At 66.0% G+C, this 56277-nt stretch carries 54 protein-coding genes and 2 tRNA genes (1 of these 56 running past the window's edge); 28 read left to right on the top strand and 28 right to left on the bottom strand.

The window, feature by feature from the left end; translation table 11 throughout:
• Positions 1-750 precede the first annotated feature (750 nt).
• From ILT46_RS05480 to rlmN, 6 genes are all read right to left on the bottom strand, one after another.
• Entirely contained in the window at positions 751-1989 is a 1239-nt protein-coding gene (locus tag ILT46_RS05480; RefSeq protein WP_199503637.1) for an argininosuccinate synthase, read from the bottom strand.
• A 118-nt stretch (positions 1990-2107) separates the two neighbouring features.
• Positions 2108-2413, bottom strand: coding sequence for a hypothetical protein (locus tag ILT46_RS05475; RefSeq protein WP_199503636.1), 306 nt, complete (start codon positions 2411-2413; stop codon positions 2108-2110).
• A 103-nt stretch (positions 2414-2516) separates the two neighbouring features.
• Positions 2517-3743, bottom strand: a complete 1227-nt coding sequence (locus ILT46_RS05470) for an SAM-dependent methyltransferase (RefSeq protein WP_199503635.1) — start codon at positions 3741-3743, stop codon at positions 2517-2519.
• Positions 3740-4540 carry an SDR family oxidoreductase gene (locus ILT46_RS05465; RefSeq protein WP_199503634.1) on the bottom strand — a complete coding sequence of 267 codons (801 nt, stop codon included), beginning with the start codon at positions 4538-4540 and terminating at the stop codon, positions 3740-3742. Before ILT46_RS05465 ends, ILT46_RS05470 begins: the two co-directional genes overlap by 4 nt.
• 138 nt (positions 4541-4678) lie before the next feature.
• Positions 4679-5059 carry a glycine zipper 2TM domain-containing protein gene (locus ILT46_RS05460; protein ID WP_233397032.1) on the bottom strand — a complete coding sequence of 127 codons (381 nt, stop codon included), beginning with the start codon at positions 5057-5059 and terminating at the stop codon, positions 4679-4681.
• A 119-nt stretch (positions 5060-5178) separates the two neighbouring features.
• Positions 5179-6429 (bottom strand): 23S rRNA (adenine(2503)-C(2))-methyltransferase RlmN, encoded by a 1251-nt coding sequence (gene rlmN, locus ILT46_RS05455; RefSeq protein WP_199503633.1) that lies wholly within the window; start codon positions 6427-6429, stop codon positions 5179-5181.
• Positions 6430-6650: 221 nt separating this feature from the next.
• Between rlmN and ILT46_RS05450 the strand changes: the two genes are divergently transcribed.
• Positions 6651-7310 (top strand): outer membrane protein, encoded by a 660-nt coding sequence (locus ILT46_RS05450; protein ID WP_199503632.1) that lies wholly within the window; start codon positions 6651-6653, stop codon positions 7308-7310.
• Positions 7311-7370: 60 nt separating this feature from the next.
• Here ILT46_RS05450 and ILT46_RS05445 read toward each other — a convergent pair whose 3' ends face one another.
• From ILT46_RS05445 to ILT46_RS05435, 3 genes are all read right to left on the bottom strand, one after another.
• Positions 7371-7823, bottom strand: a complete 453-nt coding sequence (locus ILT46_RS05445) for a hypothetical protein (protein ID WP_199503756.1) — start codon at positions 7821-7823, stop codon at positions 7371-7373.
• 38 nt (positions 7824-7861) lie between these two features.
• A complete protein-coding gene (locus ILT46_RS05440) occupies positions 7862-8362 on the bottom strand; it encodes a GreA/GreB family elongation factor (protein WP_370592349.1) in 501 nt (166 codons plus the stop codon).
• 66 nt (positions 8363-8428) lie between these two features.
• Positions 8429-10405, bottom strand: a complete 1977-nt coding sequence (locus ILT46_RS05435) for a lytic transglycosylase domain-containing protein (RefSeq protein ID WP_199503631.1) — start codon at positions 10403-10405, stop codon at positions 8429-8431.
• 97 nt (positions 10406-10502) lie between these two features.
• On the opposite strand from ILT46_RS05435, the gene dapA reads away from it, so the two are divergent.
• From dapA to alaS, 8 genes are all read left to right on the top strand, one after another.
• Positions 10503-11381 carry a 4-hydroxy-tetrahydrodipicolinate synthase gene (gene dapA / locus ILT46_RS05430; protein ID WP_199503630.1) on the top strand — a complete coding sequence of 293 codons (879 nt, stop codon included), beginning with the start codon at positions 10503-10505 and terminating at the stop codon, positions 11379-11381.
• Positions 11381-12709 carry a hypothetical protein gene (locus ILT46_RS05425; protein ID WP_199503629.1) on the top strand — a complete coding sequence of 443 codons (1329 nt, stop codon included), beginning with the start codon at positions 11381-11383 and terminating at the stop codon, positions 12707-12709. Before dapA ends, ILT46_RS05425 begins: the two co-directional genes overlap by 1 nt.
• Positions 12710-12736: 27 nt before the next feature.
• Entirely contained in the window at positions 12737-13219 is a 483-nt protein-coding gene (smpB, locus tag ILT46_RS05420) for an SsrA-binding protein SmpB (protein WP_199503628.1), read from the top strand.
• 95 nt (positions 13220-13314) lie between these two features.
• The gene (locus ILT46_RS05415; RefSeq protein ID WP_233397031.1) at positions 13315-13890 is read left to right on the top strand and encodes a DUF2062 domain-containing protein; all 576 of its coding nucleotides are present in this window, start codon (positions 13315-13317) and stop codon (positions 13888-13890) included.
• Positions 13887-16334 carry a hybrid sensor histidine kinase/response regulator gene (locus ILT46_RS05410; RefSeq protein ID WP_370592348.1) on the top strand — a complete coding sequence of 816 codons (2448 nt, stop codon included), beginning with the start codon at positions 13887-13889 and terminating at the stop codon, positions 16332-16334. The genes ILT46_RS05415 and ILT46_RS05410 overlap by 4 nt, the downstream gene beginning before the upstream one ends.
• 114 nt (positions 16335-16448) lie before the next feature.
• Entirely contained in the window at positions 16449-17510 is a 1062-nt protein-coding gene (gene recA, locus ILT46_RS05405) for a recombinase RecA (RefSeq protein WP_199503627.1), read from the top strand.
• A 252-nt stretch (positions 17511-17762) separates the two neighbouring features.
• Positions 17763-18581 (top strand): class I SAM-dependent methyltransferase, encoded by an 819-nt coding sequence (locus ILT46_RS05400; protein ID WP_199503626.1) that lies wholly within the window; start codon positions 17763-17765, stop codon positions 18579-18581.
• Between the two features lie 73 nt (positions 18582-18654).
• Complete coding sequence (gene alaS / locus ILT46_RS05395; protein ID WP_199503625.1) at positions 18655-21327, top strand: alanine--tRNA ligase; 2673 nt, start codon at positions 18655-18657, stop codon at positions 21325-21327.
• Between the two features lie 26 nt (positions 21328-21353).
• Here alaS and ILT46_RS05390 read toward each other — a convergent pair whose 3' ends face one another.
• From ILT46_RS05390 to aroA, 5 genes are read right to left on the bottom strand one after another with little or no spacing between them, the layout of a single operon-like run.
• Entirely contained in the window at positions 21354-21521 is a 168-nt protein-coding gene (locus tag ILT46_RS05390; RefSeq protein ID WP_199503624.1) for a hypothetical protein, read from the bottom strand.
• A 50-nt stretch (positions 21522-21571) separates the two neighbouring features.
• Entirely contained in the window at positions 21572-23332 is a 1761-nt protein-coding gene (locus tag ILT46_RS05385) for a cation:proton antiporter domain-containing protein (protein WP_199503623.1), read from the bottom strand.
• A gap of 43 nt (positions 23333-23375) precedes the next feature.
• The gene (locus ILT46_RS05380) at positions 23376-23783 is read right to left on the bottom strand and encodes a hypothetical protein (protein WP_199503622.1); all 408 of its coding nucleotides are present in this window, start codon (positions 23781-23783) and stop codon (positions 23376-23378) included.
• A 1-nt stretch (position 23784) separates the two neighbouring features.
• The gene (locus ILT46_RS05375) at positions 23785-24411 is read right to left on the bottom strand and encodes a (d)CMP kinase (protein ID WP_199503621.1); all 627 of its coding nucleotides are present in this window, start codon (positions 24409-24411) and stop codon (positions 23785-23787) included.
• Complete coding sequence (gene aroA / locus ILT46_RS05370; RefSeq protein ID WP_370592347.1) at positions 24408-25745, bottom strand: 3-phosphoshikimate 1-carboxyvinyltransferase; 1338 nt, start codon at positions 25743-25745, stop codon at positions 24408-24410. The genes ILT46_RS05375 and aroA overlap by 4 nt, the downstream gene beginning before the upstream one ends.
• 202 nt (positions 25746-25947) lie before the next feature.
• Between aroA and ILT46_RS05365 the strand changes: the two genes are divergently transcribed.
• From ILT46_RS05365 to rimK, 15 genes are all read left to right on the top strand, one after another.
• Complete coding sequence (locus ILT46_RS05365; protein WP_199503619.1) at positions 25948-26274, top strand: TIGR02300 family protein; 327 nt, start codon at positions 25948-25950, stop codon at positions 26272-26274.
• A gap of 96 nt (positions 26275-26370) precedes the next feature.
• Positions 26371-26446 (top strand) — tRNA-Ala (locus tag ILT46_RS05360).
• 99 nt (positions 26447-26545) lie between these two features.
• Entirely contained in the window at positions 26546-27979 is a 1434-nt protein-coding gene (ffh, locus tag ILT46_RS05355) for a signal recognition particle protein (RefSeq protein ID WP_199503618.1), read from the top strand.
• 35 nt (positions 27980-28014) lie between these two features.
• Positions 28015-28542, top strand: a complete 528-nt coding sequence (rpsP, locus tag ILT46_RS05350) for a 30S ribosomal protein S16 (RefSeq protein WP_199503617.1) — start codon at positions 28015-28017, stop codon at positions 28540-28542.
• An 8-nt stretch (positions 28543-28550) separates the two neighbouring features.
• Complete coding sequence (gene rimM / locus ILT46_RS05345) at positions 28551-29039, top strand: ribosome maturation factor RimM (protein ID WP_199503616.1); 489 nt, start codon at positions 28551-28553, stop codon at positions 29037-29039.
• Positions 29040-29209: 170 nt separating this feature from the next.
• Positions 29210-31999 (top strand): TonB-dependent receptor, encoded by a 2790-nt coding sequence (locus ILT46_RS05340; RefSeq protein ID WP_199503615.1) that lies wholly within the window; start codon positions 29210-29212, stop codon positions 31997-31999.
• Between the two features lie 43 nt (positions 32000-32042).
• Positions 32043-32792 carry a tRNA (guanosine(37)-N1)-methyltransferase TrmD gene (gene trmD / locus ILT46_RS05335; protein WP_199503614.1) on the top strand — a complete coding sequence of 250 codons (750 nt, stop codon included), beginning with the start codon at positions 32043-32045 and terminating at the stop codon, positions 32790-32792.
• Entirely contained in the window at positions 32789-33166 is a 378-nt protein-coding gene (gene rplS / locus ILT46_RS05330; protein ID WP_370592345.1) for a 50S ribosomal protein L19, read from the top strand. Before trmD ends, rplS begins: the two co-directional genes overlap by 4 nt.
• A gap of 120 nt (positions 33167-33286) precedes the next feature.
• Entirely contained in the window at positions 33287-34312 is a 1026-nt protein-coding gene (locus ILT46_RS05325) for an aspartate-semialdehyde dehydrogenase (RefSeq protein WP_199503613.1), read from the top strand.
• Between the two features lie 7 nt (positions 34313-34319).
• Positions 34320-34964: a 2-hydroxychromene-2-carboxylate isomerase gene (locus tag ILT46_RS05320; protein WP_199503612.1), complete on the top strand. Its 645-nt coding sequence runs from the start codon at positions 34320-34322 to the stop codon at positions 34962-34964.
• A complete protein-coding gene (locus tag ILT46_RS05315; RefSeq protein WP_199503611.1) occupies positions 34961-35410 on the top strand; it encodes a GFA family protein in 450 nt (149 codons plus the stop codon). The genes ILT46_RS05320 and ILT46_RS05315 overlap by 4 nt, the downstream gene beginning before the upstream one ends.
• Positions 35407-36165, top strand: a complete 759-nt coding sequence (locus ILT46_RS05310) for an alpha/beta fold hydrolase (RefSeq protein ID WP_199503751.1) — start codon at positions 35407-35409, stop codon at positions 36163-36165. Before ILT46_RS05315 ends, ILT46_RS05310 begins: the two co-directional genes overlap by 4 nt.
• 62 nt (positions 36166-36227) lie before the next feature.
• On the top strand, positions 36228-38108 hold the full coding sequence (locus ILT46_RS05305) for a M2 family metallopeptidase (RefSeq protein WP_199503610.1): 1881 nt from the start codon (positions 36228-36230) through the stop codon (positions 38106-38108).
• Positions 38109-38129: 21 nt separating this feature from the next.
• Complete coding sequence (locus ILT46_RS05300) at positions 38130-38582, top strand: ATP-dependent zinc protease family protein (protein ID WP_370592344.1); 453 nt, start codon at positions 38130-38132, stop codon at positions 38580-38582.
• 10 nt (positions 38583-38592) lie between these two features.
• Complete coding sequence (gene rimK / locus ILT46_RS05295; RefSeq protein WP_199503609.1) at positions 38593-39498, top strand: 30S ribosomal protein S6--L-glutamate ligase; 906 nt, start codon at positions 38593-38595, stop codon at positions 39496-39498.
• 2 nt (positions 39499-39500) lie between these two features.
• Here rimK and ILT46_RS05290 read toward each other — a convergent pair whose 3' ends face one another.
• Positions 39501-40940 (bottom strand): AMP nucleosidase, encoded by a 1440-nt coding sequence (locus tag ILT46_RS05290; RefSeq protein WP_199503608.1) that lies wholly within the window; start codon positions 40938-40940, stop codon positions 39501-39503.
• 46 nt (positions 40941-40986) lie between these two features.
• Between ILT46_RS05290 and ILT46_RS05285 the strand changes: the two genes are divergently transcribed.
• Complete coding sequence (locus tag ILT46_RS05285; RefSeq protein ID WP_370592343.1) at positions 40987-41775, top strand: extensin-like domain-containing protein; 789 nt, start codon at positions 40987-40989, stop codon at positions 41773-41775.
• 3 nt (positions 41776-41778) lie between these two features.
• On the opposite strand, the gene phoB is transcribed toward ILT46_RS05285, so the two are convergent.
• From phoB to ILT46_RS05240, 9 genes are all read right to left on the bottom strand, one after another.
• Positions 41779-42465: a phosphate regulon transcriptional regulator PhoB gene (gene phoB, locus ILT46_RS05280; protein WP_199503607.1), complete on the bottom strand. Its 687-nt coding sequence runs from the start codon at positions 42463-42465 to the stop codon at positions 41779-41781.
• Positions 42466-42525: 60 nt separating this feature from the next.
• Entirely contained in the window at positions 42526-43191 is a 666-nt protein-coding gene (gene phoU, locus ILT46_RS05275; RefSeq protein ID WP_199503606.1) for a phosphate signaling complex protein PhoU, read from the bottom strand.
• Positions 43192-43202: 11 nt separating this feature from the next.
• Positions 43203-43949 (bottom strand): phosphate ABC transporter ATP-binding protein PstB, encoded by a 747-nt coding sequence (gene pstB / locus ILT46_RS05270; protein WP_233397043.1) that lies wholly within the window; start codon positions 43947-43949, stop codon positions 43203-43205.
• Between the two features lie 38 nt (positions 43950-43987).
• Entirely contained in the window at positions 43988-45283 is a 1296-nt protein-coding gene (pstA, locus tag ILT46_RS05265) for a phosphate ABC transporter permease PstA (protein ID WP_199503604.1), read from the bottom strand.
• Positions 45276-46661, bottom strand: a complete 1386-nt coding sequence (gene pstC, locus ILT46_RS05260) for a phosphate ABC transporter permease subunit PstC (RefSeq protein ID WP_199503603.1) — start codon at positions 46659-46661, stop codon at positions 45276-45278. Before pstC ends, pstA begins: the two co-directional genes overlap by 8 nt.
• A gap of 15 nt (positions 46662-46676) precedes the next feature.
• Positions 46677-47726 carry a substrate-binding domain-containing protein gene (locus ILT46_RS05255; RefSeq protein ID WP_199503602.1) on the bottom strand — a complete coding sequence of 350 codons (1050 nt, stop codon included), beginning with the start codon at positions 47724-47726 and terminating at the stop codon, positions 46677-46679.
• Positions 47727-47804: 78 nt separating this feature from the next.
• Positions 47805-48959, bottom strand: coding sequence for an OprO/OprP family phosphate-selective porin (locus ILT46_RS05250; RefSeq protein WP_199503601.1), 1155 nt, complete (start codon positions 48957-48959; stop codon positions 47805-47807).
• Positions 48960-49037: 78 nt separating this feature from the next.
• Positions 49038-50222, bottom strand: a complete 1185-nt coding sequence (locus ILT46_RS05245) for an ATP-binding protein (protein ID WP_199503600.1) — start codon at positions 50220-50222, stop codon at positions 49038-49040.
• On the bottom strand, positions 50222-50380 hold the full coding sequence (locus ILT46_RS05240; protein ID WP_199503599.1) for a hypothetical protein: 159 nt from the start codon (positions 50378-50380) through the stop codon (positions 50222-50224). The genes ILT46_RS05245 and ILT46_RS05240 overlap by 1 nt, the downstream gene beginning before the upstream one ends.
• Between ILT46_RS05240 and ILT46_RS12275 the strand changes: the two genes are divergently transcribed.
• Together ILT46_RS12275 and ILT46_RS12270 are read left to right on the top strand one after the other, a co-directional pair.
• Complete coding sequence (locus ILT46_RS12275; protein WP_199503598.1) at positions 50379-50930, top strand: DNA methyltransferase; 552 nt, start codon at positions 50379-50381, stop codon at positions 50928-50930. The two genes, ILT46_RS05240 and ILT46_RS12275, sit on opposite strands and share 2 nt — an antisense overlap.
• Entirely contained in the window at positions 50900-52000 is a 1101-nt protein-coding gene (locus ILT46_RS12270; RefSeq protein WP_199503597.1) for a DNA methyltransferase, read from the top strand. Before ILT46_RS12275 ends, ILT46_RS12270 begins: the two co-directional genes overlap by 31 nt.
• A 17-nt stretch (positions 52001-52017) precedes the next feature.
• On the opposite strand, the gene ILT46_RS05225 is transcribed toward ILT46_RS12270, so the two are convergent.
• Positions 52018-52092 (bottom strand) — tRNA-Glu (locus ILT46_RS05225).
• Between the two features lie 92 nt (positions 52093-52184).
• Positions 52185-53972: a single-stranded-DNA-specific exonuclease RecJ gene (gene recJ, locus ILT46_RS05220; RefSeq protein ID WP_199503596.1), complete on the bottom strand. Its 1788-nt coding sequence runs from the start codon at positions 53970-53972 to the stop codon at positions 52185-52187.
• A 118-nt stretch (positions 53973-54090) separates the two neighbouring features.
• On the opposite strand from recJ, the gene ILT46_RS05215 reads away from it, so the two are divergent.
• The gene (locus tag ILT46_RS05215) at positions 54091-54585 is read left to right on the top strand and encodes a flavodoxin family protein (RefSeq protein WP_199503595.1); all 495 of its coding nucleotides are present in this window, start codon (positions 54091-54093) and stop codon (positions 54583-54585) included.
• 57 nt (positions 54586-54642) lie between these two features.
• On the opposite strand, the gene ILT46_RS05210 is transcribed toward ILT46_RS05215, so the two are convergent.
• Positions 54643-55668: an NAD(P)H-dependent flavin oxidoreductase gene (locus ILT46_RS05210; RefSeq protein ID WP_199503594.1), complete on the bottom strand. Its 1026-nt coding sequence runs from the start codon at positions 55666-55668 to the stop codon at positions 54643-54645.
• A gap of 72 nt (positions 55669-55740) precedes the next feature.
• Positions 55741-56277, bottom strand: the 3' portion of a protein-coding gene (locus ILT46_RS05205) for an amidohydrolase family protein (RefSeq protein WP_199503593.1). It continues 510 nt past the right edge of the window; 537 of the gene's 1047 nt are visible here — the last part of the coding sequence; its start codon lies off the right edge, out of view; the stop codon is at positions 55741-55743.

Below are 56277 nucleotides of genomic sequence, written 5' to 3'. Positions count from 1 at the left end.
ACGCCTGCCCCAAAGGCCCCGGCACCGGCCAGAGCACAGCCTGACCTGCGGCAGGAACGATTCAACCTGATTTCACCTGAAAGCACCACGATAAATCGCGCCACACGCGCCGGTCCAACGGCCGAATCGCGGGGTTGTTCCGTGATTCTAGGTCCTGTCAGGATAACGCAAATGGGGCCGGCATTGCTGCCGACCCCACTCTTACCGACGCGTGGACCTCCCTAGAGAGGTGCTTGGCATCCGGCACGCCGCCTCCGAAAAGGCGCGGATCGTACGAACCGAGGCTCGCAGCCGATCCTTCATGTCCCGGCGCTCGCGCCGGCATCCGAAATCGGGTTTCCCGCAGCAGTCCACGAGGGACTGCGCGTTGTCGCCTGATCCCGAAGCCCCCTGGCCTGAAACCGAGCCATTTGATGGGCCGGCGAACCGGTCATCGCACTACTGGCCGCCTGCTTTCGGGGCCGATGATGGCTTGCTCGCTTTCCAGTCATCGACCGCCGTGCTTCCGGACAGAGCCTTCCGCATGGCATTCTCGAAGAATGCGTGGACAGTTGCCACCATATCTTCCGCGCAGAACTTTCCGTTAAATCTCAAACCGTTAGGCTGATCTTCGACGCTCAATCCGTGCTTCCGACCTCTGAAGACTGCGCCCCTCGACCGCGTCGCGCAATCATTTGGGGCCCGACTTATCCACCGCGCGCCGAATAGGCGGTGGACAAGGATGGATAACTCAACGGCCTGTCGCGGCGCTCAGTGCGACGCTCGGTCCCGTTTGGCCAAGAGTCGCAGCCGCAGCGCGTTCAGCTTGATGAACCCTTCCGCGTCGTGCTGGTCATAGGCGCCGGCATCGTCCTCGAAGGTGACGTGCGCTTCGGAATAGAGGCTGTCGGGTGACCGGCGGCCAACCACCTGCGCCAACCCCTTGTAAAGCTTCAGGCGGACCTCACCATTCACGCGTTCCTCGCTGAGATCGATTGCCGCCTGCAGCATCTCGCGCTCGGGGCTGAACCACAATCCGTTATAGATCAGCTCGGCATAGCGCGGCATCAGCTCGTCCTTGAGGTGCGCGGCACCGCGGTCGAGCGTGATCTGTTCGATCCCACGATGAGCGCGGGCGTAAATTTCGCCTCCCGGTGTCTCGTACATCCCGCGCGATTTCATGCCGACAAAGCGGTTCTCCACCAGATCGAGCCGGCCGATGCCATGCTTGCGGCCCAGTTCATTCAGCGCGGCGAGCAGGCTGGCGGGGCTCAGCGCCTCGCCGTTCAGCGAGACACCATCACCGCGTTCAAAGCCCATGGTGATATATTCGGGCGCATCAGGCGCGTCTTCGGGATCGACCGTGCGCGAATAGACATAGCCGGGGGTTTCCTCCCAGGGATCCTCAAGCACCTTGCCTTCGGACGAGGTGTGTAACAGGTTAGCATCGGTCGAAAACGGACTCTCGCCGCGTTTGTCCCGGGGCACCTGGATCTGGTGCCTCTCGGCCCATGCGATGAGCGCGGTGCGGCTTGTCAGATCCCATTCGCGCCAGGGTGCGATGACCTCGATGTCCGGCGCCAGCGCATAGGCCGACAGTTCGAATCGCACCTGGTCATTGCCCTTGCCGGTGGCACCATGCGCGATAGCGTCAGCGTTGGTCTCGCGCGCGATTTCGACCAGCCGTTTCGAAATGAGCGGCCGCGCGATCGACGTGCCGAGAAGGTAATCGCCTTCATAGCGAGCATTGGCCCGCATCATAGGAAAGACAAAGTCGCGCGCGAATTCCTCGCGCAAATCTTCGATGAAAATGTGTTTGTCAGGAATCCCCATCGCCCGCGCCTTGGCGCGTGCTGGCTCGATTTCTTCACCCTGACCGAGATCGGCAGTGAACGTCACCACTTCCAGCCCGCGTTCCACTTCAAGCCACTTGGCTATGACCGAAGTGTCGAGCCCGCCGGAATATGCAAGGACAACGCGCCTGATCGGCGGGCGGGGAGGTGAAGTCATGCGGGTGGGTTCCTGTCTAGCGCCGGGCGCGCTTAACAGGGGTTGAGCAGGCGGGCAACGGGAGGCGGCAGCCCGTATCCGAGCCACCGCCTTCCAGCGGCATCACCGCGCCGGTCAATCAATTGCGGTTACCGTCTGTGGATGTGAACTGACCGTCTTCGTCACGGTCCTGATCATTTTTTCCGCGCGAATGGTCCTGCTGGTTTTGCTGACCGGAGCCGCCGTTTTGACCGCCCTGCTGCTGATCCGAACGTCCTGACGTGAACTGTCCGTCCTCGTCGCGGGGCTGATCGGGATTGCCCTGACGGCCTGCCTGCTGATTTTCCTGTCGCGAGCCGCTTTGGCCTTGATTGCGATTCTGGCTGTGATTGTTGTTGTTGCGGTCATTCGTCCCGCCGCCTTGGTTCTGGTTGGCCATGGTCATCCTCGTTTTGCTTGTCCCGTCGAAATTCCAACCGGCATCCGGAGATAAAGTGCCGAAATTCAACGAAGTTTGCGCCGAACGGGGTGGCGGCTGCGACAGTAGGTCAAGAATTGGCCAGATATTCACGCGTTGTTGGCAGCGAATAGCGGTTGCGCGCATACTGGATCTGATAATTGCACATCCCGCCATGTTCGAAGGCCGCGGTGGCGCCGGCGAGATAGAACGTCCACATCCGGAAGAACCGGGCATCGAACAGCCGCTCGATCTCCACCCGATGGGCGAGGCAATTCGCGTACCACGCGCGCAGGGTTCGCGCGTAATGCAGGCGCAGCGTTTCGACATCGGTAACGATCAGCCGCGCCGTCTCGCTCGCGGCGAGGGTTTCAGACAGGGCGGGAATGTAGCCGCCGGGAAAGATATACTTGCGGGTGAAGGCGTCGGTGCTGCCCGGCGCGCCCATCCGCCCGATCGTGTGCAGCAGCATCACCCCGTCGCCGGTGAGCAGCCGGGCGCAGGCGCGGAAGAAAGTGGGAAATTGCGGTCGGCCAACATGCTCGAACATTCCGACCGAGACGATGCGGTCATATTTCGCTCCGCTGGCGGCCAGCTCGCGATAATCGATCAGATCGAACCGCACGCGATCGCCCACACCCGCTGCATCGGCGCGCTGGCGAGCGAGGACAAGCTGCTCGGAGCTGAGGGTAATGCCATGAACGCGCACCCCGTGATGGCGCGCCAGAAAGATGGCCATGCCGCCCCAGCCGCAGCCAATGTCGAGCACATTCTGGCCGGGCGCCAGGGCCAGCTTGGCGGCAATATGCGCCAGCTTCGCCTCTTGCGCTTCGCCCAGCGTCATCGCTTCGCGTGGCCAGTAGGCGCAGCTATATTGCATATGCTCGGGGTCGAGCATCAACTGGTAGAGCGCGTTGCCGATATCGTAGTGATGGGCAGCATTGCGCCGCGAACTGAGCGCCTGGTTGACGCTTTCCGCGCCGAAGGCAACGCGGTTGGTCAGCTGCCGCCAGGGGGACGGCGCGCGCAGATCGCCGCCGGCTTCCCACGGCGCGTTGGCACGGAGCAATTCCACGAGCTCCATGATCCCGCCCTGTTCGAGCACGAGCCGACCGTCCATGAACGCTTCAGCCGCGCCGATCCGCGGGTCGAGCAGGATATCGCGCGTCACGCGGGCATCGGTGAAGCGCACGGCGACTTCGGGATACGAGCGGTACGCGGTGCCAAACACCGCGCGGCGGCCGTTGGCATGGGTGACGCGCAGCACGCCCTGCCTGATATTGCGGCCAATCAATCGATCGAACAGCGCGCCGCTCATGCGCGGGCCGCCCGCTCGAGATAGATGATGTCGCGCGGCTGGCACAGCAGATGCTGCCCGCTATCGACATAGAGCGTTTGCCCGCTGGCGAGATGTCCTTGGGCCAGGAACAGGCACGCATCGGCGACCTCATCCGCGCCAGTGCGCCGAGCAAGAAGGTTCATCCGGTGCGAACGCTCGGCCTCGTCCTCGCTCTGGTCGTGGCTCGGCAGGATCGCGCCCGGCGCGAGCGCATATACCCGATCGCCTGGCCCGGCCGCACCCATCGCCAGCATTGGCACCGTGGCGGCCAATGCGTGCTTGCTCATCGTGTAGCTGAAGAAATCGGGATTGGGATTGGCGAGCTTCTGATCGGCGAGTTGAATGACCCGGCGCCCGGCTGCGGAGCGTGCCGCGGCGAGATAGGCCTGGGCAAGCTGCGCCGGCGCGCGTGCATTGACCGCCATCGCGCGGGTGAAGGTCGCGGGATCGAGCGCCGTCGCCTCGTCGGCCTCGAACACGCTCGCATTGCAGATCAGGGCGCGCCAGTCGGCCAGACGCGGGGCAAGTGCATCCATCATTGCCGCTACCGCCGCACTATCGGCGAGGTCGCAGGCGACGATTTCAGCCGATGGTAGCGTGGCTGCCAGCGCCGCTGCGGCGTCGTGCGAGCGGCGATAATGGATGACAACGTGCCAACCGGCATCGCCAAAGCGGCGGGCAATCGCCGCGCCAATCCTTTCTGCCCCGCCGGTCACCAACACCGCCTGCCGCGCAATCCGGTCACAGGTTCGCAGGGTTTCGGGTGCCTGTGGCATGACCTGTGATTGAGCAGAGATTCTTGACGGAAAAAAGGCGCCTGACTCTCATTTAAGACAAGACAAGACCGGCAGAAGCGTTTTCCTGCCGGCCTGTCCTTGCGACCCCTTCCCATCGAGGGAAGCGGGAGAAGCGGTTTAACGGCAGCTGAGGCTGCCCCTAGCGATTTCACGGCCCAGCAGCGCCCCAGCGGCCCCGCCGACGACCGCGCCGACCGTGCGGTTGCCCCGCCCGGCGATCTGATGCCCGGCAAGGGCGCCGAGGCCAGCCCCGATGACAAGGCCCGTGGTGCCGTTCTGGCGTCGGCAATAATAGCGGCCGTCGTCGCCGCGCCACATCTGGCGGCTGCTTTCGATCCGGCGCGGCTCGTAATAGCGGCCGTAACTGTCGTACATTGCCTGGCGTTCATGCGCCCGGCGGCCATGCGCCGGCGCCCAGGACGGCGGATCGGCCAGGGCGGGGGTGGCGGTCACAGCCATGGCGGCCGCGCTGATGGCGATAAGACCCTGCTTGATCATTTCTTGGCTCCTTGATGTGTTGGAGACCATTTTGTTCAGCCGCCCCGAACCGCAGATGAACAAAACATTGGTTCTGCAAAAGCTCGGTGAACGGAGCCATCAGTACGCTAAACTGCCCATCAGGCCGTCAGCGCACCAGCCGCCTCGCGGTCGCGCTGAGCGCGGCTTTTCTTTTCCGCTGCTGTCCTCAGCTGGCCGCACGCGGCGTCGATATCACGCCCTCGAGGGGTCCGGACGGGGGCGCTGATGCCAGCTTCGAAGACGATTTCGGCAAAGCGACGCACGCGGTCCGGCGTCGAACATTCATACGGCGCGCCGGGCCATGGGTTGAACGGGATCAGGTTGACCTTGGCCGGCAGCTTGTAGGCCTTCAGCAGGCGGACAAGCTCGCGCGCGTCCTCGTCGCTATCGTTCTTGTCCTTCAGCATGACATATTCGAAGGTGATCCGCCGCGCATTCGACGCACCGGGATAGGCGGCGCAGGCGGCGAGCAGTTCCTCGATGCCATATTTGCGGTTGAGCGGAACGATCTCGTCGCGCACGTCCTTGGTCACCGCGTGCAGCGAGACGGCGAGATTGACTCCGATTTCTTCGCCGCAGCGTTCCATCATCGGCACCACGCCGCTGGTCGAAAGTGTAATCCGCCGGCGCGACAGGCCGAGCCCGTCGCCGTCCATCACGAGACGCAGCGCTTGCTTCACATGGTCGAAATTATACAGCGGCTCGCCCATGCCCATCATCACGATGTTGGTCAGCAGGCGGCCATCGGCGCTGTAGCGTCCGACGGTTTCGTCCTCGGCATCCTCGATCTCGAAGTCCATCCGGCCGCGCGGCCATTCGCCAAGCGCATCGCGAGCGAGCATTACCTGGCCGACGATTTCGCCGGGCGTCAGGTTGCGGACCAGTTGCATCGTCCCGGTATGGCAGAACCGGCAGTTGAGCGTGCAGCCGACCTGGCTCGACACGCACAGCGTGCCGCGGGTCTCGTCGGGGATGAACACCATCTCGAAATCGTGGCCGTCAGCGGTCCGCAGCAGCCATTTGCGCGTGCCGTCGGTGGAATGCTGCGCTTCGACCACCTCGGGCCGGCCAATCACGAAGCGTTCGGTCAGCCACGGGCGCATCGACTTGGCGATGTCGGTCATGGCGGCAAACTCGGTAGCGCCGCGGTGATATAGCCAGTGATACACCTGCTTGGCCCGAAGCTTTGCCGCCTTCGCATCGAGCCCCGCATCGGAGAACAATTCCGCAATCTCAGCCCGCGGCAGGCCGATCAGATCGATGCGGCCATCGGCGCGCGGGGTGATGGCACGCGCCACGGGAACCGGATCGACGGCACCGGCGATCGGCATGAGAGCAGTATCAGGCATAATACCGAGGCATATAGGCGGGCGATAAGGCGGGGGAAAGGGCGGCGCCCTAAACTGACTGTCGCGTGGTGCCGCCTTTCTGCCAGATGAACCTCACGCAACTAATGTTGCCTAAAGGGCACACAAATTTCGTTGTGCTATGTTAATGAAACTCTCATCCTGTTGCTCCGTTGATGTGCCGCAAGGAGCGATCAGCTCCTGGTCGCATAATGGAGTGTTTTATGAAGAAGATTGTTGCCCTGTTCGCCGCTGCCTCGACCGTCGCGGTCGCCGCGCCGGTCATGGCCCAGGTGAACCCGACCTTCACCGGCCCCCGCGTCGAAGCGCTGGTGGGTTATGACGTGTCAAAGGCTGGTAGCTCGATCGACGACGACAGCTCGATCGAAAACGACCAGTCGATCGAAGGCGTCGTGTATGGTGGTGCGATCGGTTATGACTTCGCCGCTGGCGGCGCGGTTGTCGGGATCGAAGCGGAACTGACCGATTCTACCGCCAAGACCGAATTCAACGCCGGTGACTTCGAGGGCTTCGGCCTTGGCGCGGTGGAAACCGGTCGTGACCTTTATGTCGGCGCCCGCGTCGGTGTGCTCGCCCAGCCGGACCTGCTGGTCTATGCCAAGGGTGGTTACACCAACGCCCGCTACAACCTACTCAACACCGTCAACGGTGCCGAACTCGAGCAGGATCTGAAAGTCGATGGCTATCGTCTCGGCGCCGGTGTGGAATATGCCCTGTCGGGTAACAGCTACATCAAGACCGAATATCGCTATTCGAACTACAGCAATGGCGAGGTTGATTTCGACGGCACCAATGTGTCGGACAATTTCGACATCGATACCGACCGTCACCAGATCATGGTCGGTTACGGTTTCCGCTTCTAAGGGCGGATAGCCTATCGAACGATCCGGGCCGGAGGAGCGATCCTCTGGCCCGTTTTCGTGTCAGCGCTGGCGCGCGCACCCTACGGTGGCCGCATCCATCGCGGTCGCCGCGCCGGCCAGCGCATAGCGGTCCGTAAAGCGGCGGCCGGAACGGTCCGTCGCGCTGACGCTCATGCTGCCGGCCTGGCGCATCGCGGCAAGGATCGCGGCATTGTCGGCCGCGCTGGCCGCCCAGGCATCCGCACCGCCGCCGACGAGAGCAAAGCGGCGCCCACCCAGCGCCAGCGTCAGCCGGGGCTGCGCCGCAAGCACGCGGGATAGCCGCAGATGGACCTGCCCGCGCACCTGCCGGCGCGGCCAGGTGCCGATGCTGGCGTAAGGCTGGCGCTCGCGCGCATTGGGTGACGGGCTGGCCTCGGCAATGGCGTAGCAGCGCGGGCCGGCAGCATCGCGGAAGGCGCCCCAGGTGCCGAAAATGCCGAGGCTGTCGCGCGCCACCGCCGGCGTCGCCATCAGCGCCAGAACCCCCGTGGCAAGGGGCACGCAGCGCCTCACGCGACGTTCCTTGGCGGCGGATAGGTGATGGCGGTGATTTCCCACTCCTGCGTGCCGGCAGGTAGCGACACCTGCCGCAGATCGCCCACCGCTGCGCCGCGCAACGCGCGGGCCATGGGCGAGCTCCAGGCGATGCGCCCGGCGCCGGCATCCTGTTCGTCATCACCGACCAGCGTCACCACGCGCTGGTGGTCATCCTCATCGGCGATGGTGACGCAGGCGCCGAAGAACACGCGGCTGCGGTCGGGCTGGTCGGCGGGATCGAGCACGCGGGCGGCTTTCATCCGGCGGGCGAGCCGGGCCAGTTCGCGGTCAATCTCGCGCATCCGCTTGCGGCCATAGAAATAGTCGCCATTCTCGCTGCGGTCGCCATTGCCAGCCGCCCAGCTGACGATCTCCACCACTGCCGGCCGCTCGGTGCCGAGCAGATGGTCATAACGCGCCTTCATCGCGGCATAACCGGCAGGCGTGATCGGATTGGCGGGTGGCAGGCTCACGCTGCGCGCCCTAGCAGCACCGCGCCCGCCGCCTCAAGCTGCGTCGGCCGCCCCTCAGCCCCAAGGTCAGCCGGGCGTGCTCTTGCCGATGAATCGGCTGATCCCGCGCGGCGTGCCATAGAGCGTGCGCTCGGGGTGCAGATGTTCATAGACCACCGCGTTTTCGAGCACGCGCTGGACATAGTTGCGCGTCTCGAAAATCGGGATCAGCTCGATCCAGCGGACCCATTCGATCCCGCCATTGCGCGGGTCGCCATTGCTGCGCAGCCAGCGGTTCACATTGCCCGGCCCGGCGTTATAGGCCGCCACCGCCAGCGGGTAGGAGCCGTTGTAATAGGCAAGCATCCGCGAGAAATAGCTGTCGCCGAGGCGGATGTTGTCGGCCCGGCTGCCGCGCCCCGTGAGGCCGTAGCCCGAAGAGCTGAGCCCGATCCGCCCCGCCTGTTCGCGCGCCGTGCCGGGCATGAGCTGCATCAGCCCCTGGGCGCCGGCGTGGCTGACACGTTCATCGTCGAACTCGCTTTCCTGCCGGGCGATAGCATGGACCATCGTCCAGTTGACCCCGGCCGGCGTTTCGACCGTCGGGAAACCGACGCGGGTGAAGCTGGTGTAGCCCTTTTCGGGCGCCGTGCGGCCGACTACCACCGCCAGTTCGGGCAGGTTCTGCTCGCGCGCCAGTTCGGCGGCCAGCATCAGTTCGCTTTCGCTGCGGGCGGTATCAGCAAGCTGGGTGTAGAAATAGCGCGCGGTGCGCCAGTCGCTTTGACCGCCAACCACGCGGATCGCCTGCGCCATCGGGCTGGCGGCAAAGGCGGCACGCTGTTCGGCGGTCGGCATCGCGGGCGGCTGCGCGCTGTAAGCCGGCGCGCGGCCAAGCCGTTCGAGCGCGAGCAGACCGTAATAATATTCGGGGAAGACAGCGGCCATTTCGAAATATCGCGTCGCGCCCGCCTGATCGCCCGCCTGCTGCGCGGCGCGGCCGGCCCAGTAAAACCCCTTGGACTTGGTCTGCGGGGTGCGCGCCGCCGCACCATAGCGATAGAACAACGGCGCAGCCGCCGCCCCGTCGCCCAGCTGCCACAGCGCCTGCGTCCCGCCGAGCCATTTCAAGGTGGTGTAATCATCGCGCAGCTTGAGGCTGAGCGTGGAGATGTCGGTGCCAGGCGCGAACAGATCGTCGCTCGAGCCCGCGATCCGCACCGCATCGCGCGCATTGCTGGCGCGGGCGGCGACCAGCATTTCGCTGACGAAATCCTCGGCATCAGCGGGCAGGCTGGCAAAGGTCGGGCGGCTGGCCAGCAGGCTCGCCGCGCGCTGGCCCTGAGAGGTGCGCCGATAGTAGCGGGCGAGATTATAGACATATCCCGGATCGCGCTGCGCTTCGGCCGGGACGTGCACGCCGATGCTGGCCGGCTCGGTACCCTGCAGCAGCGACAGGCGGGCCATCGCCGTCGCGCGGTAGGCCGGGCTGACATAGGCGATCTGGCGCGCGGCCGCCTCGGCATCGCCCTGCCACAGCAGCGCACGCATCCGCTCGTCCTGATCCTCGGCCGTGAGCCGGCCGCCCAGCGCCTGCAGCAGATACATTTCGGCAGCGCTGCTCATCTTGCCGCCGCGCCACGCCGCGCGCGCGGCCTCGAACGCTTCGGGCCGGCCCAGCGCCTGCAAGGCCAGCGCGTGGCGCGCCCGGCCTGGATTGGTCAGCGCCGGATATTGCGCGAAATAGGCGACCAGCTGTTCGGGCGAGGCGCCGCTGCGCTCGAGCGAATCCTCTGCCCGGGTGCGCAGCAGTTCCTCGCGCGGGAAGCCGGGGAAGGCGAGCAGGAAGCCGGCATAATCGGCAAAGCTCATCTGCGCATTGCCGGTCAGCATGGTCCAACGGCCGGCCGCCTGCGCGGGGTAGGCCGGGGCCATCGCCACCAGCTGGCGGCGCGCCTGATCGACCTGCGGCGAGGCTTGCGCCGCAGCGGGGGTGGCAACCGCCAGCGACGTGCCGGCGAGAAAGGAGGCGAACAGAAAACGGGTGCGGTCCATGCTGGACATGATGCCGGGCGGCTCCTTATCAGGTGCTGAATGATGAGCGGACGCGGGGGGCGCGGCGCGATGACCGGCCCTTGGCCCATAACAAGGTGACACGACAATGTTTTCCGGCTCGATTCCCGCTCTGGTGACGCCTTTCCGCGACGGGGCGTTGGACGAAGCCGCCTTTCGCCGGCTGGTGGACTGGCAGATCGAACAGGGCAGCGCCGGTCTGGTCCCCTGCGGAACCACGGGGGAAGCCTCGACCCTGTCCAATGCCGAGCATCACCGGGTGATCGAATTGTGCATCGAGCAGGCAGCAGGGCGCGTTCCGGTGATCGCCGGTTGCGGCAGCAACGACACGCAGAACGCGCTGCTGCATATGCGCTTTTCCAAGAAGGCGGGCGCCGCCGCCGGCCTGTGCGTGGCGCCCTATTACAACCGCCCCAGTCAGGCCGGGCTGGTGGCGCATTTCAGCCATCTGGCGGAGAAATGCGATCTGCCGATCGTGCTGTATAATGTGCCCGGCCGCACGGTGACCGATATCGAGCCTGAAACCGTGTGCGAGCTGGCGGCGAAGTTCCCGCGCATCGTCGGGATCAAGGATGCGAGCGGCGATTTGTCGCGCGTCACCGATCACCGGATGGGCATCGACCGCGACTTTGCCCAGCTGTGCGGTGACGATGAATTGTGGCTGCCGCACAGCGCGGCAGGCGGGGTGGGGTGCATTTCGGTCACCGCCAATATCGCGCCGGCGCTGTGCGCGCAGTTTCAGCAGGCGATTGCCGCAAACGACCTCGTCACCGCGCGCGAGCTCAATGACCGGCTCTATCCGCTGCATTACGCGATGTTCGAGGATGCCAGCCCCGCGCCGGCCAAATATGCCCTCAGCAGGGTGCATGACTGGCTCACCGACGACGTGCGCCTGCCGCTGGTCCGCTGTTCGGAACGCGCGCGCAAGGCGGTGGATAATGCGCTCGTCCATGCGGGGCTGGTCTGATGGCCCGCGCACTGCTGCTCGCCTGCACCGCCGCGGCCGCGCTGGCCGGCTGCGCCACCCTCCCGGCCGCCACGCCCGATTCGCTTGATCGGATCGCTGATGATTACGTCCTCCTCCAGCTGACCATCGGCGAGAAGGAAGATGGCTATATCGACGCCTATTATGGCCCGGCTGAGTTCAAGAGCCGCGCAGTGGCCGAGGCGGCCCCGGCAAGCCTTCCCGAACTGGAAGCGCGCGCGGTGGCGCTGCGGGTGCGGGCGCAGGGTTTTTCCGATGACGGCCAGCCGGGCGACAGCGCCGACGAACGCCGCGCCCGCTTCCTCGCTGCGCAGCTCACCGCAGCACGCACCCGGCTGAAGATGCTGCGGGGCGAGCGACTGTCCTTTGCTGACGAGGCCGAGGGGTTGTTCGGCGTGCGCCCCGATTTGGTCGATCTGGCAACGCTCGACGCCGTGCTGACCGAGCTTGACGCGCTGATGCCCGGTGCTGGCCCGCTGTGGCAACGGGTGGACGCGTTTCAGAACCGGTTCAACCTGCCGGCCGACCGGATCCGCCCGGTGATGGACGCAGCGATTGCCGAATGTCGCCGCCGCACGCTCGACCGGATGCCCCTGCCGGCCGGCGAGCGGTTCGACCTCGCGCTGGTGACGGACAAGCCGTGGAGCGGGTATAATTACTATCAGGGCGGCTATCACAGCAAGATCGAGATCAATACCGATCTGCCGATCCGGCTGGACCGCGCGGTCGATCTGGGATGCCATGAAGGCTATCCCGGCCACCATGCGTTCAACGCGCTGATCGAACGCGATCTGGTGAACGGCCGCGGGTGGCAGGAATTCACGGTCTATCCGCTCTATTCGCCGCAGTCGCTGATCGCGGAAGGTTCCGCCAATTACGGCATCGAACTGGCGTTTCCGGGCGCCGAGCAACTGGCGTTCGAGACGCGGGTGCTGGCCCCGCTGGCGGGCATCCCGGCGGACGGGCTGGACGATTATGCGCGGCTGCGCGCGGCGATGCAGCGGCTGGGGGCGGCGCGGTACACGATTTCCGCGCGCTACCTGGCGGGCGAGATTTCGGCCGACGAGGCCAAGTCGCTGCTCCAGCGGTACCAGTTGCTCTCTCCCGAACGCGCCGCGCAATCGCTGCGCTTCACCGATACGTATCGCTCCTACATCATCAATTACGGCCTGGGGCGCGACATGGTGCGCGCGGCGATCGAGGCGGGCGGGGCGGACAGCGCGACCCGCTGGCAGCGGATGGAGCGGCTGCTGGCCGAACCGACCTTGCCGGCCGATCTGGTCGCAGCGGCCGGCACCTTGCCGCGCTAGCCGCCAACGCCTAAGGCGCGCGACACCATGGCCCGCCCCAAACCCGCAACCTTCGACAAGCTCAAAGTCGTCGCCGAAAACCGCCGCGCGCGGTTCGATTATCAAGTCGAGGACAAGTACGAAGCCGGGCTCGCGCTACAGGGCACCGAGGTCAAGGCGCTGCGGGCGGGCGAGGCGAGCATCGCCGAAAGCTATGCCGAAGTGCGCGGCGACGAGGTCTGGCTGGTCAACGCCAACATCCCCGAATATTCGCACGGCAACCGGCTCAATCACGAACCGCGCCGCCCGCGCAAGCTGCTGCTGCACCGCCGCGAGGTGGAAAAGCTGTTCGGCGCGGTCGAGCGCAAGGGCATGACGTTGGTGCCGCTGTCGATCTATTTCAACCGAACCGGCCGGGCGAAGGTCGAACTGGCGCTGGCCAAGGGGCGCCAGAACCAGGACAAGCGCGAATATATCAAGGATCGCGACTGGCAGCGCGACAAGGCGCGGATCATGCGGGAACGCGGCTGAGCGGCTGGCGGCGTCAGCCCGCCGAGATTTTGGGCCTGTGCCCTCGCGGCCCCTTGCAACGCTCGCGCCCGCGCCCCAAAGCGCGTGGCAGGACGATGACCGGCACTTCCCATTCCAAGACCTGGCTGGCGGACTTCTTTCGCAAGCACATGCCGACGCGCGAGGAGATGGAGCGCAACAAATATCTCGCGCCCATCGCGCATCGCTTCCTCAGCCCCGAATTGTGGCGCTTTACCCGCCGCTCGGTGCCACGCGGGATCGCGCTGGGATTGTTCGCCGCGTTCATCGTCCCGGTCGGACAAATATTCCTGTCGGCCTTCCTCGCGCTACCGGCACGGGCTAATGTGCCGTTGGCGGCGCTGGCGACCTTCATCACCAATCCCTTCACCGTACCCTTCTGGCTCTATATCGCCAACCGCGTCGGCACGCTGACGCTGGCCATAGACGCGCAGACGGTCGGCGCGGCAAATGCCAGCCTCCAGCGTGATTGGTGGGGCGATTTCGGCTGGTTCCTCGAAACCGCCGGTGTGACCGCCTTCGGGTTCATCGTCCTTGCCGTCGTCAGCGCGGCGCTTGGCTATGCCATTTCGGGCTTTGTCTGGCGGATCGTGGTTGCGCGTCGGCGGCGAGCGCGGCTGCGGCGGGCGCGGGCCGTGCGGGCCGGGTCGTGATCGGCGCGATCGACGCCGGCGAGGCCGAGCCGACGGGGCGCCTGCAACCCTTCGCGCTCCCGGTGCTGGCGCTCGTCGCCAGCGTGCTGATCGTATGGCTGGCGAGCGGCGAACTTGTGGCGACTTTGGCCTATGCCGGCGGTCTGGTGGTGCTGGGAGCAGGCGGGCTTGCCATTGCCCACCGACGCAGCGCGGCCAAGTCGGCCGAACTCGCTGCGCCCGATTGGTCAGTCACCGTTGCCGCGCTCGAAGGAGCAGACGGCGCGGTGGCGATTACCGACCGTGCCAATCGGCTGGTCTGCGCCAACGCCAGATACACGGATTGGTTCGGTACCGATGCCGCTCCGCCAGCCTTGCCGCTCGACCGCGCTTCGCTCGAATTGCTCGGCCGCACCGCGCGCGAGGCGTGGCGCGACGGCAGCGGCGAAACCGGCGCGCTGGCCGACGCGGCCGGCAATCCACGCTGGACCGCGCGCGCTGAGCGGGCGGGGCGGGGCGAAGATCACCTCGTCTGGCGCATCGCCGCGCTCGCCCCGGCTGATGCCGGCGCGGAATTGGCGAGCGCGCTGACCGGCCCTCTCGGTGCGTTGCTGTCACGCGCAGGGATCGAGGCGGCGCTGGTCGGGCCTGACGGCACCATCCGCAGTGCTGCCCCCGGCTTTGCCGATCGCGCGGCAGGCGACCCCGCGGCGACCCTGGCCGGGCAGGATTTCGTCACCCAGTTACGCACGGACGAGCGCGAGCGCATCTTCTTCGCCCGCGAGGGGCGCCGCGGCGCGCCGCAGGTGCTGGTCCACGTGCCGCTGGGCGAGACCGCAACGGGCGCGGATGAGGCACCGTCGCTGATGCTGCTGATCGACCCCAGCGTCGCGGTGGGGGCATGGGGCGATGGCGCGGCGGCCGCAGGTTCCGGCGCGACGGCGCAGCTGGAAAGCCTGCTCGGCGCGCTGCCGCTCGGCCTCGCCATGGCCGACCGTGACGGCCGGTTCCTGTTCGCCAATCCGCCCTTCCGCCGCGCCGCGGGCTTGCCCGAGGAGGGCCGGCTGCCGAGTTATCCGTCCGACATGGTGGTGGCCGAAGACAAGGGCGCGATGGTCGATGCCGTGCGCCGCTACGCCCGCGGTGTTGCCAGCAGCGGAGACATGGCCATCCGCCTGCGCGCGCAGCCCGACGAACCGGTGTCGCTGGGCCTTGCCGGCGTGCGCGGGCTGGGTGAGGCGGCGGTGCTGCTCAGCCTGGTCGATACCAGCGAGGAAACGCGCCTAAAGCGGCAGGTCGCGCAAGCCACCAAGATGCAGGCGGTGGGGCAGCTCGCCGGCGGCGTTGCGCACGATTTCAACAATGTGCTGACCGCGATCATCGGCTATTGCGACCTGATGCTGCTGCGCCACACGCCGGGCGATAGCGATTATGACGATATCCAGCAGATCCTTGCGAATTCCAACCGCGCCGCCGCGCTGACGCGGCAATTGCTCGCCTTCAGCCGGCAGCAGACGCTGCGCCCACAAGTGGTGCAAGTACCTGATATCGTTAGCGAAACGACCATTCTCATCAAACGGCTGCTGGGCGAAAAGATCACCTTCCGCACTCATCACGACCGCGACCTTGTCCCGGTGCGCGCCGATCCGCAGCAGCTCGAACAGGTCATCATGAACCTCGCGGTCAATGCGCGCGATGCGATACAGGCGCATGGCAGCGGGTCCGGGCGGATCGCGCTGGCGACGCGTCGCATCCCTGCGGCCGATGTTCACCGGCTGGGTGCCGCGATCATGCCCGAAGCCGATTACACCGCGCTGATCGTGCAGGATACGGGCGGCGGCATCCCGCCCGAGATCATCGGCAAGATCTTCGAACCGTTCTTCACCACCAAGGAACTGGGCAAGGGCACCGGCCTCGGCCTTTCGACTGTTTATGGCATCGTCAAACAATCGGGCGGCTACATCTTTGCCGACAATGTCACCGGCGCCGACGGCCGCGTCGAAGGTGCGCGCTTCACAATCTATCTGCCGGTCCACCACGGCGCGGTCGAGCGACCTGTCGCAGCCCCGGGCAACGAACGGCGCTGGAGCGGCGGGGGCCGGGTGCTGCTGGTCGAGGACGAAGACATGGTCCGCGCGGTCGCCGAACGGGCGCTGGCCCGCGCGGGCTTTGCCGTCACCGCCTGCGCCGATGGGGAACAGGGGCTGGCCGCAGTGGCGAATGGCGGCGAGTTCGATCTGGTCGTGTCCGATGTGGTCATGCCCGGCATGGACGGCCCCGCCATGGCCCGCGCGATCCGCCGGCTGCACCCCGATCTGCCGTTCCTGTTCATGTCGGGCTATGCCGAGGATCAATTGCGCCAGAGCATCGATGCGGCCGATGTGCATTTCATCGCCAAGCCTTTCAGCGTCCAGCAGATTTCCGAGAAGGTGGCATCCGTTATGCGCGGCGGAAACCCGGGCTAGCGAACCCCGGAGAAATATTTTCGTTCCCCCCTTGTTCTAACGGAACAAAGGCGGTACGGATGGCGTCGGTGATGAAGGGGACTGGCCCCTAGCCAACTGACGGAGGCATGTGTCATGGCCGCTAATCTCAAGCTGGTGGATGATAAGGAAATGAACGCAGACCGTCAGAAGGCGCTCGACGCCGCTCTCGCGCAGATCGACCGGGCCTTCGGCAAGGGATCGGCGATGAAGCTCGGGCAGAAGGAAACGATGCAGGTGGAAACGATTTCCACCGGCAGTCTGGGGCTTGATATCGCGCTGGGCGTGGGCGGCCTGCCCAAGGGGCGGGTGATCGAGGTGTATGGGCCGGAAAGCTCGGGCAAGACCACGCTGTCGCTGCACGTCATTGCCGAAGCGCAGAAGAATGGTGGCACTGCGGCGTTTGTCGATGCCGAACACGCGCTCGACCCGGTTTATGCCAAGAAGCTGGGCGTCGATATTGACGAGCTGATCGTGTCGCAGCCCGATACGGGCGAGCAGGCGCTCGAAATCGTCGATACGCTGGTGCGCTCGAACGCGATCGATGTGCTGGTGGTCGATTCTGTCGCCGCACTGGTGCCGCGCGCCGAGATCGAAGGCGAGATGGGCGACAGCCATGTCGGCCTGCAGGCGCGGCTGATGTCGCAATCGCTGCGCAAGCTGACCGGCTCGATCAACCGATCGAAATGCATGGTCATCTTCATCAACCAGCTGCGGATGAAGATCGGGGTGATGTACGGCAATCCGGAAACCACCACCGGCGGCAATGCGCTCAAATTCTATGCCAGCGTCCGTCTGGACATTCGCCGCACCGGCCAGATCAAGGACCGCGACGATATCATCGGCAACAGCACGCGGGTGAAAGTGGTCAAGAACAAGGTCGCCCCGCCGTTCAAGCAGGTCGAGTTCGACATCATGTATGGCGAGGGGATCTCCAAGATCGGCGAAATCCTCGACCTTGGCGTCAAGGCCGGGCTGGTCGAGAAGTCGGGTTCATGGTTCAGCTATGATAGCGTCCGCATCGGCCAGGGTCGCGAGAACGCCAAGCAGTTCCTCAAGGAAAATACCGAGATGTGCGACCGGCTCGAGGCTGCCATTCGCAGCCGCACCGACGAAGTCGCCGAGGAGATGATGACAGGCCCTGACGCGGAGGACTGACACGTCTCTTCAAGCGGGCCGGGCGCTGATGGCTCGCGCCCGGAGAACCGGGAAGCCGGCCGCTGCCATCCTTGCGGGAATGGCGGGGCCGGCTTTTCGCTGGGTAACCCCTTTGAACTCCGCCTGTCGCGCGCACTGCCCGGTTCGGTCGCACAACCGAAGTTTGTCCCTGACCGTACACTTGCCGCGCGCGATGTACGCTTTATGGCCCCACCTGATGGATAGCCGGGCTAACAACGAGACATCCGCAGCATGACCGGAACAAGCGAGTGGCAGGACCGGGTGGGCCGGAGCTGGGCTGCGGAATGGCGCCGCACCGACCGCTCGTTTGCGGGTTTGACCGAACAATTGCTGTCGCGGCTTGCCCCGTTCGAGTTCAACCGTGCGCTCGATATAGGGTGCGGCGCGGGTGAATTGTCGATTGCGCTCGCCCGCAGCCATCCCGGCGCCGCCATCCTCGGCCTCGACGTCAGCGTTGATCTGGTGGCTGCCGCCACCGCGCGTGGCGCTCAATATCCCAACCTTGCCTTCGAACGGGCCGATGCCGCCATCTGGCGCCGCGCGGGGGAGCCCGCCGACCTGCTCGTTTCGCGGCACGGGGTGATGTTCTTCGCCGATCCGGTGGCCGCTTTCGCCAATCTGCGCGCAAATGCCGCGCCCGGTGCGCCGCTCGTCTTTACCTGTTTCCGCAGCGCAGCCGAAAACGAGTGGGCTTCGGGTCTGACGCGCTTGCTACCCTGCGGGGTTTCGGCGCCCGAACCCGGCGCACCCGGACCGTTCGCGTTCGCCGATCCCGATCACGCCGGCGGCCTCCTCGCCGAAGCCGGGTGGCAGGATATTGCCTTCGAGCCGGTCGATTACGCCTATATCGCCGGCGCGGGCAGCGACCCGGTGGCTGATGCCACCTCGTTTTTCCTCGCCATTGGTCCCGCGGCGCGCGTTGCGGCGGAATTGCCGCCCGCGCAGCACGGTGCGTTCACCGAACGGCTCGGCCATTTTCTGCAGATGCACCGCTCGGGCGATCTGGTCCTGTTCGACGGCGCCGCCTGGCTGGTCACCGCACGCGCCTGATTGGGGGCAGCGGGGCCCTACCGCCACGGGAAACCGCCTTGTCGCATCGCGGGTGAACGCTTAGGTGCGCCCCATGCTGTCGACCAACGAAATCCGCCGTTCCTTCCTCGATTATTTTGCCGGCACCGGCCATGCCGAAGTGCCGAGCGCGCCGCTGGTACCGTATAACGATCCGACGCTGATGTTCGTCAATGCGGGGATGGTGCCGTTCAAGAATGTCTTCACCGGGCTCGAGGCGCCGTCATTTCCGCGCGCGACCAGCAGCCAGAAATGCGTCCGCGCCGGGGGCAAGCACAACGATCTCGACAACGTCGGCTACACCGCGCGGCACCACACCTTTTTCGAGATGCTGGGCAATTTCTCGTTCGGCGATTATTTCAAGGAACAGGCGATCCACCACGCCTGGACCTTGCTGACGCGCGAATGGGGGCTGCCGGCCGACAAGCTGCTGGCCACCGTCTATCACACCGACGACGAGGCGTTCGCGCTGTGGCAGAAGATTGCCGGGCTGCCCGAACACCGGATCATCCGCATTCCGACCAAGGATAATTTCTGGGCGATGGGCGATGATGGCCCGTGCGGCCCCTGTTCTGAAATCTTTTACGATCACGGCGAGCATATTGCCGGTGGTCCGCCCGGTTCGCCGGACGAGGATGGCGATCGCTTCATCGAGATCTGGAACCTTGTCTTCATGCAGTTCGAGCAGACCGCCGGCGAGATTACCGGCGAGCTCCCCAAGCCGAGCATCGACACCGGCATGGGCCTCGAACGGGTCGCTGCGGTGCTGCAGGGCGTGCATGACAATTATGATACCGACACGTTCCGGGCGCTGATCGCCGCCTCGGAAAGCCTGACCGGCGTGGCGGCGGAGGGCGAGCAGCGCGCCAGCCACCGTGTGATTGCCGACCATCTGCGCTCGACCAGCTTCTTGCTGGCCGACGGGGTGCTGCCGTCGAACGAAGGGCGCGGCTATGTGCTGCGCCGCATCATGCGCCGCGCAATGCGCCATGCGCATTTGCTGGGTGCGAAGGATCCGCTGATGCACCGTCTGGTGCCCGCGCTGGTCGCCGAAATGGGGCAGGCCTATCCTGAGCTCGGCCGGGCGCAGCCGCTGATCGAGGAGACGCTCCAGCGCGAGGAAGTGCAGTTCCGCCGCACGCTCGCCAACGGGCTGAAGCTGCTTGATGAGGCCACCGCGACGCTGGCCGCGGGTGGCGAATTGCCCGGGGAAACCGCCTTTCGGCTCTACGATACCTACGGCTTCCCCTACGACCTGACCGAAGACGCGTTGCGCCCGCGCGGGATTGCGGTGGACCGCGCCGGCTTCGATGCCGCGATGGCGCAGCAGAAGGCTGCCGCGCGCGCCGCGTGGAAGGGCTCGGGCGCGGCGGCTGACAGCGAGGTGTGGTTCGACATTGCCGAGCGCGAAGGGGCGAGCGAGTTCACCGGCTATACCGCCACCACCGGCGAAGCGCAGGTCGTCGCGCTGGTGCAGGGCGGCGCCGAGGTGCGCGAGGCAGGCGCCGGGGCCGAGGTCATTGTAGTCACCAATCAGACCCCGTTCTATGGCGAGAGCGGCGGGCAGAGCGGGGATGCCGGGCGCATCTGGACCAATGCCGGGATGGAGATGACGGTCGAGACGACTGACAAGCCGCTCGGCCGGCTGCACGCGCATCGCGGCCGGGTCGAGGCGGGCACGATCCGCATAGGCGACATGGTCCGGCTCGACATCGATGTGGAACGGCGCGACGCGATCCGCGCGAACCATTCGGCCACGCACCTGCTTCACGCCGCTTTGCGGAACCGGCTGGGCGAGCATGTCACGCAAAAGGGCTCACTGGTCGCGGCCGAACGGCTGCGGTTCGATTTCTCGCATCCAAGCGCGCTTAGCGCTCAGGATATCGCGGCGATCGAGGCTGAGGTGAACGCCGAAATCCGCCACAACGAGCCGGTCACCACGCGCTTGATGAGCCCCGACGAGGCGATCGAGGCCGGGGCCATGGCGCTGTTCGGCGAGAAATATGGCGACGAGGTTCGCGTGCTCAGCATGGGCCGTTCGAACTGGAACGAGAGCGGGCGCAATTTTTCGGTCGAATTGTGCGGCGGCACCCATGTGAACGCAATGGGCGATATCGGCATTTTCCGGATTGTTTCGGAAAGCGCGGTGAGCTCGGGCGTGCGGCGGATCGAGGCGCTGACCGGCGAAGCGGCGCGCCAGTGGCTCGTCGGGCGCGAGGACGCGCTCAAGAACGCTGCCGGTCTGCTGAGGACAAGCCCCGATGAGGTGGAACAGCGGATCGCCGCGCTGCTGGACGAACGGCGCCGGCTCGAGCGGGAACTGGCCGACGCCAAAAAGGCGCTCGCGCTGGGTGGCGGCGCCGGCCCGGCGGCGGCAGTGAATAGCGACGAGGAGATCGCTGGCATCACCTTCACCGGCCAGGTCATGCAGGGGCTCGATGCGCGCGAATTGCGCGGCCTGCTCGACCAGGCGAAAGCCCGCATCGGCAGCGGGATCGCGGCGCTGGTGGCCGTCAATGACGGGCGCGCCGCGATCGCGGTCGCGGTGACCGACGATCTCGTCAGCCGGTTCGATGCGGTGGCGCTGGTTCGGGCCGGCGTCGAGGCGCTGGGCGGAAAGGGCGGGGGCGGTCGCCCCGACATGGCTCAGGGCGGAGGGCCCGATGCCGGCGCGGCTGATGCGGCATTGCAGGCAGTGCGCGAGGCGATCGGCTCGGCGGCGGGCTGACCCGCGCGCCGACCGTCAACCCGGCCTTACTGGCGGTGCATACTCTTGCGCTGCAAATGGTGTTCTGAGCCCTGCGGCACGTCGGGCCCGCGCTTCGCCGCGTCGTTGCCGAACTTGCCATCGTCCTGCTGATGCTGAGGCTTGAACTTTTCCGCATTGCTTTCGGGTTTGGTGACGTCTTCGGGATGGGACATGGTTGGCTCCTTTCCCGACCAACGGTCGAGCGGGCCATCGGTGCCACCGCTCAACTTTCCAGCGTGCGGGTGCGCAATCGGGGCTTGTGATCGAGCGCAGCCTCGCGCTGAATGCGGGTGCGGAACTCGTCGCGCTTTTCGTGGATCGAGGCGATCACCGGCCCCATCGCCACGCCGAGATCAACCAGTGTCGCCTCGGCCAGTTGCAGCGAACTTTCGAGCGTTTCGGGCACCGCATGGGTCGCGCCCGCGCGATACAGCGCCGCTGCATGGGCGGTGTCACGGGCGCGGGCGATGATCAGCAGGTCCGGGTGGGCGCGGCGCAGCAGCGTCGTCAGCCGCTCGGTCAGCACCGGCTGATCCATCGTCAGGACCACCGCGGCGGCGTGCGACACGTTCAGCGAAGCCAGCACGCGTTCGCGTCCGGCATCGCCAAAAACCGCGCGATACCCGTCACGCCGGGCGCGCTCGACCAGCACCGCGTCACTGTCGATCATGACATATTCGCGGCCATGTGCGCCGAGCATCTGGGCAATCAGCCTTCCCACGCGGCCCGCGCCGATGATGATGGTCGGGGCGGCGTCGGGGTCCGGTTCGGGAATCGTCGCGACCGGTTCCACCCGCCGCCCGACATGGCGGCCCAGCTTGGCCAGGAGCGGCGTGATGGTGAGGCCAATGGCGGTGACGATCTGCCAGAACTGCGCCGTGCCGGGCTGGATCAGCAGCGCGGCGCTGGCCGCCGACAGCACGATCAGGGTCGTCTCCGACGGGCTCGACATCAGCAGCCCGGTTTCGACAGAGGTGCCCCGGCGCGCACCCATGAGCCGAAGCAGCAGCCCGGTCACGACCGCCTTGAGCGCCACCACCAGCACCACTGCGGCGGCGATGGTGCCGATATTCTCCCACACCACCACCAGATCGATGCTCATCCCGACGGTGATCAGGAATACGCCCAGCGCCAGCCCCTTGAACGGCTCGATGATTGCTTTGACCTCGCCGTTATAGTCAGTTTCGGCAATCAGCAGTCCGGCGAGCAGCGCGCCGACAATCGGTGACAGGCCGACCGCCGCAGTCACCAGCGCGGAGACGATCACCACCAGCAGCGATGCGGCAAGGAACAGTTCGGGGCTCTTGGTACGCGCCGCCTGGCCGAACAGCAGCGGCAGCGTAAAGCGCCCGACCACCAGCAGCGCAGCGATGACCGCCGCTCCCATCCACAAGGTGTCGAGCAGTCCTGCCCAGCCTTCATTGCCCGCATTGGGCGCCATCGCACCCAGCAGGAAGATGATCGGAACGATCGCGATATCTTCGAACAAGAGCATAGCCAGCGCGGCCTTGCCGACCGGGCTGGTGGTACCGGATATCGGCAGCACGATCGCGGTGGAGGACATGGCCAGCGCCAGCCCCAGCGCGAGCGCACCGGTCCAATATTGCCCCAGCATCGACAAGGCGACCGCGACGATCGCGCCGATCACCAGCAGTTCGAGCGCGCCGAGCCCGAACACCATGCGTCGCAGCTTCCACAGGCGCGAAAACGATAGTTCGAGCCCGATCGTGAACAGCAGCAGGATGATGCCGAATTCGGCGAAGGGTTCCAGCGCATGGGGATCGGCAATCGTCAGGTAGCCAAGCCACGGGCGGTCGGGCACCAGCCGGCCCAGCCCGAATGGCCCGAAGGCGATGCCGACGAGGATGAAGCCGATTACCGGCGTGATGCGGAAACGGGCAAAGACCGGGATGACCACCCCGGCGGCGCCAAGAATGACCAACGCGTCGGCCAGCGCTGGGGTATAGAGCGTTTCGCCTGCCATCGCCCGTCCCTATCGGGCGCGGCGCGGGCTGTCATGGTGTCAGTCAGCGCGGCGAGGCGATTTTCTCGCGGATGCGGAAACGGTAGGCGGATGGGGCAATCGTCTCCGCTTCGGTCCGATCGGGTTCAACGCCGACCAGCTCAACGCCGTGGTCCGCGCGCGGATCGGGGCGGCCCAGCTCAAGCTCGACCGTTTGCGCGGGCACGGTGCCGAGTTGTGCCGAAATCCGCACCCGTCCGGCCCACACGCAGCGCACATTGGCCGGACAGCGGCTGTCGTCCAGCACGGCGGTGGGACGGACCGGGATGGCCAGCGTGCGGGTGACTTCGCCGAGGCGCACCGTCTCGCTGCGGGCGGAGGGGCCGGGGTCGGGCGTCGCCGCGCCGCCTGCCAGCACGCATCCGCCGAGCACGGCGGCAAGCGGCAGGGCCAAGGCGATTCGCGGCGTCATCTCAGCCAGTGTGCCGGATGCGCTCCACCGCTTCAATGGCGGCCGCAATCGCCTCCGCGCGGCCCAGGGCAGAGGTGTCGATCAGCACCGCGTCGGGCGCGGCGGTCAGCGGGGCGGCCGCGCGCTCGCGGTCGCGCGCGTCGCGCCGCCGCAGATCGTCGGCGATCTGGTCGAGCGTCGTTCCGGCGCCCGCCTGCTGCATTTCGCGCCAGCGACGCTCGGCCCGCGCGGCGACGCTGGCGGTGACGAACAGCTTAACCTCGGCCTCGGGCGCAATGACTGTGCCGATATCGCGCCCGTCGAGCACCGCACCGCCCGGTTGCAAGGCAAAGGCGCGCTGCCGCGCATAGAGCGCTTGGCGCACGGCGGCATGGACCGAGACGCGGCTCGCCAGCCCGCCAGTGGCTTCGTCGCGGAGCCGGGGTTCGGCCAGCAAAGCGGCGGGAAATTCGCACGCCGCCAGCGCATCGGCCGGATCGTCGGGATCGCCGCCGTGCTGCGCCACCTGCCAGCCGACCGCGCGATATAGCAGCCCGGTGTCGAGATGCGGCAGGCCGTAATGCGCGGCCAGCGCCTTGGCGATGGTGCCCTTGCCAGAGGCGGTGGGGCCATCGACAGCGATGATCATTGTGCCACCCCGCAGGTCTGGTCGAGCAGAGTGTCGAAGGTCGGGAAGCTGGTGGCGATGGGGGCGACATCATCGACCGTCACGCCATCACGCGAGGCAAGACCGGCAATCGCCATGCTCATTGCGATGCGATGGTCGAGCAAGGCGGCGATCGGGCCGCCACCCGGCAGCGGCGCACCGCCGGTGCCGTCGATGATCAGCCCGTCGGGTGCCTCCTCCACCGTGGCGCCGATGGCGGTAAGGCCGCCGGCCATCGCTGTCAGCCGGTCGCTTTCCTTGACCCGCAATTCTTCCAGCCCGCTGGTCGCGGTGCGCCCTTGCGCGCAGGCGGCCGCCACAAACAATGCAGGGAATTCGTCGATCATGCTGGGCGCACGGGCCGGGTCGACCGTGACGCCGCGCAACGCGGAGTGCCGCACGCGCAGATCGGCCACCGGTTCGCCGCCGACCGTGCGCCGGTCAAGCTGCTCGATCGACCCGCCCATGTCCCGCAACACCTCGAAGAGTCCGGCGCGGGTGGGGTTAAGGCCAACATTCTCGATCAGCAGATCGCTCCCCGGCACGATCAGCGCGGCGACGGCGAAGAACGCCGCCGAGCTGGGGTCGCCCGGCACGTCTAGCTGCTGCGGATTGAGGTCCGCCTCGCCGCGCACGCTGATGATGCGGGCCCCATCGGCCGCGTCTTCGACGGTGAGCTCAGCGCCAAAGCCGGCCAGCATCCGCTCGGTATGATCGCGCGTGGGCACCGGCTCGATCACGCTGGTGATGCCCGGCGTGTTGAGCCCGGCCAGCAGCACCGCGCTTTTCACCTGCGCGCTGGCGACGGGCAGGGTGTAGCTGATCGGCACAGCCGGCAGCGCCCCCTCGACGATCAGCGGCAGCCGCCCGTCATGGCTGGCGTGAACGGTGGCGCCCATCTGTTCGAGCGGGCTGATCACGCGGCCCATCGGGCGGCGCGACAAGCTGGCATCGCCGGTAAAGCTGGCGGTGATCCCGTGGCTCGCCACCAGCCCCATCAGCAGCCGGGTGGAGGTGCCGCTATTGCCCATCTCGAGCGGCCCGTCGGGCTGCAGCAGGCCGCCCACGCCGACGCCGTGAACGCTCCAGGTGCCGTCAGCCTCGCGCGTGATCTCCGCCCCCATCGCCCGCAGGGCGGCCGCTGTGGCGAGCACGTCCTCGCCCTCGAGCAGGCCGGTGATCCGCGATTCGCCCACCGCCAGCGCGGCCAGCATCAGCGCGCGGTGGCTGATCGACTTGTCGCCGGGCACGGTGATGCGCCCGGTCAGCGGGCCGCGCGGCCGATAGGTGCGGGGGGTGGGGGAGAGGGCAGACACGGGATATTTCCTGGCGCAGGGGCCACGATTGGGCGGGGCGATGCGCGCTGCTTTTGACAGTGGCATTGCCCTATGGCAAGGCGCGCCCCGCGCCCGGGGCCGGGCCGCCCGGTCTTGCAGCCGGGCATGGCCGCCCCCATCAAGCGATAAACAGAGTTTCCACCGTTGCCCGGCCGGGTGGCGGGTCAGGCAAGGAATGGTCATGGTCAAGGCAGAATGGGGCACCAAGCGTTCGTGCCCGAAGTGCGGCACCCGCTTCTACGATCTCGGCAAGGACGAGCCGGTCCAGTGCATCGAATGCAGCGAGCAGTGGTTCCCCGAACCGGTGCTGAAATCGAAGCAGCCGATCCCGTTCGACGATCCGAAGAAGGCCGACAAGGAAGCCGATGCCGACAGCGATCTGGGCGGCGATGATCTCGACGATATCGACGTCGATGACGATCAGGCCTCGCCCGATGCCGATGTCGATCTGGGCGGCGATGACGACCTCGGTGTCGACACCGGCAATGACGAGGACGAGGATCACTGATCCCCGCAACCACGCGTTCCAGATTGGGCTTGATTTGCGTTTGAGCCGCCCATAAAGGGCTGCTTCCCGGCTCCCAGGCCGGAACATCGATGGAACGGGGCCGTAGCTCAGCTGGGAGAGCGCTACAATGGCATTGTAGAGGTCAGGGGTTCGATCCCCCTCGGCTCCACCATCGGATAAAGAGTTCTGAAAGCACGCTGGCTGACGAGGTTTCGTCCGCCGGCGTTTTTCGCATGATGCCCGGCAGTGTGTCGGCGCAGGAGATGGTGTGATGTTCGACAGCCTGTCCGATCGTCTTGGCGGCGTGTTCGACCGCCTGCGCGGCCGCGGCGCGCTGTCCGAACAGGATGTGCGCGATGCGATGCGCGAGGTGCGCGTCGCCCTGCTCGAAGCCGATGTCGCGCTGCCGGTGGTGCGCCGGTTCATCTACAATGTGACCGAAAAGGCGATCGGGCAGGAAGTGCTGCGCTCGGTCACGCCGGGCCAGCAGGTGGTCAAGATCGTCAGCGACGAGCTGACCGAGATGCTCGGCGGCGACGATCAGCCGGGCCTGACGCTCGACGCGCGCCCGCCGGTGGTGATCATGATGGTCGGCCTGCAAGGCTCGGGCAAGACCACCACCACGGCCAAGCTGGCGCGGTTTATCCGGGAAAAGCACGGCAAGAAGGCGCTGATGGCGTCGCTCGACGTCAATCGCCCCGCCGCGCAGGAACAGCTCGCCGTGCTCGGCACGCAGGTCGATGTGGCGACGCTGCCGATCATCGTTGGCCAGCAGCCGGTCGATATTGCCCGTCGCGCGGTCGAAAGCGCGCGGCTCCAGGCGGTCGATGTGCTGCTGCTCGACACCGCCGGCCGGCTCCATGTCGATGATGCGCTGATGGCCGAGATGAAGGCCGTGGCGGCCATCGCCCAGCCGGTCGAAACGCTGCTGGTGGTTGATTCGCTGACCGGGCAGGACGCGGTTAACGTCGCGCAGAGCTTTGCGGGCGAGGTCGATCTGACCGGTGTTGTGCTCACCCGGATGGACGGCGATGCGCGCGGGGGTGCGGCGCTGTCGATGCGGCACGTCACCGGCAAGCCGATCAAGTTTGCCGGCACCGGCGAAAAGCTCGACGCGCTCGAGGCGTTCAATCCCTCGCGCGTGGCCGGGCGCATCCTCGGCATGGGCGATGTCGTCAGCCTGGTCGAACGCGCTGCCTCGGTGGTCAAGGAAGAAGAGGCCGAGGCGCTCGCCAAGCGCATGGCCAAGGGGCAGTTCGATCTGAACGATCTGCGCACCCAATTGCGCCAGATGACCCAGATGGGCGGCCTCGGCATGCTCGCCGGGATGCTGCCGGGCATGAAGAAGGCCAAGGCCGCGATGGCCGAAAGCGGGGTGGATGACCGGCTGCTGCTGCGGATGGACGCGATCATTGGCTCGATGACCCCGGCCGAGCGCGCCCGCCCCGAATTGCTCAACGCCAAGCGCAAGCGGCGCGTGGCGGCCGGGTCGGGCACCGACGTGCAGGACGTCAACCGTCTGCTCAAGATGCACCAGGAAATGTCCCGCGCGATGAAGCAGATCCGCAAGATGGGCGGCCTCAAGGGGCTGGGCGCGTTGTTCGGCAAGGGCGGCATGGGCGCGGCAATGCCGGGGCTCGGGCCGGGCTTGGGCGGCCTGCCCGGCGCTGGCAGCCTGCCCGGTTTGCCCGGCATGAAAAAGTGATTTTTGAACAGGTTACATCAGAAAGGTAAGTTGAAATGGCAGTTGCAATCCGGTTGTCGCGCGGCGGCGCCAAGAAGCGTCCGTATTATCGCATCGTTGTGGCCGACAGCCGCAGCCCGCGCGACGGCAACTATCTCGAGCAAATCGGCACCTACAACCCGCTGCTCGCCAAGGATGATATGAACCGCGTCAAGCTGAACGAGGATCGCGCCCGTTACTGGCTGGGCGTCGGCGCGCAGCCGACCGACCGCGTCCACCGGTTCCTCGACGCGGCGGGCGTGCTCGAACGCGCCGCGCGCAACAACCCGAAGAAGGCCGAGCCGGGCGAAAAGGCCAAGGAACGCGCCGAAGAACGCGCCGCCAAGGCTGCCGAAGCCGAGGAAGCCGCCAAGGCGGCCGAGGAAGAGGCGAACGCTCCGGCTGAAGAAGCTGCCGCTGAAGTAGCGGCGCCGGCCGAGGATGCTGCTCCGGCCGAGGAGGCTGCCGCCGAGGACGCCGCTCCTGCCGAGGACGCTCCTGCTGCGGACGAAGCGCCCGCCAGCGAAGAACAGGCCGAAGGCTGAACCCTGCCATGACCGACCGCCCCGTCACGCTGGCCGCCATTACCGGCGCGCATGGCGTGGCGGGCGAGGTCCGGTTGAAACTGTTCGGCGAAAGCATCGAGAGCCTAGGCGCGCACCGGCTGTTCAATGGCGGCGCAATGCAGCTCGAAAAGCTCCGCAGCGACCATAAGGGCGGGGCGGTCGCCCGCTTTGCCGGCGTCACCGACCGCACCGCGGCCGAGGCGCTGCGTGGCACCACGCTCAGCGTCCCGCGCTCCTCCCTCCCGGCGCTGGAGGAGGGCGAGTTCTATCATGCCGACCTGCTCGGCCTGCCCGTGACGAGCGATACCGGCACAGCCGTCGGCACCGTCATCGCGGTCGAGAATTTCGGCGCCAGCGACATTATCGAGATCAAACGCCCCGATGGGCGCAGCTTCATGGTGCCGCTGACCCCGGCGGCGGTGATCGGCTGGAGCGATAGCGGGCTGACCCTCTCGCACCATTACGACCAGCCCTGAGGCGGGCGCGCCAAATACGCTGTGGCGCAAATCCCACAGCCGGAGGCCGCCAAGCCGCCATTCTTCATCCTGTCACACAATTCACAGTGCTGTCACCGCCGTGTCAATCGCGCGCAATGAAAGCGGGCCATCGGCGGGCCAACACCTCCTCGCTGATGACAGGACACACCATGACCATGACCTTCCGCGGCGCCAGCGTGCTGGCCCTTGCCGTTGCCGGTGCGCTCGCTGCGCCGCTCGCCCAGGCGCAGACCCACAGCGCCGCCGACACCCCCGCCGCGCAGAGCCAGAGCGTCGCCGGCGTCGTCCTCGACGATCAGGGCCGCGGCCTGCCCGGGGCCCGCGTCACCATCGTCGAAACCGGCGCTCAGGCGGTGACCGATCGCCAGGGCTATTTCACGTTTGCCACCGCGCCGGTGGCGGGCGACGTGACCTTGCAGGTCGATTATATCGGACGCGAGACCTTCACTCAGCGCATCGCGCCGGAAGAACGCGGCAACGCGGTGCTGGTCGCGCCGGGCGAGGCAACGATCATCGTCACCGGCGCCATCGCCAGCGGCACTGTCCGCGCGCTCAACCAGCAGCGCAATGCCGACAATGCCACCAATGTGCTGTCCGCCGACGATGTCGGCCGCTTCCCCGACCCCAACATCGCCGAGGCGCTGCAGCGTGTTGTCGGCATTTCGATTGAGCGCGACCAGGGCGAAGGCCGCTATATCAATGTGCGCGGCGCACCGGCGGAATTTTCGGCGGTCGCGGTCGATGGCGTGGCGGTCTCCGCGCTCGATCCGACGACCCGTGCGGTCGATCTCGACACGCTGCCCTCGGATATCATCAATTCGCTCGAAGTGACCAAGACGCTGCTGCCCAGCCAGAATGCCGATTCGATCTCGGGGGCGATCAACGTGGTCACCCGCTCGGCGTTCGATAGCCGCCGGTCGCGGTTCAATGCTTCGTTCGGCGGCAGCATCAACCAGTATGGCGGCAGCGACGTTCGCGGTTCGGCCTTCGCCAGCACTCGCTTCGGCGCTGATCGCAATCTCGGCGTCGTCGTCTCGGGCAGCTATTCGCGCACCGACCGCCAGGTCGATAACGTCGAAAGCGTCTGGGACGTGCTGACCCGGCCCGAAGGGGGCGAGGTGTTCGGCATTATCGAAAACCTGTTCAAGGATTACGACACGCGGCGCGAACGCTGGGCGGTGACCGGCGGGATCGAAGCCAAGCCGACGCCGGAATCGCGGATTTATCTGCGCGGCTCGTTTGCCCGGTTCAAGGATGACGAATTCCGCAACCGGCTGGGGATCATCTGGGAAGATGGCGAGCTTCAGCCCGGCGCGACGGATACCACCGCCACCTTCACGAAGGCGCGGCTTGAGAAGCAGTTCCGCCACCGCGTTCAGCAGAACGAAATCCTGACGGTGACTGCCGGGGGCGAACATCGCCTGGGTACGGCGCTGGTCGACTACAGCGGCAGCTACAGCACGTCGGACCAGTTCTATCCCCGGCGTAACGAGCTGCTGTTCCGCTCGTCGCTGCGCCCGACGCTGAGCTACGATTACAGCAACCCCGACAATCCGGCCTTCTCGCTGTTCCGCACCGGCGAACATCTGCAGACGGATCGGTATGCGTTCCGCGAAAACACCTTCCGCAACAACATCACCAATAACGAGGAATGGAGCGCGCGCGGCAACATTGCGTTGCCGGTGCCGATGGGTGCGAACGAGCTGGAACTGCGGGCCGGTGTCGCCTGGCGTGACCGCACTGTGGTAGCTGACGAGGAACGCCAGCGTGACCGGGCGGCAGGATCGGCCCCGGCGCTGACGCTGCCCCAGATGCTGTCGGGCCAGCCGTCGCAGAATTACGATTACTTCCTGGGCCGGAAGATCAATCCGGACCTCGCCAATGCCTATCTCGACGCGCAGCGCAGCCGGTCGCCGCGCCGTATGCCCGATTCGATCACGGCCGATTACACCGCCGATGAACAGATCCTCGCCGGCTATGTCATGGCGCGGGCCGATTTCGGCGCGACCGATGTGATCGCCGGCGTGCGTGTTGAACGCACGGCATTCGATGGTGCGGCGCCGACCTTCAACGACGATACGGGTGCGATTGGCGAGGCGGCGGCCAGCGCCCGATACACCAATGTGTTCCCCAACCTCACCATCCGCCACGCCTTCACCGAAAACCTGCTGCTGCGCGCGGCGCTCACGCGGGGGATCAACCGGCCGAACTTTGTCGATCTGGTGCCCCGGGTGGTGGAAGAAACCGATGGCAACGTGATCGTCGTCGAGAGCGGCAACCCCGAATTGCAGCCGACGCTGTCGAACAATGCTGATCTGGCGCTCGAATATTATGTCGAGCCGCTGGGGCTGATTTCGATCGCCGGGTTCTACAAGGATCTGTCGGATTACCGCTACACGCTGACGCGGGCGGGCACCTATCGGGGGCAGGACGCGCTGTTCACCCGCCCGGAAAACGCGCCGGACGGCTCGCTTTACGGGTTTGAGGTGGCGTGGAACCAGAAGTTTACTTTCCTCCCCGGCTTCCTCAGCCATTTCGGGGTGTTTGCCAACTACACCTATACCGAAGCCGACATCAACGTGGCCTCGCCCTATGCCGGGCGCAGCGTGTTCCCGCTGCCGGGCCAGTCGAAGCACACCTACAACGCCTCGGTATATTTCGAGAACGATACGCTGAGCGCGCGGCTGAGCTACACCGACCGCTCGGATTATCTCGACGAGATCAATGCGGATGTTCCGGCAATGGACCTTTACTGGGAAGGGCGCGGGCAGCTCGACTTCACGGCCAGCGCGCAGGTGACGCCCAACTTCACCGCCTTTTTCGAAGCCAAGAATCTGACCAATTCGCCCGGCGTGCGCTATTTCGGCAGCCGCGAGCGGGTGTATGAATATGAACGCTTCGGCTACACGCTGTTCAGCGGGATCAAGCTGAACTTCTGAGCGCTCCCTTGCCATACCCGCGCCTGCACAGCATGGCGCGGGTATGCCGTTCGCCGCGACCATCCTGACGCTTTACCCCGAGATGTTTCCCGGCCCGCTGGGCGTCTCGCTCGCCGGGCGGGCGCTGGCGGCGGGGACCTGGTCGCTCGAGGCGGTGCAGATCCGCGATTTTGCAACCGATCGCCACCGGACGGTGGATGATACGCCCGCGGGCGGCGGGGCGGGGATGGTGCTGCGCGCCGATGTGGTCGCCCGCGCGGTCGATCATGCCGCGGCGCTTGCGCCCGCGATCCCGATCCTCGCGATGACCCCCCGCGGCGCGCCGCTGACGCAGGAACGGGTGCGGGCGCTGGCGGTGGGGCCGGGAGTCACCATCCTGTGCGGCCGGTTCGAAGGGTTCGACGAACGCCTGTTCGACGCCCGCCCGGCTATCGAGCAGGTGAGCCTTGGCGACATCATCCTGTCGGGCGGCGAGCCGGCGGCGCTGGCGCTGCTCGATGCTTGCATTCGGCTGCTTCCCGGCGTAATGGGCGCCCCCGACAGCGGAGCCGAGGAATCCTTCGAGGAAGGGCTGCTCGAATATCCGCACTATACCCGACCATTCGAATGGGAAGGGCGCACGATCCCTGAAGTGCTGCGATCGGGGGATCATGCGAAGATCGCTGCGTGGCGCAAGGCACGCAGGGAACAGGACACACGGTTACGCAGGCCGGACCTTTGGGAGCGCTACAGTGGCGCTCGGGCCCGACCTGCCTCTGATGCGCAGCGCGAAACGAAGGAACCGGACCAGTGAACCTGATCCAGCAACTCGAAGCCGAAGCCATTGCCTCGCTGTCCGATGGCAAGGATATTCCCGAATTCCGCCCGGGTGACACCGTGCGCGTCGGCGTGAAGGTGATCGAAGGCACGCGCGAACGTGTGCAGAACTTCGAAGGCGTCGTCATCGCCCGCTCGAACCGCGGGATGGGCAGCAATTTCACCGTCCGCAAGATGAGCTTTGGCGAAGGGGTGGAACGCGTGTTCCCGCTTTATGCGCCGATCGTCGAAAGCATCACCGTGGTCCGCCGCGGCATCGTGCGCCGGGCCAAGCTTTATTATCTGCGCGGCCGCACCGGCAAGCGCGCGCGTATCGCCGAACGCCGCGAAAACGCGCCCAAGGCCAGCTGAGCCGGCCATATCGCATCAGCGATTGCAAGGGGGCGTTCCGGCAGGGCCGGGGCGCCCCTTTTCTTTCCCCCCGCCGTCCCATAGGGCAGGCGGGCAGCAGCCAGCGGAGTGCACATCAAGATGGGTTATCGCGTCGTCGTCGTCGGGGCCACGGGCAATGTCGGGCGCGAAATGCTCGCCATTCTGGCCGAACGCGAATTCCCGGTGGACGAGGTCGCCGCTGTTGCCAGCAGCCGTTCCACCGGGAGCGAGGTCGAATTCGGCGAAACCGGCCGGATGCTCAAGGTCAGGAATATCGAACATTTCGATTTCACCGGCTGGGATATCGCGCTGTTCGCCGTCGGCAGCGGGCCGACCCAGATCTACGCCCCCAAGGCGGCCAGCCAGGGCTGCGTGGTGATCGACAATTCCTCGCTCTACCGGATGGACCCCGACGTGCCGCTGATCGTGCCCGAGGTGAACCCCGAGGCGATCGACGGCTATACCGCGCGCAATATCATCGCCAATCCCAACTGCTCGACCGCGCAGCTGGTCGTCGCGCTGAAGCCGCTGCACGATGCGGCGACGATCAAGCGGGTGGTCGTCTCGACCTATCAGTCCGTCTCGGGCGCGGGCAAGGAAGGCATGGACGAGCTGTTCGAACAGAGCCGCGCGATCTTCGTCGGCGACGAGATCGAACCGCGGAAGTTCACCAAGCAGATCGCGTTCAACGTCATCCCGCATATCGACAGCTTCATGGACGACGGCTCGACCAAGGAAGAATGGAAGATGGTGGTCGAGACCAAGAAGATCCTCGACCCCAACATCAAGCTCAACGCCACCTGCGTGCGAGTCCCGGTGTTCGTCGGCCATTCCGAAGCGGTCAATATCGAGTTCGAGCGGGAGCTGTCGGCCAAACAGGCGCAGGACATTCTGCGCGAGGCGCCTGGCGTGATGCTGATCGACAAGCGCGAGGATGGCGGATACGTTACCCCAGTCGAGGCAGCAGGTGACGGCGCCACCTATGTCAGCCGCGTGCGCGAGGATCCCACGGTCGATAGCGGCCTCACCCTGTGGTGCGTCAGCGACAATCTGAGGAAGGGCGCAGCGCTGAACGCGGTGCAGATCGCCGAACTGCTCGGCCGGCGGCACCTGAAGAAAGGCTGAGCGGGCGGTGCTGTCGGCCGATCTGTTTGTCAGCTTTCGCAGCCCCTATTCCTACCTCGCGCTCGGCCGCTATCGCGAGCTGGCCGAAACGCGCGCCGTTACCATCACGCTGCGGCCGGTCTATCCACTAGCCATTCGCCAGCCCGACTTCTTCGAACGCAATCATCCGCTGTGGCTGCGCTATACCATGCTCGACGTGCTGCGGGTGGCGCAGTTTGAGGGTATCGCGTTTGGCCCGCCGCGCCCCGATCCGATCGTGCAGGACCGCGCGACCCGCGCGATTGCATCCGAACAGCCCTATATTCGCCGGGTGACGCGGCTGGGGCAGGCGGCCGCCCGGCGGGGGGCGGGCCTTGCCTTCGCGCACGAGGCGGGCAGGCTGATCTGGGGCGGGCAGGAAGGCTGGCACGAAGGGCCGCACCTTGCCGGCGCGCTCACCCGCGCCGGCCTCGACCCCGCCGAGGTGGAAGCCGAAATCGCCGCCGAACCGGACGCGCTCGACAGCGAGATCGCCGCCAACCAGCAGGCATTGGAAGCTGCCGGCCACTGGGGCGTGCCGACACTGGTGTTCGATGGCGAGCCGTTCTTCGGGCAGGACCGCATCGCCCTGGCGATCTGGCGGATGGAGCAGAAGGGATTGCGGGCGCGATGAAGGGCGAACTTACCGGCGGCTGCCTGTGCGGGCAGGTCCGTTATCGGCTGACCAACGAGTTTCGCATGCTGCCCTATGCGTGCCACTGCACCGATTGCCAGTCGCGCACGGGGAGCGCGTTCAGCGAACATATGCTGGTCGGCACAGGCGACGTCCACCTCGAGGGCGAGACCGATTGCGGATGGTATGTGCAGCCCAGCAGGGCGAAATCGCAGATTGTCGGCTGCGCCCAATGCAAGACCCGCATCTATGCGATCAACGATGAACGACCCGGCATGGCGAGCCTGCGCTGCGGCACGCTCGATCGCAGCGCCGAGGTGGAGCCCCATGCCCATATCTGGGTACGCAGCAAGCAACCGTGGATCGTTCTCCCTCCCGACGCGCTGGTGATGGCGGAACAGCCGCGCACGAACGAGGAATGGATGGCGCTGGTCTGGCCGAAATGAGCAATCCCGCGAAGTCGCACATCACCTCGTTCGACGGCACCAGCCTTGCGCTGCACAGGCTGGGTGAGGGGCGCCCGGTTATCCTGCTGCACGGGCTGTTTTCCGATGCGCGGACCAACTGGATCAAATTCGGCACCGCGCAGGCGCTGGCCGAGGCGGGCTTTGCCGCGATCATGCCCGATCTGCGCGCGCACGGCGACAGCGCGCATCCGCACGATCCCGCCGCCTATCCGGTCGATGTGCTGGTGCGCGATGTGGCGGCGCTGGTGGATCGGCTGGGGCTGACGGATTACGATCTGGTCGGCTTCTCGCTCGGCGCGCGCACGGCGGCGCGGGCCGTGGTTGCCGGGCTTCACCCGCGCCGGCTGGTGCTGGGCGGGATGGGGCTTGAGGGGCTCGCCGGCTGGGCGCGGCGCAGCGCCTTCTTCATCGACGCGATCGACCGGTTCGACACCGTGCGGCAGGGCGATCCGGCGTTCTTCGCAGTCAGCTTCATGAAAACGCAAAAGGTCGACCGGGTCGCCGCGCGGCTGTTGCTGCAATCGGTCGGCGATACCGATCCGGCCGAGCTGGCGCGGATAACCATGCCGACGCTAGTGCTGTGCGGGCGCGAGGACCGCGACAACGGTTCGCCCCATGCGCTGGCCGAAGCGCTGGGCGATGCCGCGCTGGTCGAGATCCCCGGCACCCATATGAGCAGCGTCACCAAGCCCGAACTGGGGGAGGAAATCGTCCGCTTTCTCAGCGCCCCTTGATTCGGCGCGGGTGGCGGTTCAGACCGGGCGCAATAGTCGAAAATTGGTTGAGGGTTACCCCGATGAAACTTGCCCCCGCGCTAGCCGCCATTGCCGTATCGCTTGCCACCTCCGCCTGCGCGCAAGCCTTGGCCGAACCGATCTCGACGCCGGCGGCTCCGGTCAGCACCGCCGCCACAGACACGGGCTCACCGGCCTATCCGATGACGCCGGAAGGCGCCGCGCAATTCGTCGCCGCGGTGGAAAAGGACCTGGCTGATTTCACCGTCCAGGCGGGCCGAGTGGCGTGGGTCAACAACACCTATATCACCGAAGATACCGATGCGCTGAATGCGCGTATCGGTGCCGAGGGGACCGAAAAGACCGTCCGCTATGCGCTCGACGCGGCGCGCTATGCCCGCGTGGCGGGGCTCGACCCGGTGGTGGCGCGCAAGCTCGACATTCTGCGGAACGGGATCGTCCTGCCCGCGCCGACCACCGCGGGCGCGGCGACCGAATTGAACGAGATCGCGACCCGGCTCAATTCCGCTTACGGGCGCGGCAAGGGGACGCTGAACGGGCGGGAGATCAACGGGTCCGACATTGAAGCCGAGATGGGCAATATCAACCGCACCCCGGCGGAACTCGCCGAGATGTGGACCAGTTGGCACAACAATGTCGGCGCGCCGATGCGGACCGATTATGCGCGGATGGTCGAGATCGCCAATCAGGGCGCGGGCGAACTGGGCTTCCGCGATGTCGGCGCGATGTGGCGCTCGGGCTATGATATGCCGGCCGACGATTTCGCCGCCGAAACCGAGCGGCTGTGGCAGGAAGTGCGGCCCCTCTACGAGAGCCTGCACACCTATGTCCGCTGGAAACTGAACGAGAAATATGGCGACGCGGTGCAGCCGCCGACCGGCCCGATCCGCGCCGATCTGCTCGGCAATATGTGGGCGCAGGAATGGGGCAATATCTATCCGCTGGTGGCGCCGGCAGGCGCAGGCGACATTGGCTATGATCTGACCGAGCTGATCGAGAAGAAGGGTTATAGCCCGACCGATATGGTGCGCGTGGGCGAAGGGTTCTTCTCCTCGCTGGGCTTTGAACCGCTGCCGCAGAGCTTCTGGCAGCGTTCGATGTTCGTCAAGCCCGCCGACCGCGAGGTGGTCTGCCATGCGAGCGCGTGGAATATCGACAATGTCGACGATCTGCGGATCAAGATGTGCATCAAGCCCAATGCCGATGATTTCATCACCATCCATCACGAGCTGGGGCACAATTATTATCAGCGGGCCTATAATGGTCAGAGCTTCCTGCATCTGAACGGCGCCAATGACGGGTTCCACGAGGCGATCGGCGATGCCATCGCGCTGTCGATCACGCCCGAATATCTGGTGCAGATCGGCCTGCTTGATCGTGCCCAGGTACCCAGCGCCGACAAGGATATCGGGCTGCTCTTGCGCCAGGCGATGGACAAGGTGGCCTTCCTGCCCTTCGGCCTGTTGGTCGATCGCTGGCGCTGGGGGGTGTTCGACGGCTCGATTGCGCCGGCGCAATATAACACCGCGTGGACCGATCTGCGGCGGCAATATCAGGGCATCACACCGCCCACTGCGCGACCGGCCGATGCGTTCGATCCGGGCGCGAAATATCACATTCCGGGGAACACGCCCTATACCCGCTATTTCCTCGCCCGGATTCTGCAGTTCCAGTTCTATCAGGCGGCGTGCCAGCAGGCCGGGTGGACGGGGCCGCTCCACCGCTGCTCGTTCTATGGCAACCGGCAGGTCGGCGAACGGATGAACGCGATGTTGGAAATGGGCGCCTCGCGGCCCTGGCCCGACGCGCTCGAAGCGTTCACCGGCACCCGCCAGATGAGCGGTCGCGCAATGATAGAATATTTCGCCCCCTTGCAATCCTGGCTCAACGAACAAAACCGCGGCAAACCGACCGGCTGGTAACGCCCCGCGCGCGGTGTGCCGGTGAAGCGCGACCTGATCATGCTGGGCTGGCGCGAGATGGTGGCCTTGCCCGATCTCGGCATCGAGGGCGCGCAGGCCAAGATCGACACGGGCGCGCGCACCTCCGCCCTGCACGCACACGTGCTCGAAACCTTCCGCAAGGGTGAGCGCGAATATGTCCGCTTCGCAATCGATTATGCCCCGCAGAAGGTGCAGCAGGTGTGCGAGGCAATCAGGGTGGATCGACGGACGATTACCAGCTCCAACGGCGAGGCCGAGGAGCGGCTTATCGTCAAGACGCAGATCCGCATCGGCGACACCGCCTTCCGCGCCGAATTCAGTCTCGCGGACCGGTCGGACATGGTATTCCCGATCCTGATCGGGCGTACGGCGCTCCGCAGCCGATTCGTCGTCAACCCGGCGCGGTCGTACCTGCAATCACCCGCCCGCGCCCGGAAACGCATACTCGGATGATGGCCAACCTATGAAAATCGCCATGCTCGCGCGCAATGCCGAGCTTTATTCGCATCAACGCCTGGTCGAGGCGGCCGAAGCGCGTGGGCATTCGCTCGACGTGCTCAATACGCTGCGCTGCACGGTGCAAATCGCCTCGCATCGTCCGACGGTGAGCTATAACGGGCAGGTGCTGACAGGCTATGACGCGGTCATTCCGCGCATCGGCTCGTCTATCACCCAATACGGCCTCGCAATTTTACGCCAGTTCGAGATGGGCGGCGTCTGGCCGCTCAATGAAAGTGTCGCGATCGGCCGCAGCCGCGACAAGCTGCGGTCGATGCAGATCCTCGCCAAGCATGGCCTCGGCTTGCCGCTGACCGCATTCGCTCACGATCCGCGCCAGACCGATGAGGTCATTCAGGCAGTCGGCGGAGTGCCGGTGGTGATCAAGCTTCTCGAAGGCACACAGGGCATTGGCGTGGTCCTCGCAGAAACGCTCAGCAGCGCAAAATCGGTCATTGAGGCGTTCAGAGGGGCCAATGTGAACATCCTGGTGCAGGAGTTCATCAAGGAAGCCGGGGGCACCGACATCCGCGCCTTCGTGATCGGGGGCAAGGTCGTTGCGGCGATGAAGCGCACCGGCGCGCCTGACGATTTCCGTTCGAACCTTCACCGCGGCGGCAGCGCCGAGGTGGTCAAGATCACTCCGGAAGAACGCTCAAGCGCGGTGCGTGCTGCACGCTGGATGGGGCTTAACGTCTGCGGCGTCGATATGCTGCGGTCCAATCATGGCCCGGTGATCATGGAGGTGAATTCGTCGCCCGGTCTTGAAGGCATCGAGGAGGCCACCGGCAAGGACATCGCCGGCATGATCATTCGCTTCATCGAGGACAACGCCAGGGCGGGCAAGACCCAAACGCGTGGCAAGGGATAGGCCTAACGGAACGGCGGCTCGTTGAAGGCGCGTAACTTGCGGCTGTGCAGCCGCTGGCCCTCCTCACGCAGCTTCTGGCACGCCGTGATCCCGATCTGAAGGTGCGCAGCAATTGCCTGCTCGTAGAAGCGGTTGGCCTGGCCGGGCAGCTTGATCTCGCCATGCAGCGGCTTGTCGCTGACGCACAACAGTGTGCCATAGGGGACACGGAACCGATAACCCTGTGCCGAGATCGTCGCACTCTCCATATCGATCCCGACCGCGCGGCTGAGCGACAGGCGGCGCGCCGAGCTGGTATAGCGCAGCTCCCAGTTGCGATCGTCGGTGGTTACCACCGTCCCCGTTCGCATACGGTGCTTGAGGTTTTCGCCGTGTTGGCCTGACACCTCCTCCGCGGCCGAAGCGAGAGCCTGTTGCACCTCGGCAATGGCGGGCAAGGGGATTTCCGGCGGCAGAACGTGATCGAGCACGTGATCGTCCCGCAGATAAGCGTGCGCGAGCACGAAATCGCCAATCTTCTGGGTCGGGCGCAATCCGCCGCAATGTCCGATCATCAACCACGCTTCAGGACGCAGCACCGCCAGATGGTCAGTGATTGTCTTGGCGTTGGACGGCCCGACGCCGATATTGACCAGCGTGATGCCGCTGCGGTTCTCACCTATAAGATGGTAGGCAGGCATCTGGTGCCGCCGCCATGCGGTGTCGGACAATTGCAGACGGGCATTTTCGGTTGGCTTGTCGATGTAGAGGCCGCCGGCACCGGCGAGCGCGATGTACCCGTCACGCCCGACCTGCGCGCCGGCGCGGTCGACGAACTCGTCGACATAGCGATGGTAGTTGGTGAACAGTACATAGCGCTGGAAATGGCGCGGATCAGTGCCGGTATAGTGTGCCAATCGTGCGAGGCTGAAATGAGTGCGTAGCCCATCGAACAGCGACAGCGGATAGGTGCCGGTCGCTTCGTCCAGTTCGATGCCGTCAGCCAGCTCGTCACCGATCAGCGCAAGCTCGGTTGCCGGGAAATGGCGTGCGAGCTGTTGGGGGCTGATCCCTGCCAGTTCGGCGCCGGCGCCCCCATCCAGTACATAGGGAAACGGGATTTCCTGCCGCGAAGGGCGGACTTCAATCCGGACGTCATGGTCCTCGGCGATCAGCGACAATTGCTCGCTGAGATAGTCGGCGAATAGTTCCGGATGCGTGACCGTGGTAGTGTAGGTCCCGGGCTGGTTCAGCCGGCCAAACGCGATGCTTCGGGCGGTTTTGGGCGGGCCACCGTCAAAATGAAGCAGCAGTTCGGGATAGGCATAGCTGCCATCGCCCCTGCGGGCTTCGGGCGGGATGGTTCCGCTGCGGGCAAAAGCCAGAATATCGCTCCGCAGGCGCTCCACGGCTTCAGCGTAAATGGTGCCGAGCTGGGCAATTATCTTTTCAGGATGGTCCATCGGCAGCGCGCTTAGCGCGGCTTGTGCGACATTTCAAAGTTCGCTGGTGACCCTCGCCATTGCGCCGGGCAGTATGGCGGGAATGGACAGCAACGATCATCCCATGCGCCAGGATCGCCTCCCGAACCATCATGCTCTGCTCCGCACGGATCGGCTGTTGGCGATCCTGCTGTTCGCGTTCGGACTGTTGTTGGCCGGGCGGGTGTCGCTGCACGAACATCCCCAACATAATCCGCTGGTTCCGCTCAACCTTAACCATCCGCTGGGCTGGGCAACGCAGCGCAAATTCGCCGCGCTGCGTGGCGACCCATTGCAATGCCGCATGGTTCTGGACCGCAGCGCAGTCGCATATGTCGAACGTCACCCGGCGGGCGCTGGTCCATGCCTTAGAGCGGACCGGATCGTGCTGGAGGATGCCGCGCTCGCTCCGAGCAATGCGGATACCACTTGCGCAGTGGCAGCCGGGCTCGCCCAATGGGAGGCGCAGATCGTTGCACCCGCCGCCCGCGACATATTGGGCAGCGAACTGACGCGGATCGAGCATCTGGGCACGTATGCCTGTCGGCGGCTTTATGGGCGCACGCAGGGCGCGTGGAGCCAGCACGCAACCGGTAATGCGATCGACATTTCAGCGTTCGTATTGGCGGATGGGCGGCGCGTCTCGGTGCTGGAGGATTGGACCGACCTTGGTCCAAAGGGACAGTTTTTGCGGACGGTGCGGGATGGGGCCTGCATTCGCTTCGCGACGGTGCTGTCGCCGGCCTATAACGCTGCGCACGCCGACCATTTTCACCTCGACCAGCAGGAACGGGGGTGGGGCGGGGTGTGCCGGTAGCGTCTAGCCCTCGATCGCGTAGCCGGCGCTGCGCACGGTGCGTATCGGATCGCGTGCGCCGCTAATCTCGATTGCTTTGCGCAGGCGGCGGATATGCACGTCCACGGTCCGCAACTCGATGTCGCTGCCCGTTCCCCAGACACCGTCAAGCAATTGGCCACGGCTGAACACACGGCCGGGGCTTTCCATTAGGAATTTGAGAAGGCGATATTCGGTTGGGCCGAGTTGTAATGGTTCGCCCCGGCGCTGAACCTTGTGTGCGACGGGGTCGAGGCGCAGATCCCCGACCTCAATGGCTTCACCGGCCAGCGCGGGGCGGATGCGGCGCATCACGGCAGCGACGCGGGCGAGAAGTTCGCGCGGCGAGAACGGTTTGGTCAGATAATCGTCGGCGCCCGTTTCGAGGCCGCGAATACGGTCGTCCTCGGCCTCGCGCGCAGTCAGCATGATGACCGGAACGTGCGCCGTTTCCTTGTCGCGGCGCAGCCGGCGACAGACCTCGATCCCGCTCGTGCCCTCGATCATCCAGTCGAGAATGACGAGGTCAGGCAGCTCTTCGGCAGCCATCATTAGCGCCTCGTCACCATCGGCGGTCACGCGCACACGGTAGCCCTCGTTGCGGAAGCGGTATTCCAGCAATTCGGCGAGCGCCGGGTCGTCTTCGACCAGAAGCAGTTTTGCGGAGTTCATGAGGCGGTCCGATATGACATCTACCGCGCCCGTTTATGGCAGGTTTGCGACAGTTCCGTGTCAGTCCGCATCCGCAGGATAATCGCCTGTTGCGGCAAAGTGCACCATCTCGGCTACGTTGGTTGCATGGTCGCCGATCCGTTCGATGTTCTTGGCGACGAACAGCAATTGCGCGGCGCTGGAAATCGTTGCCGGGTTCTCGACCATGTAGCTGACGAGGTTGCGGAAGATCGAATTGTAGAAATTGTCCACCCGTTCATCCGCCGCGATCACCTCCCGCGCCAGCACCGGATCGCGCGCGGCATAGGCGGTGAGCACGTCGTGGACCATTTCAGCCGCCAACTCGCCCATGGCGGGCAGCAGGGTGAGCGGCTCGAACTGCTTGCGAACATCGATCTGGCCTACGCGCTTGGCGATATTCTTCGAATAATCGCCAATCCGCTCGATGACCCCGGCGATCTTGAGCGCGGCAATGACTTCGCGCAGATCGTCGGCCATGGGCGCGCGCAGGGCGATAATCCGAACCGCCATGCGGTCGACTTCGGCTTCCAGCGAATCGATCTTCTTGTCGCGGCGAACGACCTTGTCGGCGAGTTCGAGATCGCCCTTGATCAGCGAATCAAGCGCTTCCTGAATCGACAGCTCCGCCAGTCCGCCCATCTCGGCGATGAGCCCGCGGAGGCGGGTGATGTCTTCGTCGAAGGCTTTTACTGTGTGTTCGGCCATTTATTGTTTCCTCACCCGTAGCGTCCGGTGATGTAATCCTTGGTGCGTTCTTCGAGCGGGTTGGTGAAGATGTCCGAGGTGCGGCCGTATTCGACGATCTGGCCGAGGTGGAAGAACGCAGTCCGCTGCGAGACGCGGGCTGCCTGCTGCATGGAATGTGTAACGATTACAATGGCATAGCTGCCGCGCAATTCGTCGATCAATTCCTCGATCCGAGCGGTGGCGATGGGGTCGAGGGCCGAGCACGGCTCGTCCATCAGGATGACTTCGGGATCGACCGCGATCGCGCGGGCGATGCACAGGCGCTGCTGCTGCCCGCCAGACAGAGCGGTGCCGCTGTCGGTCAGCCGGTCCTTCACCTCGTCCCACAGGCCGGCGCGGCGCAGCGAGCTTTCGACCACCGCGTCGAGTTCCGGCTTGCCCTGCGCGAGGCCATGAATGCGCGGGCCGTAGGCGATATTCTCGTAGATCGATTTCGGAAACGGATTGGGCTTCTGGAAGACCATCCCGACCCGTGCGCGCAATTGCACCACGTCCATCCCCGAGCGGTAGATATCGTCGCCATCAAGCGCGATCGTCCCTTCGACCCGCGCCGAGGGGATCGTGTCGTTCATCCGGTTGAGCGTGCGCAGAAACGTCGATTTGCCGCAGCCCGACGGCCCGATGAAGGCGGTCACATAGCGGTTGGGAATGTCGATCGAGACATCGTCGATCGCCTTCTTCGCGCCATAGAACACCGACACATCGCGCGCGGTCATCTTGGCATCGACAGGCTCGAGATTGGAATGGATGACGGTCACCAGCTCTTCTCGAAACGGTTGCGCAGATAGATGGCGAGGCCATTCATCAGCAGGAGGAACAGTAACAGCACGATAATCGCCGCGGAGGTGCGTTCGACGAAGCCGCGGCTGATTTCATCGGACCACAGGAAGATCTGCACCGGCAGCACGGTGGCAGGCGAGGTCAGGCCGTCAGGCGGCGCGGCGACAAAGGCGCGCATCCCGATCATCAGCAGCGGCGCGGTTTCGCCCAGCGCGCGGGCCATGCCGATGATCGTGCCCGTCAGGATGCCCGGCAGCGCCAGCGGCAGCACATGGTGGAACACCACCTGCACCGGCGAAGCCCCCACCGCCAGCGCGCCGTCACGGATGGAGGGTGGCACAGCCTTGATCGCATTGCGCCCAGAAATGACGATCACCGGCATGGTCATCAGCGCCAGCGTCATCCCGCCGATCAGCGGCGCGGAGCGGTAATTGGGGAACAGCCACAGGAACACCGCAAGGCCAAGCAGGCCGAAGATGATCGAGGGCACCGCGGCGAGATTGTTGATCGACACCTCGATCACATCGGTCCAGCGATTGCGCGGAGCGAATTCTTCCAGATAGAGCGCCGCCAGCACGCCGACCGGGAACGCCAGCAGCAGCGTCACCGCCATCGTCAGGATCGACCCCTTGAGCGCGCCCCAGATGCCGACTTTCTGCGGATCGGTCGCATCGGCGCGGACGAGGAAACCGGGATCGAACCGCTTGGCGAGCACCCCGCGATCCTTGAGCTGCGCGGCGAGCGCACGCATTTCGGGCGAGCCGTCGCCGTTGAGCCCGGCGGCAAGCTTGGCGCTGGCGGGCAACCAATAGGTCTGCTGCTGGCGCATCAGCGCCGGGTCGTCGGCAATCGCGCCGGCAACTTCGCGCCAGGCCTGATCGTTCAATTCGGCCGCCGCCCCGCTACCGAGTGCAGTTTCAACCTGAAAGGCGACGAATTGCGGCAGCCCCTGCATTTCCATCGACTGTACCGCCTGTTCGCGCGGCAGCGACGGATCAACCGAGACGCCGGCTTCCGCCAGGTTCAGCGGCACCGCCAGTTCGGCCCGCTGGAAGCCGCCGATCCCGTTCAGCGTCATCGACACCAGCAGGAAGGCCAGCATGGCGAGCGAGAACAGGATCGCGGCCAGCCCCGCCGCCTTGAAGCGCCGTTCAGCGGCATAACGCTTCTTCAGCCGCGCTTCGAATGCGGGCGTGCGGGTGGGGGTGCGGCCCGCTTCCGGCGCAGCGCCATTGGCGGGAGCTGGGTTCTGGGCAATCACGTTACTCATAAGCCTCGCGGAACCGCTTGACGACGCGCAGGGCGATGAAATTCAGCGCCAGCGTGATGAGGAACAGGACGAAGCCGAGCGCAAAGGCGCTGAGCGTCGCGGGGTGATCGAAGCTGCCTTCGCCGGTCAGCATGGCGACGATCTGCACGGTCACCGTGGTCATCGCCTCGAGGGGGTTGGCCGACAGATTGGCCGCGGTCGAGGCGGCCATTACCACGATCATGGTTTCGCCGATCGCGCGGCTGATCGCCAGCATCACCCCGGCGACGATGCCGGGCAGCGCAGCGGGCACCAGCACCCGGCGGATCGTTTCGGAGCGGGTGGCGCCCATCGCCAGGCTGCCATCGCGCATTGCCTGGGGCACGGCGGCGATGCTGTCATCCGCCATCGACGAGACGAAGGGGATGATCATCACCCCCATCACCAGCCCGGCGGCCAGCGCGCTTTCGCTCGACGCGCCGGCAATGCCGATATTCTGCGCCAGATCGCGGATCGCCGGGGCCACGGTCAGCGCGGCGAAATAGCCATAGACCACCGTCGGCACCCCGGCGAGAACCTCCAGCGCCGGCTTGATCCAGCGGCGCGCAGCGGGGCTGGCATATTGGGTGAGGTAAATCGCGCTCATCAAGCCCAGCGGGATCGCCACGATCATCGCGATAATGGCACCGATGAAGATCGTGCCCCAGAACAGCGGAATGGCGCCATAACGGCTGCCATCGGGATTGTCGGCGCTGGCCATCGGGTCCGGCCCCCAATGCGTGCCGAACAGGAAATCGAGCGGCGAAACCATCCCGAAGAACCGCGCCGTTTCGAACACCAGACTGGCAAAGATGCCGAGCGTGGTCAGGATCGCCACCATCGAGGCGAGCAGCAGCAGCGCCATCACCGCGCGTTCGACCCGCGTGCGCGCGGCGAAATCGGGCCGCAGCCGCAGGAAGGCGAACGCCCCGCCGGCGAGACCGATGGCGAGGGTGGTGGCGATGCCGATCAGATTGAACCGGCCGATCGCGGCGCGGAACGGTTCGACGAGGCCCGCCGCATCCTGGTTGAACACCGCATTGGCCGCGCCGGTTGCCACCGCACGCGCTTCGGCGAGCATGGTCTGGCGCTGGAAGCCGAAGGCGGGCAGGTTGGCCGCGGCCGGGTCGGCCAGCACCGATTGCATCACCAGTCCGGGGGCGATGGCGGCCCACAAGGCGGCGAACAGCACCATCGGCACCGCGATCCACAGCGCGACATACCAGCCATGATAATTGGGGCGCGCCCTCAGCCGCGCCCCGTCGTCAATCGCCTGAAAACTCCACGCACGGGCCCGCGCCACCAGCCATCCGGCCAGCGCGAGCCCCAATGCGAGCAGTAGCAGGATGGCAGGCGACATCGGGGCCCGTCAGGCTCAGTGCAGGCCTTCGCCGGTCATCACGGTGCCGTCGGTCACCGTCTTTTCACCCGCCGCGCGGACATCATCGGGCGACGCGATCAGGCCGATCCGGGTAAGGATGCCATCCGGCCCCCAGCTGCGGGTCCATTCGGTCAGATATTCGCGCAGACCCGGGATCGCGCCCAGATGCGCCTTCTTGACATAAACATACATCTGCCGCGCCGAGGGGTAGGCACCCGAAGCGATATTGTCATAGGTCGGGGCCGAACCGTCCATCGTCAGGCCCTGCAGCTTCTCGGCATTTTCTTCCAGATAGGAATAGCCGAACACGCCCACGGCCTGCGGATTGCCCTGAATCTTCTGGACGATCAGATTGTCTTGTTCGCCCTGGTCGACATAGGCGCCGTCGCTGCGGACTTCGGTGCACAGCGCCTTGTAGCGATCCTCGTCGCTATCCTTCAGCGCCTTCATTTCGGCATTGGTGGTGCAGCCCACTTCGAGCACCAGTTCCTTCAGCGAATCGCGCGTGCCCGAGGTGGAGGGGGGGCCGTAAACGAGGATCGGCTGGCGCGGCAACGACGGGTCAACGTCCGACCACAGCTTGGCAGTCTGCGGCTGGCCATAGGGGTTGGCCGCAATCGCTTCATAAACAAACTTCGGGGTGAGATTCATCGTGATCCCGCCTTTTGACGAGGCGAAGGCCAGCCCGTCGAGGCCGATCTGCAATTCCATGATGTCGGTAACGCCATTGGCTTTGCAATCGGCAAATTCGCTCGCCTTCATCCGGCGCGAGGCATTGGCGATGTCAGGCGTATTCGGGCCGACACCCTGGCAGAACAGCTTGATCCCGCCGCCGGTACCGGTCGATTCGACCAGCGGCGCCTTGAACTGGCTGTTGCTGCGCGCAAACGCTTCGGCAACCGCCTTGGCGAAGGGATAGACGGTCGATGAGCCGACCGCTCGGATGGAATCGCGCGTGCCGCCGCCGGCGCCGCCCGTATCGCCGCAAGCGGCCAGGGCGAGGGCGGACACGGCAGCGAGGCCGAACTTGGTCATCAAACGCATAGGGAACCTCTCAGTTTGCGGCCCGCGCTTAGGCGGCCCATGTGACAAGCGGGTGACAAAAAGGGAAGGGCGCAGGCGTCAGAAATCCACCTGTCCGCGAATGCCCAGTGCATCGACCGCATAATTGCGGTTGCCGCCGGTACCGGGATGGATCGCGCCATTGTACCACAGGCGGGCGTAATTCATCGTCAGGCGGGTGTTGGCGGTCGGCGTCCACACCAGCGCGAGGCCCATCCCGTCCTGCACCCCGCCGGCAATCCCGGCCGACCGGTCCGTCAGGTCGAGCCGGTCATAACGCGCGTTGATCTGCACCGCGCCGATGCCGCCCTGGCCGAGCGGGTGTTTCGGTTTTACCCGGTCGAACTTGGCGCCCTTGTAACCGCGGGTATCGCCCGGCGTCAGGAACACGCCCGCGTCGGCATAGGCGCCGAAGAAGCCGGCGCTGTCGGTGCCGGGGCGCTGGACCCGCTGCCAATAGGTTTCGGCGGCGGCGTGGAACGGGCCGCGCATGGCGGCCGCTTCCAGCCCTGCGCCCAGCTCGCTGGTGGCGGCGATGGTGCTTGTATCGACGAAACGGATATCGGTGAAATGGACCAGCGGGCGCTGGCGGTAGCGGACGGTCTGCTCGTCTCCGAGGCGCGTATAGTGGAGTGAGGCGCCCAGATGCAGGCGAGTGTCGCCCAGTTTGGGGGCGTGAACCGCGCGGCCGTCCACGCTCCACTGGCCGCTACCCATATCATCAAGATTGTCGAGGAACGCGCCGCCCTGCAGCAGCGTGTCGCCGACGGTATACTGGGCCGAGGCGCCGATGCGCCGCTCGAAGCCGAACGCATCGGTGAAGGCGGCGCGCTCGATCTGGCTGGTGAAGCGGCTGCTGGTCAGCTCTTCGAGCGACTGGAAATTGTTGTGCTGGCCCAGCGTCAGTTTGAGCGCACCGTCGGTGTAGGTGACGAAGCCGTCGGTCAGCACCAGATCGTTATCGGCGACGTCGATCTCGGCCTTGAAGCCGGACCCGCCCGGGGCCTCGCCTTCCAGCCCGACGCGCGCACGGCGCAGTTCCGCGCCGTAGCCATCCTTGCGGCCGGTGTCGTCGGGCACCCAGGTGCGGCCGATATCGTAATTGATGCGCCCGAACGGGGTGACGCGCCAGCCGCTGTCGTCGTCCTGCGCGGCGGCGGTGGTGGGCAGGGAAAGGGTCGCGGCGGCGGCGGCAAGGGCGGCGATCAGGCGCATCTGTGACCGGTCCTTGGCAGTGCGATGACGAGAACGTGACGCCAATATGTCCGCAATATTACAGTTGTGCGACTCCTGTCACATTGGCTCTATCGCCAGCGGCAGGCGCACCTCGACCGTCGTCCCGCGCCCGACCTCGCTGGTGATGTCGAGCGCGCCGCGGTGCCGTTCGACGATATGCTTCACGATCGCGAGGCCGAGTCCGGTGCCGCCCGACGCACGGCTGCGGCCGGGATCGGTGCGGTAGAACCGCCTTGTGAGATGGGGCACGTGTTCGGCCGCGATGCCATCGCCCCGGTCGGTGACGCGCAGCCGCACCTTGCCCTCCACCTCGCGGTCGAGCGAGACGGTCACCGGCTTTTCCGCATCACCATATTTGAGCGCATTGTCGACCAGGTTGCGGACCAGCTGCTCCAGCTGCTGCGCATCGCCGCGCACCGGCGCTTCGCCCGCCAGCGCCAGTTCGAGCCGCGCGGCCCGCTCCGGCCCCGCCGCGTCATGCGCCGCGCGCGCGACCAGCGGCGCGAGGTCGAGCCGGTGTTCGGGCAGATCGTGCTTTTCCGCCTCCACCCGTGACAAGCTCATCAGATCGCTGACGAGGCTCTGCAAGCGTTTCGCTTCGCGCGCGATGGTGTCCAGAAAACGCCCGCTCATCGCTGAATCGAGCGCCGGACCGTCTTCTTGCAACGTCTCGACATAGCCGATGATCGAGGCCAGCGGCGTGCGCAGCTCGTGGCTGGCATTGGCGACAAAGTCGGTATGCGCGCGGCTGATATCGGCTTCGGCGGTACGGTTGACCAGCTCGAGGATCGCCAGCCCGCCATCGAGCTGCTGGCGGTTCAGCTCCCAAATGTCGCGCCGCTGGACGAGGCCGCGCACAATCGCCTTGCCGCTGACCGCGCGCCCGAGCAGCTTGACCGCATCGGGCTGGCGAAAGCCGACCCGCACGTCCTGCCCCAGCAAATGCCCGCCGATCACCTCTCGCGCGGCGCGGTTGACCACCGTCACCCGTTCGCCCTGGGTGAGCAGCATGGGGGTGGCCGAGTGCTCGATCAGCGCGCCGAGCTGATCGGGCGAGAGGCCGTTACCTGCGCGCCGACTGGCGGTTTCGGGCGGCCGCGCGGCGGCAAGCCACAGGCTGCCAAGCCAGACCAGCAGCACCGCCACCACGAGCCACAGATCGACCCGCAACGCCAGCATCCCGGCCGCGCCCAGCAGGGCCAGCAGGATCCCGGACAGGGGGAGAGAACCAGACCGCTCCATCACCCGCGCCAATAGCCGCGCGTTACCGTCATCGCCAGCGCGATTGCGGTGGTGTCATATTCGGAAGCGCCGGCCGCACCGGCGCGCGCGGCGAGGGCGCGGCATCGCCAGTCGGCCAGTGGTGCAGTGACCCGGCGGTTCGAGGACGCAAGACGCATGACCAACACGCTCTATTTCGCCGATAATCTGCACGTCCTGCGCGTACATATCGCCAGCGAGAGCGTAGATCTGGTCTATCTCGACCCGCCGTTCAATTCGAACGCCAATTACAACATCCTGTTCAAGGGTCCCGAGGGGCACAGCAGCGAAAGCCAGATCAAGGCGTTCGAGGACACCTGGCACTGGAACGAAAGCGCGGAGAGCGCCTTCGACGAAGTGATGCGCAGCGGAAACACTGACGCCTTCACCCTGCTGCGCGCGATGCGCGAGTTCCTCGGCGACAACGACATGATGGCCTACCTCGCCATGATGGCGGTACGGCTGATCGAACTCCACCGTGTGCTCAAGCCGACCGGCTCGCTCTATTTGCACTGCGACCCGACCGCGAGCCATTACCTCAAGCTGCTGCTGGATGGGGTGTTCGGGGCGACGAACTTCTTAAATGAGATAATCTGGAAGCGCACCAGCGCCCACAGTAGTTCTAAGCGTTTTGGACCGGTCCACGATACGATTGTTCTATGCGAGATCAGACAAGTATCTCTGGAATAAACAGTTTACTCCGCACACAGTTTACTCCGCACGAAGCGGACTACATCGAACTTTTTTTTGATCAGTCGGATGAAGATGGTCGGCGTTGGAAGCGTATGGACCTCACCGGAGCGGGCACTCGTAATGGCGAGACTGGAAAAGTCTGGCGCGGAATTGATGTAACGGCGAAGGGGCGCCATTGGGCGTATCCGCCAAGCAAACTCGACGACTTGGACGATGCGGGGCGGATTCACTGGCCGAAAAAGGAAGGCGGCATGCCCCGCCTCAAGCAGTACCCCGAGGATTTGGACGGGGTCGCCCTTCAAGACGTAATCTCCGACATTCGTCCGATGCACAATCTGGCGAAAGAACGCCTCGGCTACCCCACCCAGAAACCCCTCGCGCTGCTCGAGCGCATCATCGCGGCCTCGTCCAACCCCGGCGACGTGGTGCTCGACCCGTTCTGCGGCTGCGGCACTGCGGTCCACGCGGCGCAGAAGCTGGGGCGGCAGTGGATCGGGATCGATGTCACCCACCTCGCGATCGGGTTGATCGAGAAGCGCATGAAGGAGGCTTTCCCCGGCCTCGCATTCGAGGTGAAGGGCCGCCCGCAATCGCTCGCCGCCGCCGAGGACCTCGCGCGGCGCGACAAGCACCAGTTCGAGTTGTGGGCGCTCAGTGTGGTCGAAGCCGACCCGTGGAAGGGCGGGCGCAAGGGGGCCGATACCGGCATCGATGGCATCATCTGGTTCAAGCCCGACGGCAAGAAGACCGAAAAGGCCATCGTCGAGGTCAAAGGCGGCGGCACCGGCGTGAAGGACATCGGCAGGCTGGCGCAGGTGATGGAGCGCGAAGGCGCGAAGATCGGTGTGTTCCTTACCGCGCAGCCGCCAACCCGCGCGATGGAGCGCGATGCGGCAGCGGTCGGTGTGTGGGAAAACGAATATACCGGCCGCAAGCACGCACGCCTGCAAATCATCACGCTCGCCGAATTGTTTCAGAACAAGCGCCCGGACATTCCGTGGGTCGATACGACCATCGCCAAGAAAGCCCGGCGGGAAGATACCACCAGCCAGGGAAGCCTGTTGTAATAGGCCTGCTGTGAAGATGGTGACCCCTACGGGAATCGAACCCGTGTTTCAGCCGTGAAAGGGCCGCGTCCTAACCGCTAGACGAAGGGGCCATGCCGGGATGCCGGGTGGCGTGGCGGCGCATCTAAGGGGGAGGGCGGGCCGGGTCAACCCCTCTGCCGGGTGCTAATTTCAACAGGCCCAATCAATCGGCCCAGGCGGCATCCTCGAGATGGAGTTCGGCCGCCGGGCGGGCGCCCCAATCGTCCACCTTGGCGCGGCCCGCCAGCCACAGCCGCCGCCCCTGCGCGCCGTGCAGCAAGGCCTGCCCCAGCGCGCTTTCGCCGGCGCGGAAGGCGATCGCCTTGAACGATCCGCCGCCCGCCGACCCGGCGATCAGGCGCAGGTGATCGTTGCCGACCAGCTCGGCGCGCACCAGATGCACCGGGCCGATCGCCACGCGCGGGCCGGGCCAGCCGACGCCATAGGGGCCGGCCGCCTCCAGCGTATGGACCAGCTCGGGCGTCAACCCCGAGGGCGCGACCGCCATGTCGAGCAGCAGCGCGCGGTCTGCCGACGCCCGGGCGACGGCAGCGCCCAGCCGCGCGTCGAGCCAGTCGGCCAGTTCGCCAATCCGCGCCTCGTCCACCGTCAGCCCGGCTGCCATGGCATGGCCGCCGCCCGCCGCCAGCAGCCCCGCCTCGCGCGCGGCGATGATCGCGGCGCCGAGATCTACGCCCGGGATCGAACGGCCCGACCCCTTGCCGATGCCGCTGTCGCCATCGGCGGCGATGACGATGGCGGGCTTTCCGGTCTTTTCCTTGATCCGCCCGGCGACAATGCCGATCACGCCGGGATGCCAGCCGCGCCCGGCCAGCACCAGCACCGCACGATTGTGCTGCGCGGGCAATTGCGCCTCGGCCGCTTCCTGCACCGCCTGCTCGATCGCGCGGCGCTCGTCATTGAGGACGGAAAGCTGCGCGGCGATCGCCGCTGCCTCGCCCGCATCCTCGGTGGTCAGCAGCCGCACGCCCAGCGTCGCTTCGCCCACGCGCCCGCCGGCATTGATCCGCGGGCCCAGCGCAAAGCCGAGATCGCTGCAGAGCGGCGCGCGGGTGAGGCGGCTGGCGTCGATCAGCGCTGCCATGCCGATATTCTCGCGCCGGGCCATCACCTTCAGCCCCTGCGCCACCAGCGCACGGTTAAGCCCGTGGAGCGCGGCAACATCGGCCACGGTGCCTAGCGCCACCAGGTCGAGCAGCGCGAACAAAGACGGTTCGGCACGCGTTTCGAACCAGCCGCGCCGGCGCAGCACGCGCACCGTCGCAATCGCCAGCAGGAAGGCCACGCCAACCGCCGCCAGATGCCCGTGGCTGGCCCCCACAGCGCCTTCGTCGAGCCGGTTTGGGTTGACCAGCGCGGCGGCGCGGGGAAGCTCTGCGGCGCATTTGTGGTGATCGACCACGATCACATCGACACCCGCATCATGCGCCATTGCCAGCGCCTCGTGCGCCATTGCGCCACAATCAACGGTGACGATCAGGCTCGAGCCTTCCTCGGCCAGCCGGACCAGCGCCGCGCCGCTCGGGCCATACCCTTCGAGCAGCCGGTCGGGGATGTAATAGCGCGCGTCATGCCCCAGCATCCGTAGCAGCCGCACCAGCAGTGCCGCGCTGGTGGCGCCATCGACGTCGTAATCGCCGTAAATCGTAACCGTCTCGCCGGTCATCACCGCCTGCGCCAGCCGGTCGGCAGCGGCGTCCATATCGCGCAGCTCGCTGGGGTCGGGCAGGAAATCGCGCAATGTCGGGTTGCGGTGGCGGGCGAGATCGCCGCGCTCCACCCCGCGGGCGAGCAGCAACTGGGTGACGATGTCGTCCTCCAGCCCGGCTGCGCCGCCTGTTACATCCATATTGCCGCCGCGCCATTGCCAACGGCGGCCGGACAGCGAGCTTTCCACCCCGAAGACATGGCTGAGCGACTGGTCGGTCATGCGCGCGAACCTAGGGCGCGGGGGGCGCGGGGGGAAGGGCGGCGGCGGCGCAATCGACAGAAGCGGCGCTGAGTGGCGGGCTGGACCGGGCGCGGGCGCTGCGCCATGAGCGGCAGCGATGATTGTTAGCGACCGCGCGCATCTGCTGATCGCCTGGCACAGCCGCACCGGGGCGAGCGAGGCACTGGCGCACGCGGCGGCGGGCGGTGCCGGGCCGGAAGCGCGGCTGATGCCGGCCGCAGCGGTGATGCCCGGCGATCTTCTGGCGGCGGGCGGTTATCTGTTCGCCGCGCCGGAAAACCTCGCCACGCTATCGGGCGCGATGAAGGAGCTGTTCGACCGCTGCTATTACCCGGTGCTCGGGCGCATCGAGGGGCGGCCCTATGCCTCGCTGATTGCCGCCGGCTCGGACGGCAGCGGGGCGCAGGCCCAGCTCGACCGGATTTGCACCGGGTGGCGCCTGCGACGCGTGGCCGCGCCAGTCATCGTCAATTTCGCCGCTCAGACGCCCGAGGCGATCCTGGCGCAAAAGCGCGTGGCAGAGGCCGACCTTACCGCCGCGCGCGAACTGGGCGCGGCGCTGGCCGAGGGTTTGGCGCAGGGGATCTTCTGAGGGGGAGGGGTGTGGCGCTGGATGCGTCGCTACGCTCGCAATGACGGGCCCATTTCGTCATTGCGAGGAGCCGCCAGGCTCCGTGGCAATCCCGAAACCGCGCCGGCTGCCCTGGCGGAAGATATTGCGCTCCAGCGCGGTCACGGCGTCGCGATATTCGGCTTCGAACTGGTCGACCATCTCGGCCACCGGGCGCACCTGCTTGATCGCGCCGACGCCCTGGCCCGATCCCCAGATGTCCTTCCACGCCTTGGCCTTGGTGTTGCCGCCGCTGCCGAAATTCATCTTGCTCGGGTCGCTGACGGGCAAATGGTCGGGGTCCAGCCCCGCGGCGACAATCGAGCTACGCAGGTAATTCCCGTGCACCCCGGTGAACAGATTGGTGTAGACGATCCCCTCCGCGCTGCCTTCGACGATGCCCTGCTTGTAGGCGCCTTCGGCATTGGCCTCGGCCGAGGCGATGAAGGCGCTGCCCATATAGGCGAAATCGGCGCCCAGCGCCTGCGCGGCGAGGATTGAGCGGCCATGCGCGATCGATCCTGACAGCGCGATCAGCCCGTCAAACCATTCGCGGATTTCCTGCATCAGTGCGAAGGGCGACTGGACCCCCGCATGGCCACCGGCACCCGCTGCCACGGGGATAAGCCCGGTCGCGCCCTTCTCGATCGCCTTGTGCGCGAAGCGGTTGTTGATCACGTCGTGCATCGTGATGCCGCCCCAGTTTTTGACCGCCTGGAACACCTCCTCGCGCGCGCCCAGCGAAGTGATGACCAGCGGCACCTGCCACTTTTCGCACACCTGCATATCTTCTTCGAGACGGGCATTGGTGGCGTGGACGATCTGGTTGACGGCGAAGGGCGCGGCGGGCCGGTCAGGGTTGTCGCGGTTGTGCGCGGCCAGTTCCTCGGTGATGCGGTGCAGCCATTCGTCGAGCACGCCGCTGGGCCGCGCGTTCAGCGCCGGGAAGCTGCCGATGATCCCCGCCTTGCACTGCGCGATGACCAGTTCCGGCCCCGACACGATGAACAGCGGCGAGCCGATCAGCGGGAGGCGCAGGCGGTCAAAGGGGGCGGGGAGCGGCATGGAACCTCCGTTGCAGAATGAAACCGGCGGCAGGGTTAGGCAGCGGCGGCGCGCTTGTCGAGTGGCGGCGGGCTATTGGGCGGGCAGCAGGTGCTCCAGCTGATAAACCCGCGCCGCCGTGCCGGCATAGAGCGCGCGCTTCTCCTCCGCCGAAGCGCCCTGCGTCAGCCGCTTGAAGGTGTTCCACAGCACCGGATAGCTCGCGCCCCAGCGATCGACCGGGTAATTGCTTTCGAACATCGCGCGGTCCGGCCCGAACGCCTCGATACAGGTCTCGATATAGGGGCGCCACAGAGCGGCGAGGTGCTCTGACCCGTGGCCTGCCGCCGGGCCATCTTCGGGCAGCGCGCAGAACGCCATGGCGAGCCCGCCGAGCTTGATCGTGACATTGGGGCACGCCGCAAGCTCGCGGATGGCATGGCGCCAGCGATCGAAATTCTCGTGCAGCTTGCCCTTGTAGCTGGCAACGCCCACCGGCGTGCCGCAATGGTCGAGCACGATCGGCTGATCGGGAAACGCGCGCGCCAGGTCGATCACGTCGCCCAGTTGCGGCTCGAGCACCCAGGCATCGAAGGTCAGCCCGCGCTTGCCGAGTTCGGCAAACCCTTC

The sequence above is a fragment of the Qipengyuania sp. YIM B01966 genome, assembly GCF_016461955.1.
GTDB lineage: Bacteria > Pseudomonadota > Alphaproteobacteria > Sphingomonadales > Sphingomonadaceae > QFOP01.
This window is presented reverse-complemented; position numbering and strand designations above follow the sequence as displayed.

What these genes read in the sequence shown, in the direction of transcription:
- phoU (WP_199503606.1), bottom strand. Translation starts at nt 43,191, where the DNA reads ATGGCCGAACACACAGTAAAAGCCTTCGACGAAGACATCACCCGCCTC.
- ILT46_RS05475 (WP_199503636.1), bottom strand. Translation starts at nt 2,413, where the DNA reads ATGACCATGGCCAACCAGAACCAAGGCGGCGGGACGAATGACCGCAAC.
- pstA (WP_199503604.1), bottom strand. Translation starts at nt 45,283, where the DNA reads ATGAGTAACGTGATTGCCCAGAACCCAGCTCCCGCCAATGGCGCTGCG.
- ILT46_RS12270 (WP_199503597.1), top strand. Translation starts at nt 50,900, where the DNA reads ATGCGAGATCAGACAAGTATCTCTGGAATAAACAGTTTACTCCGCACA.
- phoB (WP_199503607.1), bottom strand. Translation starts at nt 42,465, where the DNA reads ATGAACTCCGCAAAACTGCTTCTGGTCGAAGACGACCCGGCGCTCGCC.
- ILT46_RS05340 (WP_199503615.1), top strand. Translation starts at nt 29,210, where the DNA reads ATGACCATGACCTTCCGCGGCGCCAGCGTGCTGGCCCTTGCCGTTGCC.
- smpB (WP_199503628.1), top strand. Translation starts at nt 12,737, where the DNA reads ATGGCCCGCCCCAAACCCGCAACCTTCGACAAGCTCAAAGTCGTCGCC.
- ILT46_RS05315 (WP_199503611.1), top strand. Translation starts at nt 34,961, where the DNA reads ATGAAGGGCGAACTTACCGGCGGCTGCCTGTGCGGGCAGGTCCGTTAT.
- ILT46_RS05445 (WP_199503756.1), bottom strand. Translation starts at nt 7,823, where the DNA reads ATGGCGACGCCGGCGGTGGCGCGCGACAGCCTCGGCATTTTCGGCACC.
- pstC (WP_199503603.1), bottom strand. Translation starts at nt 46,661, where the DNA reads ATGTCGCCTGCCATCCTGCTACTGCTCGCATTGGGGCTCGCGCTGGCC.
- rlmN (WP_199503633.1), bottom strand. Translation starts at nt 6,429, where the DNA reads ATGCCTGATACTGCTCTCATGCCGATCGCCGGTGCCGTCGATCCGGTT.
- pstB (WP_233397043.1), bottom strand. Translation starts at nt 43,949, where the DNA reads ATGACCGCGCGCGATGTGTCGGTGTTCTATGGCGCGAAGAAGGCGATC.
- ILT46_RS05290 (WP_199503608.1), bottom strand. Translation starts at nt 40,940, where the DNA reads ATGGACCATCCTGAAAAGATAATTGCCCAGCTCGGCACCATTTACGCT.
- ILT46_RS05245 (WP_199503600.1), bottom strand. Translation starts at nt 50,222, where the DNA reads ATGGAGCGGTCTGGTTCTCTCCCCCTGTCCGGGATCCTGCTGGCCCTG.
- ILT46_RS05450 (WP_199503632.1), top strand. Translation starts at nt 6,651, where the DNA reads ATGAAGAAGATTGTTGCCCTGTTCGCCGCTGCCTCGACCGTCGCGGTC.
- ILT46_RS05385 (WP_199503623.1), bottom strand. Translation starts at nt 23,332, where the DNA reads ATGGCAGGCGAAACGCTCTATACCCCAGCGCTGGCCGACGCGTTGGTC.
- ILT46_RS05465 (WP_199503634.1), bottom strand. Translation starts at nt 4,540, where the DNA reads ATGCCACAGGCACCCGAAACCCTGCGAACCTGTGACCGGATTGCGCGG.
- rpsP (WP_199503617.1), top strand. Translation starts at nt 28,015, where the DNA reads ATGGCAGTTGCAATCCGGTTGTCGCGCGGCGGCGCCAAGAAGCGTCCG.
- rimM (WP_199503616.1), top strand. Translation starts at nt 28,551, where the DNA reads ATGACCGACCGCCCCGTCACGCTGGCCGCCATTACCGGCGCGCATGGC.
- ILT46_RS05390 (WP_199503624.1), bottom strand. Translation starts at nt 21,521, where the DNA reads ATGTCCCATCCCGAAGACGTCACCAAACCCGAAAGCAATGCGGAAAAG.
- ILT46_RS05255 (WP_199503602.1), bottom strand. Translation starts at nt 47,726, where the DNA reads ATGCGTTTGATGACCAAGTTCGGCCTCGCTGCCGTGTCCGCCCTCGCC.
- ILT46_RS05215 (WP_199503595.1), top strand. Translation starts at nt 54,091, where the DNA reads ATGATTGTTAGCGACCGCGCGCATCTGCTGATCGCCTGGCACAGCCGC.
- recA (WP_199503627.1), top strand. Translation starts at nt 16,449, where the DNA reads ATGGCCGCTAATCTCAAGCTGGTGGATGATAAGGAAATGAACGCAGAC.
- ILT46_RS05400 (WP_199503626.1), top strand. Translation starts at nt 17,763, where the DNA reads ATGACCGGAACAAGCGAGTGGCAGGACCGGGTGGGCCGGAGCTGGGCT.
- ILT46_RS05380 (WP_199503622.1), bottom strand. Translation starts at nt 23,783, where the DNA reads ATGACGCCGCGAATCGCCTTGGCCCTGCCGCTTGCCGCCGTGCTCGGC.
- ILT46_RS05310 (WP_199503751.1), top strand. Translation starts at nt 35,407, where the DNA reads ATGAGCAATCCCGCGAAGTCGCACATCACCTCGTTCGACGGCACCAGC.
- dapA (WP_199503630.1), top strand. Translation starts at nt 10,503, where the DNA reads ATGTTTTCCGGCTCGATTCCCGCTCTGGTGACGCCTTTCCGCGACGGG.
- ILT46_RS05365 (WP_199503619.1), top strand. Translation starts at nt 25,948, where the DNA reads ATGGTCAAGGCAGAATGGGGCACCAAGCGTTCGTGCCCGAAGTGCGGC.
- ILT46_RS12275 (WP_199503598.1), top strand. Translation starts at nt 50,379, where the DNA reads ATGACCAACACGCTCTATTTCGCCGATAATCTGCACGTCCTGCGCGTA.
- ffh (WP_199503618.1), top strand. Translation starts at nt 26,546, where the DNA reads ATGTTCGACAGCCTGTCCGATCGTCTTGGCGGCGTGTTCGACCGCCTG.
- ILT46_RS05210 (WP_199503594.1), bottom strand. Translation starts at nt 55,668, where the DNA reads ATGCCGCTCCCCGCCCCCTTTGACCGCCTGCGCCTCCCGCTGATCGGC.
- ILT46_RS05460 (WP_233397032.1), bottom strand. Translation starts at nt 5,059, where the DNA reads ATGATCAAGCAGGGTCTTATCGCCATCAGCGCGGCCGCCATGGCTGTG.
- alaS (WP_199503625.1), top strand. Translation starts at nt 18,655, where the DNA reads ATGCTGTCGACCAACGAAATCCGCCGTTCCTTCCTCGATTATTTTGCC.
- ILT46_RS05375 (WP_199503621.1), bottom strand. Translation starts at nt 24,411, where the DNA reads ATGATCATCGCTGTCGATGGCCCCACCGCCTCTGGCAAGGGCACCATC.
- ILT46_RS05325 (WP_199503613.1), top strand. Translation starts at nt 33,287, where the DNA reads ATGGGTTATCGCGTCGTCGTCGTCGGGGCCACGGGCAATGTCGGGCGC.
- ILT46_RS05480 (WP_199503637.1), bottom strand. Translation starts at nt 1,989, where the DNA reads ATGACTTCACCTCCCCGCCCGCCGATCAGGCGCGTTGTCCTTGCATAT.
- ILT46_RS05250 (WP_199503601.1), bottom strand. Translation starts at nt 48,959, where the DNA reads ATGCGCCTGATCGCCGCCCTTGCCGCCGCCGCCGCGACCCTTTCCCTG.
- ILT46_RS05415 (WP_233397031.1), top strand. Translation starts at nt 13,315, where the DNA reads ATGACCGGCACTTCCCATTCCAAGACCTGGCTGGCGGACTTCTTTCGC.
- recJ (WP_199503596.1), bottom strand. Translation starts at nt 53,972, where the DNA reads ATGACCGACCAGTCGCTCAGCCATGTCTTCGGGGTGGAAAGCTCGCTG.
- ILT46_RS05305 (WP_199503610.1), top strand. Translation starts at nt 36,228, where the DNA reads ATGAAACTTGCCCCCGCGCTAGCCGCCATTGCCGTATCGCTTGCCACC.
- trmD (WP_199503614.1), top strand. Translation starts at nt 32,043, where the DNA reads ATGCCGTTCGCCGCGACCATCCTGACGCTTTACCCCGAGATGTTTCCC.
- ILT46_RS05425 (WP_199503629.1), top strand. Translation starts at nt 11,381, where the DNA reads ATGGCCCGCGCACTGCTGCTCGCCTGCACCGCCGCGGCCGCGCTGGCC.
- ILT46_RS05240 (WP_199503599.1), bottom strand. Translation starts at nt 50,380, where the DNA reads ATGCGTCTTGCGTCCTCGAACCGCCGGGTCACTGCACCACTGGCCGAC.
- ILT46_RS05470 (WP_199503635.1), bottom strand. Translation starts at nt 3,743, where the DNA reads ATGAGCGGCGCGCTGTTCGATCGATTGATTGGCCGCAATATCAGGCAG.
- rimK (WP_199503609.1), top strand. Translation starts at nt 38,593, where the DNA reads ATGAAAATCGCCATGCTCGCGCGCAATGCCGAGCTTTATTCGCATCAA.
- ILT46_RS05435 (WP_199503631.1), bottom strand. Translation starts at nt 10,405, where the DNA reads ATGTCCAGCATGGACCGCACCCGTTTTCTGTTCGCCTCCTTTCTCGCC.